At 34.1% G+C, this 57,671-nt stretch carries 44 protein-coding genes (2 of these 44 running past the window's edge); 35 read left to right on the top strand and 9 right to left on the bottom strand.

Annotated elements, in window-relative coordinates; translation table 11 throughout:
• From GWR14_RS14425 to GWR14_RS14385, 9 genes are all read left to right on the top strand, one after another.
• A protein-coding gene (locus GWR14_RS14425; RefSeq protein ID WP_163409781.1) for a glycoside hydrolase family 19 protein crosses the window boundary here: on the top strand, nucleotides 1–622 show its 3' portion. 92 nt of this gene lie to the left of the window's left edge; only the last 622 of its 714 coding nucleotides appear in the window; the start codon falls outside the window, past its left edge; the stop codon is at nucleotides 620–622.
• Between the two features lie 10 nt (nucleotides 623–632).
• Nucleotides 633–932 carry a hypothetical protein gene (locus tag GWR14_RS14420; protein ID WP_163409780.1) on the top strand — a complete coding sequence of 100 codons (300 nt, stop codon included), beginning with the start codon at nucleotides 633–635 and terminating at the stop codon, nucleotides 930–932.
• Nucleotides 933–1,043: 111 nt separating this feature from the next.
• Entirely contained in the window at nucleotides 1,044–1,586 is a 543-nt protein-coding gene (locus GWR14_RS14415; protein WP_163409779.1) for a hypothetical protein, read from the top strand.
• Entirely contained in the window at nucleotides 1,577–2,047 is a 471-nt protein-coding gene (locus GWR14_RS14410) for a hypothetical protein (RefSeq protein ID WP_163409778.1), read from the top strand. The genes GWR14_RS14415 and GWR14_RS14410 overlap by 10 nt, the downstream gene beginning before the upstream one ends.
• A gap of 2 nt (nucleotides 2,048–2,049) precedes the next feature.
• Nucleotides 2,050–4,188 (top strand): ArdC family protein, encoded by a 2,139-nt coding sequence (locus tag GWR14_RS14405; protein WP_163409777.1) that lies wholly within the window; start codon nucleotides 2,050–2,052, stop codon nucleotides 4,186–4,188.
• Nucleotides 4,189–4,203: 15 nt separating this feature from the next.
• A complete protein-coding gene (locus tag GWR14_RS14400; protein ID WP_163409605.1) occupies nucleotides 4,204–4,368 on the top strand; it encodes a hypothetical protein in 165 nt (54 codons plus the stop codon).
• Between the two features lie 275 nt (nucleotides 4,369–4,643).
• Nucleotides 4,644–9,794 (top strand): DEAD/DEAH box helicase, encoded by a 5,151-nt coding sequence (locus GWR14_RS14395; RefSeq protein WP_163409776.1) that lies wholly within the window; start codon nucleotides 4,644–4,646, stop codon nucleotides 9,792–9,794.
• Between the two features lie 8 nt (nucleotides 9,795–9,802).
• The gene (locus GWR14_RS14390) at nucleotides 9,803–12,643 is read left to right on the top strand and encodes a helicase-related protein (RefSeq protein ID WP_163409775.1); all 2,841 of its coding nucleotides are present in this window, start codon (nucleotides 9,803–9,805) and stop codon (nucleotides 12,641–12,643) included.
• A gap of 3 nt (nucleotides 12,644–12,646) precedes the next feature.
• Complete coding sequence (locus GWR14_RS14385) at nucleotides 12,647–16,351, top strand: Eco57I restriction-modification methylase domain-containing protein (RefSeq protein WP_187356536.1); 3,705 nt, start codon at nucleotides 12,647–12,649, stop codon at nucleotides 16,349–16,351.
• On the opposite strand, the gene GWR14_RS14380 is transcribed toward GWR14_RS14385, so the two are convergent.
• Nucleotides 16,348–17,499 (bottom strand): type IIL restriction-modification enzyme MmeI, encoded by a 1,152-nt coding sequence (locus tag GWR14_RS14380; RefSeq protein WP_187356535.1) that lies wholly within the window; start codon nucleotides 17,497–17,499, stop codon nucleotides 16,348–16,350. The genes GWR14_RS14385 and GWR14_RS14380 overlap by 4 nt on opposite strands.
• A 91-nt stretch (nucleotides 17,500–17,590) precedes the next feature.
• Between GWR14_RS14380 and GWR14_RS14375 the strand changes: the two genes are divergently transcribed.
• The 3 genes from GWR14_RS14375 to GWR14_RS14365 all read left to right on the top strand — a co-directional run bounded on the left by GWR14_RS14375 (nucleotide 17,591) and on the right by GWR14_RS14365 (nucleotide 20,391).
• Nucleotides 17,591–18,757 carry a site-specific integrase gene (locus GWR14_RS14375; RefSeq protein ID WP_163409774.1) on the top strand — a complete coding sequence of 389 codons (1,167 nt, stop codon included), beginning with the start codon at nucleotides 17,591–17,593 and terminating at the stop codon, nucleotides 18,755–18,757.
• A gap of 106 nt (nucleotides 18,758–18,863) precedes the next feature.
• Complete coding sequence (locus GWR14_RS14370; protein ID WP_163409773.1) at nucleotides 18,864–19,439, top strand: DUF6088 family protein; 576 nt, start codon at nucleotides 18,864–18,866, stop codon at nucleotides 19,437–19,439.
• A 1-nt stretch (nucleotide 19,440) separates the two neighbouring features.
• Nucleotides 19,441–20,391 carry a nucleotidyl transferase AbiEii/AbiGii toxin family protein gene (locus GWR14_RS14365; protein WP_163409772.1) on the top strand — a complete coding sequence of 317 codons (951 nt, stop codon included), beginning with the start codon at nucleotides 19,441–19,443 and terminating at the stop codon, nucleotides 20,389–20,391.
• Between the two features lie 384 nt (nucleotides 20,392–20,775).
• Here GWR14_RS14365 and GWR14_RS14360 read toward each other — a convergent pair whose 3' ends face one another.
• The gene (locus GWR14_RS14360) at nucleotides 20,776–22,155 is read right to left on the bottom strand and encodes an exonuclease domain-containing protein (protein ID WP_163409771.1); all 1,380 of its coding nucleotides are present in this window, start codon (nucleotides 22,153–22,155) and stop codon (nucleotides 20,776–20,778) included.
• Nucleotides 22,156–22,475: 320 nt separating this feature from the next.
• On the opposite strand from GWR14_RS14360, the gene GWR14_RS14355 reads away from it, so the two are divergent.
• The 6 genes from GWR14_RS14355 (at nucleotide 22,476) to GWR14_RS14330 (ending at nucleotide 28,378) form a co-directional block, all read left to right on the top strand.
• A complete protein-coding gene (locus GWR14_RS14355) occupies nucleotides 22,476–23,171 on the top strand; it encodes a MauE/DoxX family redox-associated membrane protein (protein ID WP_163409770.1) in 696 nt (231 codons plus the stop codon).
• A 998-nt stretch (nucleotides 23,172–24,169) separates the two neighbouring features.
• The gene (locus GWR14_RS14350; RefSeq protein WP_163409769.1) at nucleotides 24,170–25,750 is read left to right on the top strand and encodes a hypothetical protein; all 1,581 of its coding nucleotides are present in this window, start codon (nucleotides 24,170–24,172) and stop codon (nucleotides 25,748–25,750) included.
• An 11-nt stretch (nucleotides 25,751–25,761) separates the two neighbouring features.
• A complete protein-coding gene (locus tag GWR14_RS14345) occupies nucleotides 25,762–26,166 on the top strand; it encodes a hypothetical protein (protein WP_163409768.1) in 405 nt (134 codons plus the stop codon).
• A 111-nt stretch (nucleotides 26,167–26,277) separates the two neighbouring features.
• Complete coding sequence (locus GWR14_RS14340) at nucleotides 26,278–27,000, top strand: hypothetical protein (RefSeq protein ID WP_163409767.1); 723 nt, start codon at nucleotides 26,278–26,280, stop codon at nucleotides 26,998–27,000.
• 288 nt (nucleotides 27,001–27,288) lie between these two features.
• On the top strand, nucleotides 27,289–27,762 hold the full coding sequence (locus GWR14_RS14335; RefSeq protein ID WP_163409766.1) for a hypothetical protein: 474 nt from the start codon (nucleotides 27,289–27,291) through the stop codon (nucleotides 27,760–27,762).
• Between the two features lie 13 nt (nucleotides 27,763–27,775).
• The gene (locus GWR14_RS14330; protein ID WP_163409765.1) at nucleotides 27,776–28,378 is read left to right on the top strand and encodes a hypothetical protein; all 603 of its coding nucleotides are present in this window, start codon (nucleotides 27,776–27,778) and stop codon (nucleotides 28,376–28,378) included.
• A gap of 508 nt (nucleotides 28,379–28,886) precedes the next feature.
• Here the strand turns inward: GWR14_RS14330 and GWR14_RS14325 are convergent.
• Together GWR14_RS14325 and GWR14_RS14320 are read right to left on the bottom strand one after the other, a co-directional pair.
• A complete protein-coding gene (locus tag GWR14_RS14325) occupies nucleotides 28,887–30,734 on the bottom strand; it encodes a hypothetical protein (protein ID WP_163409764.1) in 1,848 nt (615 codons plus the stop codon).
• Nucleotides 30,735–30,749: 15 nt separating this feature from the next.
• On the bottom strand, nucleotides 30,750–31,892 hold the full coding sequence (locus GWR14_RS14320; RefSeq protein WP_163409763.1) for a hypothetical protein: 1,143 nt from the start codon (nucleotides 31,890–31,892) through the stop codon (nucleotides 30,750–30,752).
• 603 nt (nucleotides 31,893–32,495) lie between these two features.
• Between GWR14_RS14320 and GWR14_RS14315 the strand changes: the two genes are divergently transcribed.
• The 8 genes from GWR14_RS14315 to GWR14_RS14280 all read left to right on the top strand — a co-directional run bounded on the left by GWR14_RS14315 (nucleotide 32,496) and on the right by GWR14_RS14280 (nucleotide 38,278).
• Nucleotides 32,496–32,858: a hypothetical protein gene (locus GWR14_RS14315; RefSeq protein ID WP_187356534.1), complete on the top strand. Its 363-nt coding sequence runs from the start codon at nucleotides 32,496–32,498 to the stop codon at nucleotides 32,856–32,858.
• A 395-nt stretch (nucleotides 32,859–33,253) separates the two neighbouring features.
• Nucleotides 33,254–33,874, top strand: coding sequence for a hypothetical protein (locus tag GWR14_RS14310; RefSeq protein ID WP_163409762.1), 621 nt, complete (start codon nucleotides 33,254–33,256; stop codon nucleotides 33,872–33,874).
• A gap of 282 nt (nucleotides 33,875–34,156) precedes the next feature.
• A complete protein-coding gene (locus GWR14_RS14305) occupies nucleotides 34,157–34,708 on the top strand; it encodes a GNAT family N-acetyltransferase (RefSeq protein ID WP_163409761.1) in 552 nt (183 codons plus the stop codon).
• A gap of 371 nt (nucleotides 34,709–35,079) precedes the next feature.
• The gene (locus GWR14_RS14300; RefSeq protein WP_163409760.1) at nucleotides 35,080–35,541 is read left to right on the top strand and encodes an outer membrane protein assembly factor BamE; all 462 of its coding nucleotides are present in this window, start codon (nucleotides 35,080–35,082) and stop codon (nucleotides 35,539–35,541) included.
• Between the two features lie 204 nt (nucleotides 35,542–35,745).
• Entirely contained in the window at nucleotides 35,746–35,895 is a 150-nt protein-coding gene (locus tag GWR14_RS14295) for a hypothetical protein (RefSeq protein WP_163409759.1), read from the top strand.
• Entirely contained in the window at nucleotides 35,892–36,323 is a 432-nt protein-coding gene (locus GWR14_RS14290; protein WP_163409758.1) for an SHOCT domain-containing protein, read from the top strand. The genes GWR14_RS14295 and GWR14_RS14290 overlap by 4 nt, the downstream gene beginning before the upstream one ends.
• Nucleotides 36,324–36,638: 315 nt before the next feature.
• Nucleotides 36,639–37,208: a hypothetical protein gene (locus GWR14_RS14285; protein ID WP_163409757.1), complete on the top strand. Its 570-nt coding sequence runs from the start codon at nucleotides 36,639–36,641 to the stop codon at nucleotides 37,206–37,208.
• 404 nt (nucleotides 37,209–37,612) lie between these two features.
• Complete coding sequence (locus tag GWR14_RS14280) at nucleotides 37,613–38,278, top strand: SMI1/KNR4 family protein (protein WP_163409756.1); 666 nt, start codon at nucleotides 37,613–37,615, stop codon at nucleotides 38,276–38,278.
• 302 nt (nucleotides 38,279–38,580) lie between these two features.
• Here GWR14_RS14280 and GWR14_RS14275 read toward each other — a convergent pair whose 3' ends face one another.
• Both GWR14_RS14275 and GWR14_RS14270 read right to left on the bottom strand, forming a co-directional pair.
• On the bottom strand, nucleotides 38,581–40,935 hold the full coding sequence (locus GWR14_RS14275; protein ID WP_163409755.1) for a leucine-rich repeat domain-containing protein: 2,355 nt from the start codon (nucleotides 40,933–40,935) through the stop codon (nucleotides 38,581–38,583).
• Nucleotides 40,936–41,329: 394 nt separating this feature from the next.
• Nucleotides 41,330–44,443, bottom strand: coding sequence for a virginiamycin B lyase family protein (locus GWR14_RS14270; RefSeq protein WP_163409754.1), 3,114 nt, complete (start codon nucleotides 44,441–44,443; stop codon nucleotides 41,330–41,332).
• A 780-nt stretch (nucleotides 44,444–45,223) separates the two neighbouring features.
• On the opposite strand from GWR14_RS14270, the gene GWR14_RS14265 reads away from it, so the two are divergent.
• Nucleotides 45,224–45,673: a DUF1810 domain-containing protein gene (locus GWR14_RS14265; protein ID WP_163409753.1), complete on the top strand. Its 450-nt coding sequence runs from the start codon at nucleotides 45,224–45,226 to the stop codon at nucleotides 45,671–45,673.
• Between the two features lie 91 nt (nucleotides 45,674–45,764).
• Here the strand turns inward: GWR14_RS14265 and GWR14_RS14260 are convergent, their stop codons facing one another.
• The gene (locus GWR14_RS14260; protein ID WP_163409604.1) at nucleotides 45,765–45,956 is read right to left on the bottom strand and encodes a hypothetical protein; all 192 of its coding nucleotides are present in this window, start codon (nucleotides 45,954–45,956) and stop codon (nucleotides 45,765–45,767) included.
• A 301-nt stretch (nucleotides 45,957–46,257) separates the two neighbouring features.
• Here GWR14_RS14260 and GWR14_RS14255 point away from each other — a divergent pair, with 301 nt between their 5' ends.
• The 6 genes from GWR14_RS14255 to GWR14_RS14230 all read left to right on the top strand — a co-directional run bounded on the left by GWR14_RS14255 (nucleotide 46,258) and on the right by GWR14_RS14230 (nucleotide 54,493).
• A complete protein-coding gene (locus GWR14_RS14255; protein WP_163409752.1) occupies nucleotides 46,258–48,600 on the top strand; it encodes a tyrosinase family protein in 2,343 nt (780 codons plus the stop codon).
• Between the two features lie 28 nt (nucleotides 48,601–48,628).
• Nucleotides 48,629–50,269, top strand: coding sequence for an SCO family protein (locus GWR14_RS14250; protein ID WP_163409751.1), 1,641 nt, complete (start codon nucleotides 48,629–48,631; stop codon nucleotides 50,267–50,269).
• 354 nt (nucleotides 50,270–50,623) lie between these two features.
• Complete coding sequence (locus GWR14_RS14245; RefSeq protein ID WP_163409750.1) at nucleotides 50,624–51,241, top strand: hypothetical protein; 618 nt, start codon at nucleotides 50,624–50,626, stop codon at nucleotides 51,239–51,241.
• 154 nt (nucleotides 51,242–51,395) lie between these two features.
• Nucleotides 51,396–51,914: a GNAT family N-acetyltransferase gene (locus GWR14_RS14240; protein ID WP_163409749.1), complete on the top strand. Its 519-nt coding sequence runs from the start codon at nucleotides 51,396–51,398 to the stop codon at nucleotides 51,912–51,914.
• Nucleotides 51,915–52,389: 475 nt separating this feature from the next.
• Complete coding sequence (gene lpdA / locus GWR14_RS14235) at nucleotides 52,390–53,793, top strand: dihydrolipoyl dehydrogenase (protein ID WP_163409748.1); 1,404 nt, start codon at nucleotides 52,390–52,392, stop codon at nucleotides 53,791–53,793.
• 157 nt (nucleotides 53,794–53,950) lie between these two features.
• Nucleotides 53,951–54,493, top strand: a complete 543-nt coding sequence (locus GWR14_RS14230) for a lipocalin family protein (RefSeq protein ID WP_163409747.1) — start codon at nucleotides 53,951–53,953, stop codon at nucleotides 54,491–54,493.
• A gap of 60 nt (nucleotides 54,494–54,553) precedes the next feature.
• Here GWR14_RS14230 and GWR14_RS14225 read toward each other — a convergent pair whose 3' ends face one another.
• Entirely contained in the window at nucleotides 54,554–54,928 is a 375-nt protein-coding gene (locus GWR14_RS14225) for a DoxX family membrane protein (RefSeq protein WP_163395983.1), read from the bottom strand.
• 208 nt (nucleotides 54,929–55,136) lie between these two features.
• A complete protein-coding gene (locus GWR14_RS14220) occupies nucleotides 55,137–56,045 on the bottom strand; it encodes a DUF4349 domain-containing protein (protein ID WP_163409746.1) in 909 nt (302 codons plus the stop codon).
• A gap of 188 nt (nucleotides 56,046–56,233) precedes the next feature.
• Here GWR14_RS14220 and GWR14_RS14215 point away from each other — a divergent pair, with 188 nt between their 5' ends.
• Nucleotides 56,234–57,529 (top strand): anthranilate synthase component I family protein, encoded by a 1,296-nt coding sequence (locus GWR14_RS14215; protein WP_163409745.1) that lies wholly within the window; start codon nucleotides 56,234–56,236, stop codon nucleotides 57,527–57,529.
• Between the two features lie 26 nt (nucleotides 57,530–57,555).
• Nucleotides 57,556–57,671: the 5' end (the start) of a dipeptide epimerase gene (locus GWR14_RS14210; protein ID WP_163409744.1), read on the top strand. It continues 895 nt past the right edge of the window; only the first 116 of its 1,011 coding nucleotides appear in the window; it begins with the start codon at nucleotides 57,556–57,558; its stop codon lies off the right edge, out of view.

Genomic DNA, 57,671 nt, shown 5'->3' with positions numbered 1-57,671 from the left:
GCAACTTCACGAGGAGACAGGGGGATTTATCAAATTTTCAGAAAATTTGAATTATACTCCTGCTGGGCTGATTGAAACTTTTGGAATAAATCAGATTTCAGTTGCCCAAGCCAATCTTTACGGAAGAACAGCTAAACGCAAAGCCAATCAGGAAGCCATTGCCAATATTGTGTATGGTGGAAAATGGGGAAAGGCAAATTTAGGGAATACGCAAGTTGGTGATGGTTGGCGTTTTAGAGGACGTGGATTAATTCAATTAACTGGTAGAGCAAATTATCAAGCCTATAAAGATTATTCTGGAGTAGATGTCATTGCAAACCCTGATTTGGCTTCACGGCCAGATATTGCAATTGATATAGCAGGTTGGTTTTGGAGTGTAAGATTCAAACTTAATCCGATTGCCGATACTAACAATATTACATCTATTACCAAGAAAATTAACGGAGGTCTTACCAATTTTTCCGAGAGGGTCAAACAGCTTAATTATTACACTAGCATTGACACACTTGGGATATTAAAAAAAAAAGCGAGTCCGAGACCGGTCAAATCGAAGAGTAAACCTGTTTATAGCTTCTACAATCCTTTTACTAGGGTGCTCGATTTTGGTTCTAAAACTAAATAAAGGATAAAATATGTTACCGATAGAAACCATACTAAACTATTTCTTGGGTTCAACGACCCTGATTTCAATTTATATCGCTTGGAAGTCAAGAAATTCAGAACTAAAGAAAACGGAAGCTTCAGCGCTGGAAGCTATCGATTCGATTTACACTAAAATGTCAATTGTAACAGATAAGAAGTTTGAGGAAATGCAACGAATTATTGATGAAAATACAATTGAAATTAAAAACCTTAAAGAACAATTGCAGGAATATCAAAAACGATGTTCAGGCTGTTTGAATAACAAGGGAAATGAAAAGAAAAACCTTTGACAAAATTATTTCAATTCTCAGTGTTTATTATGAAATCGATTTGATTCAGGTAGTAGAAGTTTCGGAACTACTATTTTTTGTTATAAAAATCTACTTTAAAAAATCAAAATCATGAAAAAGTTAATCCACTATATCGTCTTGTTTTTCATTTCCAGTATGGTTTTGACAAGTTGTTCTTCAGCTAAAAAAATGAAACAGGAAAATATTCTGCTTAAAACCGAAATTCAGAAAAGAGACAATATTAAAAACACCTTCATTAATAAAGCAGTCGATGATAAATTGATTACTCCGATTACTCAAAGTCAAACAGGAAATGTAGTTTTTGATAGTTTGGTCAATGCCAAGGTAGATGAAATTTTATCCAAGCTGAATACTGCTAAAAATTCTGGAGATAATAGTTATAAACTCATTTACGACAAGCTTAAAAAGCAATTAGAGTTTTATGCACAAATTGCTCAAACCCAAAACGAAAATACAGTAGTAAAACATGAAAAAATAAAGACAATAATCCAGGTTAAAAAGATTCCTGTTTTGGTAAAAGAGCCACTGTCAAAATTAGAAAAGATTTTAATAGGATTGGGGATTTTAGCAATACTCTACATCGGGTTTAAGATTGTCATTTTTATTAGAAAAAAATCAAGTGTATGGGCATAAGAGCTAAACATATTGTAATCACTGGTGCAATTTTAAGTATTGGAGCATTATGGTACATGAGCAAACTCAATAAGTGGAAAGAAACAATGAAAAAATTAAAAGCATTACCAACTGGAATTAGAAACTTCGATATTAATTTCAAAAGAGTGCGCTTTAATTTGGATGTTACCATATACAACCCTACAGGCGACAATTTCAGTCCTGATGGAGTTATAGCGACTGTTAAACGAATTATTCTCAAAGATAAAACAGCCAAACGAATTGCTACCATCACAGTCAATAAATCCTTTTTATCCATTCCTGCCAAAGGGAAACATGTTCTGAAGGATCTAATTGTAGAAATTCCAATACTGGAGAATATTTCCAATTGGCAAAGTCTTTCACAGATAAGAAGCGTAAACGATATTCAGACCGAAACAATTTTGGGAGTTTTAGGTAAAGAGTATTCAATAATAAAGTAAGCATGGATTTAATATCATCATTCAATAATCTTAACGGTAAAACTGTAAAACGTTCCGTTTTGAAATCCCTTTTAACAAGAGCTAGAAAACAGAAACATTCAGTTATTGTCAATCGGATTAGCAATGTTTTAAAGCAAAACAACGATACGCTTTTTACTATTGAGATAGCGGACTTTATCGAACCTGATGGACTTAGCGGGGCTGAACAAAGAATCATTCTTCCAACACTAGAATATATTTCTGAAGAAGATACTGAAAGTGGATTAAATGGTGTTTCTCCAGATGATATTTACAGTTACATCACAGATTTAATCATTAACACCATTGAGAAAGTCGGGCATTTACCTTGGCAAAAAGATTGGGTCGGTTCTGGTTCAGATGGTGCAGCTAAAAATTATGTTAGCAAGAAAGAATATACAGGTGCAAACTTCCTACTTAATTTCGATATTAAATTTGACAAAGAGGGGAAAGGCTATTTAGTACCGATTAAGTTCATTCAGCCTTACTACCTAACATTCAATCAGATTAAGGAAGCTGGTGCAAGTTTAAAGAAAGACAGCAAAGCAAGACGTGTGATTTATTACACGATGATTTTCAGCTTTGATAATGGTGTTTTACAATTCAAAACTACGGACAGGGAAAAGTTTACCGAGTTTGTAAAAGCTAATGGATTAACCAAAGAAGATTTAAGGGAGTATCTAACCAAAATTCCAGTAATTAAATATTACAATGTCTTCAGAGCAGATGATTGTACAGGATTGAAATTTCCTGAAGCAACAGGCAATAAAAATGTGAATCCAATTGAGCAGGCTCAAAGTCTTATTGATGGTTATAAAGACCCGCCTACTTACACATTTGTTGGTGATAGAGCTTATTATCAGCCTTCAACGGATAAACTAAACATGCCCAATATCAAAGCTTTCAAAAAGGAAGCTTCCTATTACTGCACATTTTTTCATGAGTTGACACATTCAACTGGGGCAAAAAAAAGATTGAACAGGGATATGACAGGAACTTTTGGTAGTAAGCCCTACGCTTTTGAGGAATTGATTGCAGAACTCGGAGCGGTTTTTTTGTGTTCCGAATCTGGAATATTATTTCAGACCAAAGAAAACTCGGCTAAGTATCTTAAAAATTGGAATACTGTTTTGGTGAGCGAATTAGAAAATGATAACCGCTTTTTCTTGAAAGCTTCAGCTCAATCTCAAAAAGCAGTCAATTACATATTAGGTAGAAATACTGAAAGTGAAGAAGTAGTAATAGTGAAAGAGGAGGTTAAAAAAGTAGCATCGAAAAGACCAGGAAAGAAAAAGGTAAAACCTAAAGTTTCTAAAGCTAAAAAAGCAGGTCTTTCAGCCTCAATTGAAGTAAGTAAAAATACTGAATCAAAGAAAAAAAGAACTGTGCCGGTAGTTGTAAAAAGAAGAGAAAAGCCAGTTGTTTTCAATCAGGATAAAAGCCTTAATGAATTGGAGAAGCTTGGTTTTATTTCAGCTAATTCAGCACCGAAGGAAGCTAAAGATATATTTATTCTAGGTGGAGAAATTGGTAAATTTTTACAAAAACAACAGCCTCATAAGGCTTTAATCTTGATAAAAGGCAACAAGCACAGTTCAAAATCTCAGTTGGCTATGCAAATTGCAAATGCTTTTGGAGAACAGCAAACGCCAGTAGCTTATATCGATTATGAGCAAGGCGGAATTGAAAGCAAGGACACGGTAGATAGCATCAACAGAAATACTACTGAAGTAGGTAGAAAGTACATAGCCATAAAAGGCTATTTGGAAAATCCTTTTGAAGAATTACAAGGATTCTGCAAAGTAGTTAAAGTCATTATAGCGGATTCAGTTACAGATTTGAAAATCACAGCAGACCAATTAAATTATTTGCGGACCAAATATCCGAAAATCATTTGGTGCTTCATATCTCAAGTAAAAGAAAATGGAGCGATGTACGGCGGTAATAAAATGGCACACAATCCGACTTCAGTCATTCATTGTTCCTCTCATCAAGATCCAAAACAGCGATTTGCCACATTGGAGAAAAACAGAGGTAATGACCTCACTTTAAAATATTCAATGTTCTATAAGAAAGTAGTCAACGAAACCAAAAAAAAGAAATTATCATTTAAAGTTAAATAACTAAAATCAGAAATCATGGTAGCAAAAAAAGTAAAATCAAAAGGTAAAAAAAGAATCTCAGCTAAAAAGCTTTGTAGTGGTGTAATTCAGCGTGAAGGTGTTAAAAAAGACGGGACTTTGAAAAAGGGTTACCGTTATGTCAAAGGAGGAAAAGTTGTGAAAGCTAAAGCAAAGAAATAGTTTTTGATTTGGTTGATTGGGAAAGCCGTGTTGCAGAGATGTGATCCGGTTTTTTGTATTATTTAATACATGACTAAAGTTCTAATATTGCATATTGCGATATGCGATATTAATTCTTAAAATGTTGTTTTTGTTAAAATTAAGATGTTATAAATGCATATATTAACCATTTTAATAATGGTGTAAACTCTTAACAAATTTATAGGTTTTTCTTAAAAAAAGATTTAGTTTTACAGATTAACATTTTTTCTAAATAAATACCAAGAACTAACTCAATGGATGCATTCATTACACATGCCAATGTAATAAATGATTACAAGCAATATCTACAATCTTTTATAAATATTAATGATTCAAGAATACTAGATTATATTCAAAATGAAACATTGATTAAAAATATTATACCAGATCCTTTGATTCAGTTTAATCCTTCATTTGAAAGAGGAAAGACTTTCGAAGAGCTAATCAATGAAAAAGTATTACATCCAAATCTAACTAAAGCATTAGGATCTTATAGATTATATAAACATCAAGTTGAGGCTATTGAATTGGGTGTTAAAGGCAAAGGATTTGTGGTTACTTCTGGAACTGGATCAGGAAAGTCATTAACTTTTTTGGCTACAATTTTTAATGATTTATTCAAAATTGGCTCTGAAAAAAAGAAAGGTGTAAAAGCAATTTTGGTTTATCCAATGAATGCTTTAATTAACTCTCAATTTGAAGAAATTAAAAAATATGCAAATGCTTATGGGGAAGATTTTCCAATCTCGTTTGCTCAATATACAGGCCAAGAGGCAGGCGATATAAGAGAAAAAATTAAAAATGATCAGCCAGATATCATTTTGACTAATTACATGATGTTAGAATTAATCATGACGCGTCAGTCAGAAAAATGGTTAAGAGATTCGATGAAAGAGAATCTTAAATATCTGATATATGATGAATTGCATACATACAGAGGAAGACAAGGTGCAGATGTTAGTTTATTAAATCGAAGAGTTCAAGCTTTAGCTAAAAATGAACTGATATTTATCGGTACATCTGCAACAATGGCCTCTCAAGGATCACCTGAAGAGAAAAAGGAAAAAGTGGCTGCAGTGGCAACTCAGATTTTTGGACAAGAATTTAATTCAAAAGATATAATCAATGAGTATTTAGAACCTTGTACACAAGCAAAAGAGATAAATCCGTTTATGCTTGCGAACGCTGTAAGACAAGGTGTTGATTTAAATGGCAATGAAGATGATTTTGTGATTAATGATCTAGCAAATTGGCTTGAGATAAATGTTGCCCTAAAATCTAATCATGGTATATTAGAAAGAGGAAAGCCACTTAATATTGATCAAATTGCGGAAAAAATAAACCTTGAAACTTCGCTTGCAAAAGAAGAAATTAAATTAAGTTTAATTAATCTTTTAAGATGGGCTGAGCGAATCAACGAAGAAAATAGGATAAAAGGTACTCGAAAATCATTTTTACCATTTCGTTTCCATCAGTTTATTTCACAAACAGGTTCGATTTCAGTAACACTTGAACCAAGAAACACCAGAACAATTGCTTCATCAGATGAACCATTTTTAAAAATAGAAGGAAAAGAGAAAAAGTTATATCCTCTTTTATTTTCTCGTTACTCAGGTTATGATTTTATTTGTGTGGAATTAAATATAGATGAAGGTGAATTAATACCTGTAATACCAAACAAAGAATTTGTTAATAAGAAGAAAGAAGATATAAATCAAAAAAATCCAGACATCAGAGACTTTAAGTATGGATATATTTTGTTAGATGAAGGAGAAGAATTTTGGAATCTTGATTATAGGGATTTGGTGCCTTCAGAATGGTTAAATAAACAGGGAACAGACTTACAGCCATATTATAAAATGCTGATGCCTCATGAAATATATTTTAATAGTGATGGACATTTTTCATTTGAACCAAATTATCCAATTAAAGGTTATTTTATTCCGGCAAAATTAAGAATTGATCCTACAGCTCAAATTGTATATGAAGACAGTAAAACCAGTGACTTCACAAAATTATCAAGATTAGGATCTGAAGGCAGAAGTACCGCCACATCTGTAATATCTTATGCTGTAGTGAAAAGCTTAGCAAATCAAGCGGAATCAGTTCAAGATCAAAAGTTATTAAGTTTCACAGATAACAGACAAGATGCTTCTTTGCAAGCAGGTCATTTTAATGATTTTTATGCAACTATCCGTTTAAGAGCAGCTTTATTTAATGCTTTGCAAAATTCTGGCAAACCATTAGAAATATTCGAAATTGCAGAGTCTTTATTTCAAAGTCTTAATCTAAAAGAAATTCAGTATGCGTTGTATCCTTCTAAAGATGAAAGTTTTCCAGACGAAAGAAACATTGAAGCGTTAAAAGAATATTTAAAGTATAGAATATTTCAAGATTTAAAAAGAGGTTGGCGTTATACCTTGCCAAACTTAGAGCAAGTAGCTCTTTTAGAAATTGATTATAAGAATCTTGATAAATTAGTAAGTTTAGATGATCGATTTGAAAGTATTGAATATTTAACTCGTATATCTAAAGAAAAAAGAAAACAGTTTCTAAGAAATATTTTAGATTATTTTAGAACCAATTTTGCATTGGATCATAAGTTTTTCAAAGATGTTGCGAATAATGAATCATTGATGAGAGATAGGCTTCATCCTGATTCTTTATGGTCACTTGATTATAACGAGAAATTAGATAAACCAACTGAAATGGTTGTTTCAATTCCTTCTCCGAGACCCAAAGGGAAGTATATAATTTCCATGGGACATCGTTCTAATCTTGGAAAGTATATAAATCGTTGTCTAGTTGAAGAAGGACTGGACAAATTTAACAGAGAAAATTATGAAGTATTTATTCAAAGTTTATTGAATCTTTTACACAATACAAATTTCATAACAGTAGAACAAGATAAAAGAAATCCAGAAATAAGTTATTATAAACTTAGAGCCGATCAATTATTATGGGTGAAAGGTGATCAAGTGACTATCAGATTAGATCATACACGATTCAACTTTCAAACCGAATTGACAGATTTAAAACCTAATGTCTATTTTCAAAATCTATATAAAACTGACTTTACAAAAATCAATAAAGAACTAATAGCAAAAGAACATACAGGTCAAATTAGTTCTGGTCAAAGAATTGAAAGAGAAGAAGCTTTTAGGAAAGGAGAAATTTCAACTATGTTTTGTTCCCCTACTATGGAGTTAGGTATTGATATTGCTAATCTGAATATTGTACACATGAGAAATGTGCCTCCTAATGCAGCAAATTATGCACAAAGAAGCGGTCGTGCTGGTCGTGGAGGACAAACCGCATTAGTATTTACATATTGTTCAACAATGTCTCCTCATGATGTAAATTATTTTAAAAATTCAACCGAAATGGTTGCGGGAACTGTCCAGCCTCCGCGAATAGATCTTATTAATGAAGAATTAATAGCCTCGCATTTAAATGCTTTTCTACTGATGAATTTAGAGATCACTGAATTAAAAACATCTGCAGCCGATATTTTAGATCTTAATAATGAACAAAAAATATTCATTAAAAAAGATATCCAAGAAAGAATAGAACATTTATGCTCAATAAACAAAACCAACTTATTAGATGAGTTTGAAAAAATTACATTATCATTATTACCTGAATTAAAAAACACCAATTGGTTTACCAAACTATGGATAGAATCCAAGATTGAAAAATTCCCTTCACAGTTTTCCAATGCATTTACGAGATGGATCAGAATGTTTCAAAATGCTTGTTTTTTAAGAAATAAAGCGCAAGCAATTTTGGATAATCATACTTATAAAGCAGATAGTGAAGAAAGAAAAGAGGCTTCTAAACAAGAACGATTTGCAAGGAAACAAATTGCATTGTTGAAAAATGAGGCACAGCAAAATTCAAGTAATTCCGAATTCTATGTGTTTCGATATTTAGCAGCAGAAGGTTTTTTACCTGGTTATAATTTTACACGTTTACCGGTAAGAGCTGTATTAGGAAAAAGTTACAGAGACGACGTTGAGGTACTTTCACGTCCAAGAAATTTAGCATTATCTGAATTTGGCCCTGCCAACACTGTTTATCATTCTGGTAGTAAATTTAGAATTAATAGGATGATGGTTTCTGATTTGGATAATGCCACTGAGAAAATCTTGGTTTCAAATAAAACAGGTTATGCCTATTTTAACGAAGAAATTAAAGCAGCCAATATTGATCCCATTAGCAAAAGTCAGTTAAAAGGAGATGCAATAAGTGTATATTCAAATATCATTGAATTCTCAGAGTGTGAAGGAATTCCACTGCAAAAAATTTCTTGTATCGAGGAAGAAAGAAGTAGATCTGGTTATGAAATTTTGTCATATTTTAACTTCCCTCAGGGTATCGAAAATACAGAATCTGTCTTACTAAAAAAAGGAGGTGAAAAACTATTACAGCTCTATTTCAGTAAAACGGCTAATCTTGTTAAAGTAAATAAAAAAGCAAGAAGATCTCAAAACGAAGGGTTTAAAATAGACCAAAGAAATGGAGTTTGGGTTCAAGAAAGAAATTTTCAAAATAATCCGGAATTAGAACAAAATACTAGAGAGATAATGTTATACACTAAGGACACTTCAGATGTGTTATACATACAACCTTTAGGAAATATTGGTACTACGCCTCAGCAAGTGGTTTCATTAAGTTATGCTTTAAAAAGAGGAATAGAAAAATTATTCCTTGTTGAAGAGAGCGAAATAGCTGTTAATATCATGGGTGATCCGGAGAAACCTAATATTCTAATTAATGAGTCTTCTGAAGGCTCTCTCGGGATCTTATCTCAATTGATTTCTGATCCAATCAAAATGAAAGAATGGTTCAGAGCTAGTTATGAAATACTTCATTTTAATGCAGATACAAGAGAGGAAACAGAAGAAGGAAAAAAATTACCTCACGCGACTTATCAGGATTTATTAAGCTATTACAATCAAATATATCATCAACAATTAAATCGTTATGATATTAAAGAAACTATAGAAAATTTAATGGATTGTGAAGTCGAAATCATTCAGGGAAATGAAAATGACAGAGAAGAGCAATACAAATATCTATTGACTGCTTACGACAAAAATAGCAGTACGGAGTTTAAACTCATAAAATATCTTTATGAAAATGGATATACACTTCCTGACAAAGCACAAGTTAATTTAGATCATTATTACATCAGTGCTGATTTTGTCTATAAAAACGGCTTTGGAAATACACTTGTGTTTTGCGATGGCTCTGTTCATGATAATGATGAGGTGAAAAAACGGGATCAAAAGATCAATCAAATTCTTAATGAAGGAGCTTGTGATGTCATTCGTTGGCATTATACTGAGCCAATTGAGGAATTGATTACAAGACGAAAAGATATTTTTAGAAAAGTGAAATAGCGAATCGAATGAATAACAAATATACACCCGGGAATTTAGTACGTTATAGAAATCGCGATTGGATGGTTCTGCCTTCAAATGAAGAATTGCTTGTCATGGTAAAACCACTCGGTGGATCTGATGAAGAAACAACAGGTATTTTTTTACCATTAGCTAAAGATTTTGAAAAAATTGATAAAGCTACTTTCAAAGAACCAACTCCTAATCAGATTGGAAATTTTGAAACGGCTAAACTATTATATAATGCTTCACGTCTTTCTTTAAGGAATGCTGCCGGACCATTTAGGAGCATGGGTAAATTATCGTTTAGACCTAGATCCTATCAAGTGGTTCCTTTAGTAATGGCATTAAAACAGGACATTACTAGACTTTTAATTGCTGATGATGTTGGAATCGGTAAAACCATTGAAGCCTTATTAATTATCAAAGAACTTATGGAGCGTGGTGAAATCAAAAGATTCGCTGTGATTTGTCCTCCTCATCTTTGTGAACAATGGCAGCAAGAATTAAAAGATAAATTAGATATTGATGCAGAGATTGTTCGTTCCAGTACAGCTTCTAGGTTAGATAGAATGGTACCAGATGACCGTTCGGTTTTCCATCATTTGCCTTATCAAGTTATTTCGGTAGATTTTATTAAAACAGATAAACGCAGAGGCATTTTTTTAAACGATTGTCCTGAATTGGTGATTGTAGATGAAGCACACACATGTACTTTACCTAAAGGCTCAACTTCAAAGAATCAACAACAGCGTTATAACCTAATTCATGATATAGCAGAACAAGAAAAACGTCATTTAGTATTGTTAACAGCTACTCCTCATAGTGGAAAAGACGAAGAGTTTTTGTCTCTATTAGGTTTGTTGAAATCAAGTTTTAAAGGTCTTAATTTTGAAAAATTAGAGCAATCTGATCGAAAAAAAATAGCTAAATATTTCATTCAACGTAAAAGAGAAAATATTCGCAGATGGTTAAATGAGGAAACACTATTTCCTGTAAGAGATTCTAAAGAGGTGGGATTTACACTATCCGAGACAACCAAATCATTTTATAATGATTTGGTAGCTTTTGCACGAGGTATTTCTGAAGTAGAAACCGATAATGAGAATACTAAACTCTTACGTTCATGGGCAGCTATTGCATTAATTAAAGGCGCTATGTCAAGTCCAGTAATGGCAAAAGAAATGCTTGAAAAGAGGTATGCTAAAGTAACTTCTGAAGATGAAGAATCTGTTGAGATAGGAACAGAAGCTGTTGAAAATACCTTATTTGAAGAAAATGACTTTGGAGTAGATTTTTCTAGAAATGATTTGTTAAATGCTGTAGACTATAAAGCAAATGAATTACAAGGTTTAACCAACTTATTAAGAAAGGCTGAAGAACTAATTGAAAATCCTGAAACCGATTTAAAAATAAAACATACAATTGATATCATTCAAAAATGGTTAAAAGCAGGATTTCAACCCATTATTTTCTGCCATTACATAGCAACGGCAAAATATGTAGAAGAAAAATTAAGAGAGGTACTTCCTAAAAGTGTTTTGATACAGGCGATTACTTCAGAATTAGCTGATGAGCAACGTAAAGAAGAAATTCAACGAATGGGCGAACATGAAAAACGTGTTTTAATCGCAACAGACTGTTTGAGTGAAGGGATTAATTTACAAGACTTATTCAATGCCGTTTTGCATTATGATTTACCTTGGAATCCCAACCGTATAGAACAACGTGAAGGTCGTGTAGATCGTTTTGGTCAAACTTCTCCAGAGATAAAAACCTACATGCTTTATGGTGAAAACAACCCAATGGATAAATTCATTTTAGAAGTGTTAATTCGAAAAGTACGAGAAATTCAAAGAAGTATTGGAGTTACCATTCCTATTGGTGAAAACAACAAATCACTAATGACTGAACTAACGCAGAAAATCTTAAAAACTACTTCAGAAGCTGATCAATTAACGCTGTTTGAAGAGGATAAAATTAAGATTGATAATGAGCTAGAACTGGCTAGAAAAAAAGGAGAAAACTTACGTTCTATATTTGCACAAGAGTCAGTTGATGCTGAAGCTATCAAAAAAGATTTAGAAGAAGTAGATGAAGCCATTGGAGATCCCAAAGTAGTGGAAAGCTTTGCTACTTATGCATTGCAATTACTAGGAGCTTCACTAGCACAAGATTTTGAAGGCTATAGAGTACAAGTAACCAATTTGCCTAAGCATTTACAAGTAGCATTGTTAACCACAACAGAACAAGCTAAAGGAAAAACAGAAACAAAAATAGCCTTCAATTCTCCAACACCCAAAGGCTATCAGTATATTGGGAGAAATCATCGTTTTATAGAACAATTGTGTCATTATGTTATTAGTAATGCATTTGAAGAAGAAGGAAATAATTATAATTTAGCCCGTACCAGTGTTATTCAAACAGAAAGCGTAGAAAGCAAAACTACTTTAGTTATGTTTCGTGTTCGAAACGTGGTAAAAGAAGTACGTTCTAAAAACGAATCGGTAGCAGAAGAAATGTGCCTATGGGGTTATTCAGAGCAAAATGGAGCGTTACAGTCTGTTGATTTTGTAATGGCTCAGGATTTAGTCGCAAAAGCAATTCCGCTGAGCAATTTACCACTAGAAAGACAACAACAACTTTTAGAGCATGAATTACATTCCTTTGAAAATAAAAAAGACGCTTTTATAGAAATTGCAACACAAAGAGCTGATAAGTTAGTAGAAGCACACGGAAGATTCAAAGCATTAATTGGTGGTAGAAGTTATGAAAAATCGACTCCCGTTTTGCCTCCCGATGTCATGGGTGTTTATATTTTATTGCCAAAACCTAAAGACCTTTTTTAAGCCATGAAGTTTACTACTATCAACATACAAGGAAATATTTTTACGAGCGAAATTCTGGATCGAATTCGCCAAGATAATATTAGCTATCAAAAGCCACAAGATTTTGGATTAAAGCCAAATGAATTGGTGCGTGATGAAATCAGTAATGCTTGGAGTTTAATCAATACACATTGGCAAATTTTCAAGCAAAAACGCAATGCTTTTCAAGCTAACGATAATGGTGTTACTGAAACTCGCAGATATTGGATTTTACCTTTACTCAACCAGTTAGGATATGAAGTAGCATTATCAAATGCTGAAATTATCAACGGAAAGTCGTATGCCATTTCGCATAGAGCCAGTAACAAAGATGGCTTCCCTATTCACATTGTAGGTTCAGAACAATCTTTAGACAGAAAAGCAGAGAGCGGACCGAGATTGTCCCCTCATGCCTTGATTCAGGAATACATCAATTCTACAGAGCATATTTATGGTTTCGTAACCAATGGAATTCATTTCAGAGTGTTGCGTGATGCCACTCGTTTATCGCGTTTGAGTTATTTGGAGTTCAACTTAGAGCAAATGGTAGAAGAAGGTCATTATGCCGAGTTTGCTATTTTCTATCGTTTGTTGCATGCTTCGCGTTTAAAAGAAACCAAAGAAGAAGCAAAAGATGCAATCATAGAATTCTACCATAACGAAGCCTTAGCATCCGGTTCGCGTATTCGGGAACGCTTAAGTCAAGCGGTAGAAAGATCGATACTAACCTTGGCTAATGGCTTATTAAAACAATCCGAAAACCAAGAGTTACAGCATGCATTAGAAAATAATACTTTAAACGCTAAGCAGTATTATTTACACATTCTTCGTTCGGTATATAGGGTGTTGTTTTTATTGGTGATCGAAGAACGTAACCTTATCTACAAAGAGAATTTAACCGATGAAGAAAAGAAACTCAAAGACATTTACTATAAATTCTACAGCATTCAGCGTTTAACCTATTTGGTAAACAAAGCGGTGTACATCGACCCAAAGAAAACAGATCTTTGGCAATCGTTACTAATGACCTTCCGTTTATTTGAAGATGCCAACACTGGAAAGGCTTTAGGGATTGATGCCTTGGGGTCTGGAATTTTTAGCAACAATGCAATTCAAAGTCTAGACAATACTGTTTTAAACAACAAATCTGTTTTAGAAGTATTCAAATACTTGGTAACCTTTGAAAATGAAAACAAACAAACCATCCGTGTCAACTATGCCGATTTGGATGTAGAAGAATTTGGTTCGGTGTATGAAGGTTTACTGGAGTTTGAACCAGTAGTAGAAAATGGGGAATTTCGTTTTAAACAAGGAGATGATCGTTCCTCATCAGGATCGCACTATACACCAGAAGAATTAGTAAAACCATTAATTGTTCACTCTTTAGATTACATCATTGCAGACAAACTAAAAGAAGCAGATCCCGAACAAGCCTTATTAAGTATTACGGTTTGCGACGTAGCTTGTGGTAGCGGACATATTTTGCTCTCAGCGGCTCGACGTATTGGTTTTGAATTAGCGCGTGTTCGTAGAAAAGAAGACCAACCTACACCTTCGGCTTTGAGAATAGCCGTTCGTGATGTGATTAAAAACTGTATTTATGGTGTCGATTTAAACCCATTAGCCGTAGAATTGTGTAAAGTAGCCCTTTGGTTAGAAGCTCACGAACCGGGACAACCACTCAACTTCTTAGACCACCACATTAAAAACGGAAATGCCATTGTAGGGTTGGCGCATTTTGAAGAATTAGAAAGCGGTATTGCCAGCGAAGCCTTTAAAACTTTGCCAGGTGATGATAAAGAAATTGCCACAGCGTTTAAAAAGCGAAATGATTTAGAACGCAAAACAAAAGACCAGCTTAGTACATACAATGTCACCAATGTGGATGATGATTTAAAAGGAATCCAGAAAGATTTTATTACGTTTTCTCAACTACCAGAAAACACACCCGAACAAATTGCAAAAAAAGAAAAGGCATACCACGATTTAACCCAAGGTAAAAAGTGGTTTCGCCTAAAACAAATTGCCGATTTGCAAGTGGCACAATTCTTTATACCAAAAACAGAAGATAATAAAGAAAAACTCACCACTCACAGCCAATACATGAGTTACCTGAAAACCGAAGCTCAAATTATAGATCGTGGTGCTGCAATGGGAATTAGTTCTGATAAACACTTTTTTCATTGGTTTTTAGAATTCCCACAAGTATTTCAAAATGGTGGTTTTGATTGTATTTTGGGAAATCCACCATTTTTAGGAGGCCAAAAATTGAGTGGTAATTACGGAACTGATTTTCTTGAATTTCTAAAATACTACTACCAGCCAATTGGAGCTGTAGATTTGGTAACTTATTTTTTTAGAAGAATTTTTGATGTAATTAAAATAAATGGATTTCAGTCGTTGATTTCCACGAATACTATTGCTCAAGGATCTGCTCGTGAAGGGGGGCTAGATTTTATTTGCTCAAATAATGGTATAATTAATCATGCTATTCGTTCTATGAAGTGGCCAGGTCAAGCTGCTGTTGAAGTTTCTTTAATTACCATCCATAAAGGTGAATGGAAAAATAATTTTACTCTAGATAATAAATTTGTAGAGAGAATAACGTCTTATTTAGATGATTCCGAAGTTATTGGAAAACCTATGCCTCTATTATCCAATAAAGGAAAGAGTTTTCAAGGTAGTATTGTTCTTGGAAAGGGATTTATACTAACTACTGAAGAAGCTGAAAATCTAATAAAAAAAGACCCTCGAAATAAAGACGTGATATTTCCTTATCTTAACGGTGATGATCTAAATAATGATTCAGAGCAAAAGCCATCAAGATGGGTCATTAATTTTTTTGACTGGGATGAAGAAAAGGCAAAAACTTATCCAGATTGCTTTGATATAGTGGAACGATTAGTTAAGCCTGAGAGGCTAATTCAAAAAGACAAAGGAGGTAAAGAAAAATGGTGGCAGTTTTTAAGACCTAGAAATGAGCTTTACGCTACCATATCTGAGTTAGACCAGGTAATGGTTTTGAATCGTCACGCAAAACATTTATTAATTTCTATTTGCAAAATTGATATCGTATTTTCTGAAGCAACTGTTGTATTTGCTCTTAATTCATTTTCAGAATTTTCTATCTTAACTTCCTCAATTCATGATGTTTGGGCTTGGAAAAATAGCTCAACCATGGGTACTTCCACATTAAGGTATTCTGGCACTAATGCTTTTGAAACTTTTCCTTTTAAATCAATATCATCGGACCTCTTAAATAGTTTAGGAAGTAAACTTCATCAAACGCGCCTGAAAATAATGGAGAAATATAACTTAGGTCTAACAGAATTACAAAATAAATTCCATGATATCAATATTAACAAAGAAGCTGAAATATTTGATGATATAAAAAAGTTAAGAGAGCTATATATAGCTGTTGATAATGAGGTAATTAAACTTTATAAATGGACTGATCTAATTTTAAAACATGACTTTTATGAATTAGGTCATCTTCCAGAGAATGATCGTCTAAGATTTACAATTCACCCAAAGACAAGAAAAGAAATTTTAAAAAGGCTATTAATAATCAATTTGCAGCAATACGCCGAAGAATCAAAAGCTATTATGAACTATACAAAAACTAATAAAAAACTACAGAAAGTTTCTTCAGTCAAAACTTCAAGTAGTATTTTGTTCCCCGAAGATTAAAATAATTTCGGGGAATTTACCTCTATATTTTTATTACTGATTTTTTTGACTTTATTTTTAATATAAGAACTTTTAGATATTTCTTCATTATAATGTTGATGATTAAGTAGAAGCAAACGTTTTAAGATTTCCTTACGTACGTCTGGATGAATAGTGAAACGTGTTCGATCATTTCCTGTCAAATGTTCTAGAGCATAAAAGTCATGTTTTAAATTTAAATCACTCCATCCATATGATGATAACACTATATTATCCAAACGAACTTGTAAGTCTCTCAATTTATTAATATTATCCTTTATTTCGGAATAATTTATCTCATCATATTTTTGGAGGTGCTTTTTTAGCCAAATATTGTTACCATCATTCAGATTATTATCATGAAAAAGATTGTATGTCTTTGTTAAACCAATTTCAATACGTTGCATTAGCTCTTTTCGTTTTAAAAAATATGATTTAGATAATGCTTCCAAATTGCTTTTTATATCATCTGGGATTTTTGGTAGTGGAAAAGTTTCGAATACATCTGACGGTGTATAACGAGTGTCAGATTTTAAAGCTGATGCATATTTCTGTACCCAAGATTGATGTATTGAGTTCTGTAATAAACCAAAATGTAAATCATCATCAAATGTAAGTACAATGCACATCATAGAGATCACTTGATTTTTAGGAACAAATGTAAATGCTAAAGTTTTGCTTACTTGAGCAATTACCATTACCTGGTCTAACTCAGATATGGCATTATATAAAGCTGGTCTTTTCTCTCCATATATCCACCATTTTTGAGGTAATGGTTTTCTTAAGGCGAATGTTCCAACAATTTCGTTTCCTCGATTATCAATCTTCCATCGTTGTCTTTCTGGTTTAACTAATTTCTCAATAATCTGATAACAATCTGGATAAGTTTTTGCCTTTTCTTCATCCCAGTCAAAAAAATTAATGACCCATCTTGATGGCTTTTGCTCTGAATCATTATTTAGATCATCACCGTTAAGATAAGGAAATATCACGTCTTTATTTCGAGGGTCTTTTTTTATTAGATTTTCAGCTTCTTCAGTAGTTAGTATAAATCCCTTTCCAAGAACAATACTACCTTGAAAACTCTTTCCTTTATTGGATAATAGAGGCATAGGTTTTCCAATCTCCACAAATTAAGTTAATAGTTCCTGATTTCTATTACTTTAAAAATGGCAACTTGCAAATTATTAATGATTTCACTTCACAAATACTTCACTTACTATGAGCATAAAAATAAGCTATCGTTTTGTAATTAAAAAAGATAAAAATAAATATGGATTATATCCTGTCTATTTAAGAGCCTTTTTAAAAGGAAAGAAAATAGAAACTGTTACATCTGTCGCAATTCCTTTAAGAGATTGGTCTTTAAGAAATCAAAGAGTTAAAATTCAAAATAAAAATCATGAGCGTCATAATACACTATTGGATGCAATCGATAAGAAAGCAATCAAGTTATTGGTAAATAATTTTACTAATGATGAGTTTCCATTGAGTCTAATGCAATTTAAAGAAAGATTACTTGGTTTAAATCATAATTTATCAGAAGGAGATGGAAACTTTACCAATTATATCTTATGTTACTTAGAAGAAAATAAGATAAAGTTTAAGGAGGAAACTTGGTTTGGATATAAGTCTCAGATCTCTAAAATTTTAAAATTTAAAAGAGAAATTTTCTTTTCAGACATTAATGAGAAGTTCATAAACGATTATAGACACTATATGCTTAATACTCTAGAAAATAATGAAAATACAGCTAGTAAAAGTCTTAGAGTGTTACGAACATTTGTCAATATTTCAATTCGATTTGGATACATAAAAAGTAATCCTTTTCAGTATACTTCAATTAAAAAAGTTGATGGGAAACGAGATTTTCTTTCAATTGAAGAATTAAATAGCCTCACAAATTATTATTTAATGAATAATTTTTCAAAACCAATAGAGAAAGAGATTCTTAGTTATTTTTTATTTGCGTGTCACACAGGACTTAGATATTCTGATTTAAAAACTCTTTCTAAAAAAACTATTATTAATAGTTCTATACATCTTCGAATGCATAAAACAGGTTATTTAGTAAATATTCCTCTAAGTAACAAGGCAAAAAAATTTCTTCCTGAAGCTAATTTCAATGACGATATTATTTTTAGAGTATATTGTAATAAAGTAACAAATAAAGTATTGAAAAATATTGGTGCTAATTTAAAATTAAACAAAAAACTAACCTGTCATGTTGCAAGACATACGTTTGCCACTGTTTCAATTTCTTTAGGAATTCCAATTGAAGTTGTAAGTAAACTGTTAGGCCATACAAATATTCGAACAACTCAAGTTTATGCAAAAATTGTTGATTCGGTAAAAGAAAAAGAAATGAAAAAATGGGATAAATTATAATTTACTTTTTAAATGAATAAATAAACAGATTAAATCATTTAGATATTTTGCATGAATTTTCAATAAAAATATATGCAATTAAATATTATTTACTAACTTTGTACTTATGAATAAGTTACAAGAATTAAAAAAGCATTTAAAGCGAGGAAAAGTATATCGTAGGGCTGATTTATCTAAGTGGTCAAAATCTGTTGACCGTCATTTAGATGAACTGGTACAGGAAGGTACTTTGCAAAAACTGTCGCAAGGATTATACTATTATCCTGAAGTAACTGTCTTTGGGAAGACACCTCCTGAAGAAGAAGTTTTGGTGCGCTCTTTTCTTAAAGACAACCGTTTTTTGGTAACTTCCTTAAACGCTTATAACTCTTTAGGAGTAGGAACTACTCAGTTATATAATGGTAAAACTGTTTATAATCATAAACGTCATGGAGATTTTAATCTTGGTGGTATGATGTTTTCATTTAAGGTAAAACCTCATTTTCCAAATAAAGTAACACCTGAGTTTTTATTAGTAGACTTGTTAAACAATCTCGATCAATTAGCTGAAGACTCTAATGAAGTAGTGTCAAAAGTGCGTTCCAAAGCAAGAACAATGGATGTTCGTAAACTAAAAAAATCACTTCAAGAATATGGTAGTGTTAAAGCGAAAAAAATGTTAGAGCCTGTTCTCACACTATAATATGCCGGACTACTTACATAACCACAAAAACTTCCGTGATCTGCTTCGTATTGTAGGAGCAGAATTAAATATTGAGCTTGGTCTTGTTGAAAAAGACTATTGGATTATGCATGTTTTATACGGTCTAAAAAAACAAGGGTTTGAATTTGAACTTAAAGGTGGTACTTCATTATCAAAAGGGCATGGAATTATACACCGTTTCTCTGAAGATATAGACATCCATATTAAGCCACCTGTTGAAATGGAAATAAATGAAAATCCAAACAACAATAAGCCTCGGAATATTCAAAAAAGAAAAGACTTTTACGATGGTTTGGCAAACGATATAAAAATAGAAGGCATAATATCAGTAGTAAGGGACGAAGCTTTTGATGACGAAAGACAATATCGTAGCGGTGGGATAAGATTACATTATGAAAGTAAAACGGATGCCATTGACGGAGTTAAAGAAGGTATATTGTTAGAAGTTGGATTTGACACTGTGACACCTAATAATCCGCTAACAATTTCTTCTTGGGCGTATGAAAAAGCTGTTCAACAAGAGGTAGATATAATTGACAACCGAGCTGTAGATATTTCATGTTATCACATTGGTTACACTTTTGTTGAAAAATTACAGACCATTGCAACTAAATTTAGACAGGAACAAGAAGACAAAGAGGAACGACAAAATTTAATGCGCCAGTATTATGATGTCTATAGCCTGTTACAAGATGATACGGTAAAAGCATTCATTGGAACAGAAGAATATCAAATACACAAGGCGAATCGTTTTCCACCCAAAGACTATGAAATACCCATTGCTGAAAATGAATCTTTTTTACTGAAGAACCCAGAACTTAGGGAACGATTTATAGAACGCTATAGAAAAACGGCAAAATTATATTATAAAGGTCAACCTGATTTTAATGAGTTACTTACTGAAATAGGTAAATGGGTTGAAAAATTATAAGTAAAATTAAAGATATAAAAAGATGTTCAATGATTGAACATCTTTTTTTGAATTATACTTGTATGTAAGTTTTATTTGATTATATTTGCACTCGTAAGATTTCGAAAATTTGCTAGTCAAAATAGAGGAGCAAAAGCGAGACCCTAAAATAGGAAAAAAATATATAATCCTTATATATCAACGCATACGAGAAGAGGTACAATTCCCTCTTTCTCCGCAGGATTTTAAACCCTTTAACTTTTGTTAAAGGGTTTCTTTTTTATAATAAGTAATGCAGTTCTAAAAGCAGGATCAAGGATCATGTGCAAAAGTTTGGGGTTAGACAAAAAAATAAGCATAATACTTAGTTAGTAGTCTGAAAGGATAGGTCGACTTTTCCTTTCATTAGTTATTTGCAGTTTTCCCAAAGAAAACCTTACCCGGATATTTCTCGGCATACCTTAAAATCAACTGCATGATATAATGATTGCTTGCATAAGACGTAACAAAATCCCTGATTTCCGAAGTATCGGTAAATCCAATATCAGAGGCAATATAACCCATACCATAAAAATGCCCATTCTCAACCCAGATACAGCTGCGTTCGTCGGGAGATCTGCCTTTGTCGATAATCGCAAAACTGACCTTTTTGTTTCTTAAAAAAGTCATGGCGTTTTCTACCTGTTCATTGTGCAGCATTACTTCAGGCAATTCGGAAAATGATTTTTTTGCAAAAATTTCTCCTTCTTCAGGTATGGGAAATTTGCAGAACCTGCTATCAATTGCAAACTCCTGCATAAGGCTCCGCAATATATTAATCGCCTCGTATTGGTTGTTGAACACTTCAATGCAGACCTGGGACTTACTCACTTTTCCAACAGCCAGATAGCGGTATCCGCTTCGGGCTTCATACTCAAAAAGGCCATATTTAGGGTCAAAACGTTTGAGCGCTTTGTTGTATAGAGGCCATAGTTTTTTGATTTCAGCACATTCGAGCAATAGTGCCATAAGCTCTGTTGCACAGACCTCATAGGAGATAGAGTAGATATCTCTGAGAAAGTTTTGTCTTTGCGGTGTAATCTTATGGCCTGTAAAATGAGATGCTACACGCTTTTTCAGGTTTACAGCTTTTCCAACGTAAATGACTTTTTTAAGTTGGTCATAAAAATAATAGACACCGGGCTTTTCAGGCAATTGCTCAAAATCTTCAGGAGGCAGGTTGGGAGGCAGGCGCTGGTCCTGTGCAGTGGTTTTAACCATTTTGGCAAGCACTTCAGAGCTGTCCCATTCGACTAACTTAGAAAAGAGTATAGCAGTAGCATCGGCATCCCCGCCTGCGCGGTGCTGGTTTTCCAAAGGAATATCCAGCGAACGGCAAAGTTTTCCAAGGCTGTAGGAACCCAGTCCCGGTCTTATTTTCCGTGCTGCCCGTACGGTACAAAGTTTTCGTGCTGTCCATTTAAAGCCTGATTTTTCAAGTTCATGTCGTACAAAAGAATAATCGAAGTTCACATTGTGGGCAACAAAAATACGATCGCTAAGCATTTCAAGGACTTTTTCTGATATGTCATCAAAAATAGGGGCATTTTTTACCATTTCATTATCGATACCTGTCAGTGCAAATATAGCAGCAGGAATATCTTTTTGAGGATTTACAAGTGTTTCCCAACGCTCGAGTATGTTTTCCCCGTCATGCAGGATAATGGCAATCTCGGTAATCCGGCTCCCACTGGCGTTTCCTCCTGTGGTTTCAATATCTACTATGGCATACTCTTGTTTTTTCATCTTCATTATCTTTTCCATGTTGCGGGCATCACATATTTAGCAAAACTAATACAGATTGAGACATGTTTTTAAAATTAACATGTTCTAAATTGTAACAAGTTTTTTAGTCCATTACTTTTTAAGCTTTTATGAACTGTAAAAAGAATAAGTATAATGGTGAATTCTGAATAAAAAAGAGGTGAAACTTTTCAAAAACTAAAAAGGCACGTTTTTCACAACTTTTGTCCTGTTTTTCACAACACTTTTAAAAAACGACCTGTATAAATTTGTTTTGAGTTTAGAAACAAATAATAAGATTTTAAAAAGTAGACAAATAAGTTATGGAGTCAAAAGGAAGTCTTAAAAGTATCATTATAGAAATAATCTGTTATCTGTATGTCCTGTTGTTCGTTTATGCGGCAGTTAGCAAACTATTGGATTTTGAAAACTTTCAGGTACAGCTCGGGCAGTCACCTTTATTAAATCCTTTTGCCGGAGAAATTTCATGGTCAGTACCCTTATTTGAAATCCTTACAGCTGTTTTATTGATGATTCCTAAATACAGAAAAGTAGGACTCATGATCGCTTTTGCACTCATGGTGCTGTTTACGGCATATATTTATTTTATTTTAAACTTCAGCTCTTTTGTTCCCTGTTCATGCGGTGGAATATTGGAAAAAATGGGATGGAAAGAACATTTTATTTTCAATTGTTTATTTATAGCCTTAGCAGTAACAGGCTTGTTGCTGATTTGTAAAAAAGAAAATAAATACGAACTAAGAAATTGTTATCTGAGTTTAGCTTTACTGGCATTGATCGGAATAGGTACAATAAAAATCCTTTTAGAAATCAGTGAGAACAAACAGTTTGAGCGGAACAATTTTGTAAGGATCTTTCCGCCCGTATCAGTAAAAAGGCAAAATACTATAGACTTAAAATACAACTCGTATTATTTTGCAGGAGCAGATCAGCATAGTATTTATTTAGGCAATACCCACAGCATCGGCTTTGGTTCTGGAATTAGACAGTGTACTTAAAAATAGTAAGAAACATTATATCACTGGTACACTAGATAGATTAAATTTTGAATCCACCTAACTCCGGGTGCTTGATTCTTCCTTTTTCCTGATTGATGGAGCAGCTTCTCACGTTTTTAGGGGAAATACAAAAGACTGGAAAGCGGAATTGAAAATGAAGAACACCTCTAAATTTTCCATTGCAGAAGTCATCGATTCGACCCAAATAGTATTCAGGGCTCTGAATAATAAAAACAATGAGAACATTTTTACTTCGTTAATGGTTTCAAATTTTGTTTTAAAAAAGTCAAATAATTTTTGTTTTTCCAGTTCTAGTTTTCGCAGTCTTTTCTTTTCTCACTTTTTTTTCTTATGCTTATTTTCTTGCGCACTACGATAAGTAATTAGCCCAACAATAAAAAATATTACGAAAGAAATAAAAACTTCAGTATGTTCATTTAGTTACAGTTTTGATACATTTTATTTTGCGATTAAAGTATTGAATTTTAATGATTTTGTTAATTGCAATTTACATACAAATGCTATAAGTTCATTTTTATAAATGTTTTTAGTTTTTTTGTTGAACATAAAAATAGGTATATCTACTTGTTAAAGGTACAGCTTTAATTTATACTTTTGATATTGATTTGTTTGTAAATAATTGATTTTTAGTTAATTGTAAGCTGTGTTTTTGTGCGGCTTACTTTTTGAAAAAGAAGAGGAGTAATCAAATATATTTTAAGTATTTATATTTTTTTTACTTATTTGACAAACGGAGATCTTATTTATGCCCAAAATATAAAATAATAGCCTGCATACCGTATATGGATTTTTGCATGTATTGATAACATATATAAGGAAATAAGAATGCTTTGTGTGATTTTGCACAATATATGAATAAGTTAGCAGGAATTAAAAGGGACAGTGCAAACTTCAGACTAATAATCATTTGACAAATAATTGCAAAACATAAAATGATATAAAAAATGAAAAGCAATCTCAACAAAACATTTAGAATGTTGACAATTCTTTTTTTCAGTATCGTAGTGACAGTTTCGGCACAAGACAACTCTTATCCTAATTTGTGTCCACATAGTGCTACCAATTCTAAATCAGGTGGACTGAAAGCTTTTTGGGAATCAAATAAAACAAAAGTTAAAATCAATGGCAAAAAGGTTTGTAGCCAAAACAGCGACTGCAACGCATTATTGACACTAACAACCCCTGATAAACCAATCGTGTTAGGGTTTGATTACATTTTTGTAAAATCTGAGAAAGTTCCTGCAATGGACAACAATGGAATGCTTCATTACAATAAGCCATTTGATGCTACGTATCTTCTTAGATATAAATCAGACAAAGAACCACTTCAAAAAACATGGTGGTTTCATAAAAATAACAATCCTAAAAAAGAAATTATTTCATACAATGAAAGTTTATCAGACATTTATAAAAAAGAACTAGACTTCAGACTAACATTGAGGGAAGACTTAGAAAGTGAACTATCCTCCCAGAAGTTCGTATTTACTGAATATGTAGGAATGCTCAAAAACAAAAATGACTTATGCTTTACAAATACACTCTTCGTTAAAAGTGGACTAATTACGGATGTAGCAGATTATGAGGTACTCGTTAAATTCTTTAATGGCTTTTTAAAGAAATTTCAAAATAGCAAAATAATAGAAATAGAGCATAGGGTTTTTCTTGTAACAGTAAAAGGAAAGACTAATAAATATGTAATTGCCTTTAAAGTTGTAAATAGCAAATTACAAGGTGAATTGGAACTATTCAATAGCACAACAAAGCAAACGGTTTTAACTTCAATTGAAAATAGCTTTTCAACGTTACTATCTGAAGGTGCAGCATATTTTTATGGGGACGATTTATTTGGTCTAGGAAAAAGCATAACTGAAATTGCAGCAAAGAAAAACATCTTACTTATAACGAGAAGCACAAGTATTGATAAAACTTTTGAGCAAACTGAAACAGCATTGCTAAAATTAAAGGATAAAAAAATTGACAAAAATTCTGTTTCTTTTCTTAATGGCACACCTAACACAAATGAAGAAGCTACATTTCAATCATTTGAAGGTGTCGATTTGGAACTACTGCAAAAACTTCGTTCTGAAATAAATGCGAAGGCTGCTGAAAAGTCTTCAACAACCATTACAACAAAAGAACAACTCATTACCGAATTAAGGAATGGAGCAAATGATGTTATATTTATCGTAGCCCATTGTGATGAGAAAAATATTTACTTTGGTTCTTCCAAGATTTCAATTGAAGAATTATCCAATCTTTCTAAAAGAACAAATAGAGAAAAAGAGCGAGTTGCCTTTTTATTTAGTTGCTTAACAGGAAACTTATTTGATAAAAGAAAACCATTTCTGCCTTTCTTCAACAAAAAAATACAATCTTTTTCAGAGGTGCTTATTGAAAAGAATTTTTTTGACCTAATTGTTTCCCCGCCTAATACAATTAATGGTGACGATGTGTTGAAAATGATTGATGAATTAGATAAGCATAGTATTTTAGAACTTCGGCAGCGCTTCAACGAACTACTTCAAAATAGAGAATTCTATAACATTGCACAACGCTAAATTCAAATAACATGTTTAAAAATTATTTTACAAACTTCGGATTTAATCCAAAAAGCGAAGCATCAAATGATTTTAAAGATATAGAGTATGGTCCAAAAAAATCACAAGAAACGACTCTAATATGGACAGCATTGATTTATGTTTTTCTCTCTTTGGGAATTTTATTAAGACGCGCAGTGAATTTCCCAGAACCCATGCATGGGATAAATACAGCAGTATTTGAGGTTGGAGTCATAGTAGCCTCATTTATTATTGGACTTGCAATGCTTGCTCCGTTGCTAAGAGTAATAAGTAGGTTTCATAAAGGTAAATTATCATGGCAGCATTGTTTAACTGCATTTAGTATTGGTTTCTTTGGGGACATGACTTTCAACTTTCTCATTGATATTTTTGTAGGGATCCTCAAGCCATTATAAAAATCCGATCGCGTGGATTTGCAATTATGATTATAAAATCAAATTTTTAAAGTAAAAACCTGATTCTAATTAAAATAACGATATACTAATTAAGAACTAAATTCTAAATGCATGAAAACAAATATCTTTTTTATTTTATGTTTACTAATAGCAATGAATATAATTTCAGCACAAACTAGCGCAATTGACACAACACATATATTCCAAACAAAAAATCTCGCCCTTAACCTGGATGGGGCACGACATGCTTATCATCCGAATAATGAGGGATTTCTTTATAATTTAAATGGAGGTATATCTAAAGAAGAGGCCGTTCAGAATAAATTTAAGAAAAGCAGAGGCTACGGAATAGCTAAAAAACGTATTGGTCAAACCAATCTATACGAAGGTTATATCCAATCTGACGGATATTTTGTATCTCAAACGACCCCATACAATAGAAATTACCCTGATAGCAGTCCCGATAAATATGCAGATGCTGAAACAATCCCATATATTACACTAAGCCCGGCTTGGAAAGCCAGAGGAATAAAAAATTGCGATATAGCATTTGTAATTAATCTTGATAATGGCAAAAAGAGCGCAGCTATCTTTGCTGATTACAGGGGTAATGATAAGAGTTTAGAAATTTCTCTTGCGCTTGCTCAGGCACTTGAAATTCCTGTAACTACTAGGCAAAGTAGTTCATATGATAATCAAAAAACAATCACCCGATATGTCGGGATAAAAAATAAAACACTTAAAATTTATTATTTTATCAACAGTGGAAACGGGAATGGTAAAACAGTTGAAGAAATTAAAGAAGTAGCAAGAAAATTAATGGGACAAGAATAACTGATTCTCCGAAACGTTTTTATAAAAAAGTGCGAAAGTCTTTTCATACTAATTAAAAAACAGGTACTTATACTGGTAAAGTTTTTAGTTTTAAGACTTACTTTAGATTATTAATTTATTTAAACAGAAAGAAGTTTATATGCATTACCTCTATCAGAGGAAGCACAGGAATGGAGCTGTAATTCTCTTAATTTTTAGTTCAATCTATTTTAAAGTTTTCAAATATATACTTAGAATGATAGCATTCCACTATCATCGAATAGTTCTCATTTAATTACTAATAATACCATGAAAAAAATTAGTTGGAAAGTATTTGCACCATGGTTTTTAACTCTTGCTTGTACTGTAACGTTAGTTATTATAGGTTTCTTTTTGGTAAATAATATCAATTGGTTTAAAATGACAGTTTTTGATAAATCTATCATTGGGATAAATACCCCGGAATATAGATTTTATGCCTATCATTTGCATTTAAGTATGATCAAACGATCAATTGGACTATTTTCAGGTTTTTCAATTATGTTTCTTGGGCTTGGTATAGCTTTTTATACACTAAAAGAAAATATGACAATTGACGGGCAGGCGACAGGATTAAGTCTAAAATTAATTACTGCTTCACCTGGAATTATTGCATTAATTGTGGGGGCTTATCTTGTTGCATCGACAATTGATAGTAAAGATCATTTTCCTTCATATAATATTGAATCTATACAAAATGATACACCACTTGATACAGTAAATAAACCAAAGATTCCGGCTTAAAAAAAAAATAATCATGAAGAAACTATTAATAATCATTGTAATAATTTGTGGATGCATATTTGTTTCATTTCAGGAAAAAGAAAAAAACGAATTTTCTGAGCAGGAATTACAAACAATATGTCGGGTTTTAACAAAGCTATCAGACGCATCAATTAAAAAAAATAAAAAAGACAAGGTGCTTATATATTATAGTGCGTATAAATCGATTAGAGAAGACTATACATTTACTAATGATTGCGATGTTTATTTCAATCAGGTAAAATCTAAATATGGTTCTTCACTAGGAGCTTGGTCAATTAAAACGGATTCTCCACCTTTAAAAATAGTTGTGCCGGGTAATGGGGGCTTCACACATCATGAAATTGAGTTGCTAGATAGAATCAAGACCAATAAATTAGAAGAGATTGACATAGAAAATGCTTTGCTATTAAAAGATATAAAAAATGGCGAAATAAAAACCGAAAATATAAAAAAAACAGATATTGATGATATGAAAAAAATATTAAACAAAATGAATAGCTTAGATTTAGATAAAATTAATTCAAATAAACTAAATCAATTAGAAAAACCTGTTTATAATTTGAACGATTTTAATAAAGTAATTAAAGATAAATAACCATGAATCTTCTAGGTTTACCTAATGAAAAACGGGCAAACGTCTCTAACTGACTCAAAAAATTAGACCCAATTTACGGGCATTTTTATCAAAATAGAATCAAATATAACCAAGAGTTAGTTTGAATTTCATAACCACTTTTAGACAATCTTTTTTAGCTATTTTGTAAAATAAGAAGGAGCATTTTGGCTTGCCTTAAAAGCATGCAAAAATGTGGAGTAGTATTAAACACGGTTGCAAATTTGCACGGTGCCCGTAACAAAGTCATGTTACGGTTAATGAGCGTTTTGCACCTTATTTTCTATTTAATTGAAGAGCGTATTCATTTATAAAAAATAAAAATTATAATTAAGTTTTGGCAATAATTATAAATTGCTGCCAAAACTTAATTTTTTTAAATTGGTACATCTTCTTTAATGAAGTACCTTTTTTAAGATTTTTTCAGGGTAAAATCTTTAATGCTATTTTATCTTTGCTTTGTTAGACAAATGAAAGATTTTTTTACATGTTATTTGATTGCTGTCTTATATGTTTTTTGATTTGTATAAAAGTCGAAGAGAGAAATATCAATAACAACACTAACTCTCCAAAACCATTCTTTTTCTACAAAGGTTGGTGTTCCATCTTCGGCTATCGATTTTAATTCAGGTCCCATTTGTCCACCTAAGTTTAAAGAAATAGGGCATTTTCCAAAACCATAGGTAAGGTATGCACCCGGTGCAAATACATTGTTCCAGGAAACATCGGCCATTTCGGTTTTACTATCTTTCAACCTGAAGGCTGTAACTGCGCCAACATCTATAAGTGAAGCGAAAAGTCCGAAAGATTTACCATTGACTTTTTCGAGTACTGTATCTGTACTGTTTTTACAGTTTTTACCCAAATTACCCCATCCCAAATAGATTCCGACAGGTGCCGTAAAACCAAATACCTGGCTTTTTTCAAAGTTGGTTCCGGCAAAGCCCCCTGCATATGCATTAAAGGATATATTGAATGTGGAGTTTCGTTTAATGCGATAACTTCCTACGGGATTAGCAGATGTTTCAAGGGCAGTAATAAGTTCATCTTTCGTTTTTGCATCCAGACAGTTTGCAATAAAGGATGTGTACTTTTTAATCATTGTTTTTTGGTCTGGGGATAATTCTGTATCAATTTCAAAAATAAAATCAGTGAGGTTAATCAAGGCCAGTCCATATTTTTTATCGTTTACGAAGCCTACTATGGTGCTAATATCCTTGCCTTTTCTGATTGCCTCTTTTAGTTCAACTGGTGGGTCTATTTTTAGTTCTTTTTCAAAAGTCTGTATTGTATTATCGAGACTTTTTAACATAGCTTCCATTCCTTTCTGAATATCTGACAAAGAGAGTTTATTGGTTTGGTTATTTGAATTTATTCTATTTATTTCAATTGCTAATGTTGAATAATTGTACTGTATGCTTTGAGTTATGATTGTCAATTTTTTAAGTCTATCTCCATTTATTCCTAAATCACTTAAACTCTTTTCGTTTTGTCTGATTAATAAGGCGAGGTAAATGTTATTAAAATTCAGGTTACTCAATTTTACTAAATCGTTATTATTCATAAAAGAGCCTAATCCGACTCCATTTTTTTTAAGCATATTTATACCTATTGCCAAAATTTTCAACTCTTTTTTTAATGACACTGAATTCGTTGTGTCGCTATCAATTATATTAGTAATTGTCACTGGCAGATTCGTAATACTTTTGACATCCAGTAAAGAAGTAATCAGGATTAGTTTTGCTTCAAGATCAGGATCTTTAAGATCAAGTTCTTTAATAGTATCGGGTAGGTTTTTTGAGAAATTGTTTAAATCATTATCAAAAGCTTCTCTTAGTGTATTGATGAAAACTGGATAATTGTATGGATCGCTTTTTTGCAACACCTGATAACTTGTTGGAAAAATCGCCTTCAAAGATGGAATGGTTTCCAAATCCTGTTTAAATTTATTCAAGAAAGCAATGTTGATTTCCTGTTTGAAACGATTGGCTATAAAAGTTCCCAAGGCATCAACTCCCGCGGATTGTGAAAATGCAGCTGAACTCAATCCTGATTGTGTGACTACATTGTCAGTGGTCGTTTTTTTAGTATTATCAAAATCAGGGGTTGGTAACGAAAGGCTATATGTCTTCTTAAAGTCAACAATTTCGGCTGTATTTTTGAAGTAATGCGAAAGTATTTCAATTTGTTTAGCTGTATCTTTATCTGCACTTATTAAATTTTCTGTGTCATTAAATACAGAAAAGTTCATTCCATGATTCTCTATATTGTTGGTTTGAGCATTCATGTGGAATGCAAACAGTAAAAAAAGTAAAGCGGTTTTTAAAGTTAATTTCATGATATATAATTTGATTTAGGTTAGTATGGTTTTTGTTCTCTTTAGAATTCTTTCAAGAGGGATAGCATAGGTATACTGGCTATTGCCACCTACCACCATTCCCAGGGCTTTTTTCTCTTGTGTTAAATATACCAGAGCCCCGGAATCTCCTCCTTCAGTCAATGATTGTAAATTGCCGACTGTATTTTTTGAAAGCACAATGAGTTCTTTTAACTGATGGGTATTACCGTTATAATGGAAATCAATTTTTTGCTTTTGATATCCTATCATATACCCCTCAGATTTATTAATGTCTCCATTTACAAACACTTTTTTATGTAATTGTTCCTCGGGATAACTTTCTAAGGTATGTACCGGATTGATTATTGATCCTATTTCAAGATCGACTTCAATTAAGGCGGCATCAAACAGGTTGTTGATTTCCCCGTATTTCCAACTGCCAATTGTACTATCGTTATTATCATTGCTATAAATATCTTTTTCAGCAGGACTTAGTAACCATCCTTCATTATCTGTATTGGCTACCTGGATGACTCCACCCGTAAGAACATGCGCACAGGTTAGCAGATATTCGGTATTGTTTTTTGAGACAGCACAACAAATGGTTCCATTGACGTAAGCATTATTCTGTTCGTAAACATTGTCTCCGCTATTTAAGTGAAGTTTTGGGGTTTCATAGCTATAGCGTATTTCAGTTGGCACAGCATATGGTTGTCCATAATTTAATCTGGCCTTTAGTGATTGCGGATAGGATCCACCAGATGGAAGTGTACTGTTTAATATTATGACCGGCTTTGAGTTTGAAGAAAAACCGACAAAACTATTTACGATACCAGATAAACTGTCGATGACTATTTTATTTTGTTCCAAGGCTATTTTAGCCAGCTCATAACTGTTTGTTTCAAGATATTGTTCAAGATTCTTTAATGAGGCCGTTTCATAAGTTGCTTTATCAACCAACTTTTCTTTTAAATTTTTTGCATAGAAAAGCATATCGAGCATATCGTGCCAAAATTTAGAGCCCAGGCTGATAAAACAGGCAGTCAGGGCACAGCCAATAAGAATCGAACCAAACGTATAGGGGGTTAATGTTGCAAAATCCCATCCGAGTAAAAATGCGACATCATTGTTTTTATTATCAGTATCGTATGTGAACATTTTGAATAAGCTCGCATTGCTGATAAAAGCGATAAGAAAAGATATGGTTAAATTAATTGCTAAAATTGCCCTCTGTCTTTTATTTTCAAGTGCTTCATCTTCATATTTTTTGGATGTATCAAGTGCTTTTGGTACTATAAAGAATAGAAAGCTATTCCCTTCTGTACACCATAACTTGAAGAATGTTACCACTCTTTCGCTAATCATACTCAGGATAAAGAGCATAGTGGTTACCATGGTTAGTTTTTCGTACATAATATAAATTTTAGTTATAATAATCAATAGCTCAGGAACCTAAATAGCTTTAGTATTAGTCATAGAGTTACTGTTGAAAAGAATCCTGTTCTGGTTCTTTTTAACTAATATCTTCTTATAATATGACTACATTAGTATGTTAGTTGCTTTAAAGAGGATAGATGAATAAGCGATTTGATGAGGTTTCTGGAATGAACACATTTGTGTAGATGCCTTTTATAATCAATAGGCTCCAATGCAAGAAGTTTAAATAATGTTGTTTTCATAATAATGGTTTTGATTTAGTTATTTTGCTGATGTAAAGCTAGTTGTAATTTAAATTTTACATATAGGTGTTTTTACCTGATTATGTATATATTTTTAGGCATTAATTATTTGCAATTCTATTCAAATAACAAAAACATTAACGTTTCAGATGTTGTAATAAGATCTAAAGGAATTTATATTCCGCAAATTAAAATAAACGCTTGGAAATCTGTTGCTAGCAATAAAATTGATCTAATTGATTATAAAAAAATAACTGCACTTTCGAATATTGAAGAAATGAAAGATTTGTTGAATAAAAAAACAGAATTTTTAATGAGTTTTCTTTATTCAAATATTAATCAAACTGATAAAAATACAAAGCAGACTTTCAAAATGTTAATTTTAGATATTGTTCAGACTGAAAAAACAATACAGCAATATATTGAGCAATATGAAAAAAAATAATGCCTGCAGCTAACGGTGGTAGCTATTGTACAACCCCGCTCCCCGAAGTATATCGCATGAAATGCTATGCAAACGTTCCATCGCTCTCCGAAGTGTTCCTAATGAAACGCTGTGTAAACGTCTCCGGCTTTGCACAATTTTTTTAATGTTTTTGTAAAATCAAAATCTCTTAAAGTTTTCTGACTTTATCTGGCTGTTTTGTATAATTGGGGTATATTGAATAGTATAGAGGCAACCAATTATTATTGTGATAGTTTATAATCTTTTTTGGTTATTTTTGAGAAGATATAAAACGAAATAAATAGCGCAATTTATCTTAATTGGGGTGGATATGTGAATATTTAGATCGCATAAATATAAGTTGTGCATCATTTTACCGGAAACACCAATACAGTATGAAATTTCTAAAAATAATATTATTCCTTTTTGCTTTAATGTTAAGTTCTTGTTCAGAGAAATTTGAAAAATTATCTAAAAAGAATTCAGATAGAGAGGGATTGTTAAAACAAATTCAACCCGAAATAAAAGTCAAATATTGGCAACTTGAACATTTTCCAAACTTTAAAGACGAAAATAAAAAATTTGAAATATTATATTCAAAAGGGCAATGTACAGAAAAAGTAAAAGCAAATATACCCACAAATGACAAAGATTGGAACGGATTTTTTTCTGGATGTCAGCCGGCTTTTTGTGCATACCGAATAACATATTTTGAAAATGATCAATGGAAAACTATAAAAGAAGAAGAAGAATTAAAAAAAATTATTGGAGAAATTGATAATGTAAGTGAAGCGTTTTTAATAGGACTAATAAACGATTATTCCATTGACTTTAATTCTGAAAAAGGGAATGGATTCATACAAGAAACAAATGGATTTAAAATAAAAATGGTGAAATATGAAAGTTGTCCTATATCAAAAGAAAGTTTTACATTTTTTGTCAATAAAAATGGGAGTATTACTAATTTGAAAAGTAATGGATATTATTTAAAAAGTAAAGATTGTATAGTATATTAAAAAACGAACGCCTCCGCTCCCGCATGAATCCTTTCGTGCGGGCTTTTAAATATAAATGAAACGCTGTGCAAAAGTCTCCGGCTTTGCACATTTTTTAATATTCTTGTAAAATCAAAATCACTTAAAGCCTCCAGACTTTAAATTGCTATTTTGTAATCTTTTTTGGTTATTTTTGAGAGAATATAAAACAAAATGAAAATCTGCCAAATTACTTTGAAATGGTAGATATACAAATGTTTGTTTAGGGGATGTACAAGTTAGCTGTGATTTTAATCAACGACAATGCAAAAATTCAACACCAAGATAATAGAACTGAAAAATCAAAAAAAGGTAACCATTAGACAAGCAGAAATTAACGATGCAGAAAAGTTACTCAACAGCATAAAAATTTATGTTCCGGAAAGTGAATACGTTCCAAAACTTAAACAAGAAATAAAATTAACAATTGAAGAAGAAAAGGATTGGATAAATTCTTTCTTAATAAACGAAAACTCTTTGCTTTTGGTGGCTGAATATGACAATGAAATAATTGGAAATATTGATTTGAATGGAAACAGAAGAAAGATTATGGAACACACAGCTGTTATTGGGATGGGAATGCTGAAAGAATGGAGGAATTCGGGACTTGGAACAGCCTTATTACAACTGGCAATTGAATGGGCAAAAGAAAATACGATTCTTGAATTGCTTTGGCTTCAGGTATATACAGAAAACAAATTAGGATTAGGTTTGTATCGAAAAATGGGATTTGAAGAAAACGGAATAATTAAAAACTTTTTTAAAAAAGACGAAAAATATTTTGACAATTTAACAATGACAAGAATCGTAAAATAAAAAAACAATGCTACCGCACAAATACTTTCGTGTGGCTTTTGAAAACCAGCCTCCCAGCTCACCGAAGTGTTTCTAATGAAAAGCTACATTGCTGTGAGAATGTCTATGACTTCGCACATTTTTTTGATGTTCTTGTAAAATCAAAACCCCTTAAAGTCTCCCGACTTTAAATAACTGTTTTCTATAATTTGGTTTTATTGAATAGGGTAGAGGCAACCAATTATTCTTGTGATAGTTTGTAATCTTTTTTAGTTATTTTTGAGAAGATATAAAACGAAATTGTGCCAATCTATCTAATCGGGTTAGATAGGCGAATGTTTATTTCGTATATATGTATAAGTTATTGGCTATATAAATCAAAATCCTTCTAAATGAGCATTGAAGTCCCTTTTATTATTCTTTTTCTGGCAGTTCCTTTATTCTTCTTTTGGAGATGGTTATTAAGGAAAATTATTAAAAATGAGAAAAATAGAAAAGCTGTAACTTGGATAATGACCATTTTTTCTGCGCCAATTCTATACGCTTTGATTATTGTAATTTGGATTTTTAGCATTACCTATTATCCATCACATGATTTTGAAAAAAGGAAATGGATGACCGATAAAGAAACCCGTTATGAACTTTCTGAAGATTTGATTGAAAGCGAAATACTAATAGGAAAAACGAAACAACAGGTTAGAGAAATTTTAGGTGAGCAAAACAATAAATATGAAAGCAATAATTGGAAATATTATTTAGGATTTAAACCAACATTATTTGGGATTGATCCTGACATTTTAGAAATTGAGTTTAAAAATGGTAAAGCAATAAATATTTGCCAAATTTCAGGTTAATACTGCCTCGCTCCCACAAGAATCTTTTCGTATGGCTTTTGAAAAAGCCTTGCTCTCAGGCTGGAGCGAGAGTAACATTAGTGCACACAAATCGAAATAAAAGAGTGAATGTTTGTTTCGTATATAAGTTGTGTGTCATATTTATTAAAACATCGCGAAAAACGTTCTTCTTAAAAATAAAATTAACTTTAAAAACAAATCAAAATGGGATTTTTAGACTCACTCAAAGATTCACTTAAGCATCCGAGATTTTCGGAAAAATACGAAATGGGATTTCCTGATATTAGTAGCGGTGAGAAACCTGTTATAATTCAATTCAGAGAAAATGAAGTTGAATTTAAATTACATCAGTGAAAAAGATTATTAAACCAGATGACATCATAGAAGTTGGACTAAATCAAGAATCTTATAGATCTGCAGGAAAAGCGGTTACTGGGGCAATTATTGGTGGAATTTTGACAGGAGGAATTGGATTATTAGCTGGTGCTGCTATTGGTGGAAAAAGAAGAAAAGAAAATCAATTGACATTGATAGTAAATAATAACGGAAATGAATGTGATATTTTTATAAAACAGAGTAAAAATATTCCAAATTTATATTCAGAATTAAAAAGATTGTTAAGCAAACAAACTACAAAACCAATTTCAGTAGAATTAGAAAGCTCAAACAATGAAACGAAATCAGATTTAGCAAATGACTTGGAAAAATTACATAGCTTACTTGAAAAAGGAATTTTAACTCAGGAAGAGTTTAATGAACAGAAAAGAAGAATGCTCGAATAAAAAAAAGACGAACTTCTGTTCTCCGAAGTGTTTTACAGTTTTGAGTATTTCCGGAAGCTTTCTGGACTGAACTGCCCTAGATAGTGTTTAGCCATTTAGGGCATTTTTTTTTAAAGAAAACCTGATCCCCCCTGATGACGCACGAATCCTTTCGTGTGGACTTTTGAAACCGCACTCCCCCTGCCCTCGCGCTATGGCTAGTTTTTCTTTCTTGAAAAATAAACGGAACATTACAATTTCTTATTATATTTAACATTGAATTTCCGCTACAGCACAAAGCCGCAGAACGTTCCGGTAATTATAAAAAAACAGATCATGGGTTTAGATATTTCAGTAAATTTTGATAATCAGGAAAATATTTACTTGCTTGGTGAGTTTGAAAAAATTCAAGAAGTAGCAAATTTAAGTAGGACATTTTGTAATTTCATGTGCAGAAAAGACGTAGTTGAAGATTGTAGACCTGAACTTGACCAAATAGGTGAATTAACTGGTGTAGACATTACTTTTCTTTACAATATGCAGGAATATGCTGAAGAATGGGAAATTGAAGATATGCTTGAATTTGAAGACGATGAAGATGAAAAAGAGAACCTAAGACAATCAATGCTGAAGAAAAATGCTGAAGTTGGAAATAACATTTCAGAAGTAAAAAATCACCTAATAGGATTAATCGAAAAACTCGGAGAGATTGAAAATTTAGAACAAAAACTTGATAAAACAAGTTATGATACTATAGGAATCGAAAAATATTTTTCAAACTTTCATACTAATCCTGGTGATGGATATATTGGTAACAATTTGGGTCAGGATCTTAGAAATCTCCTTAGCCTTCTTAATTTTGGATTGAGCAATGGTTCAAAAACTATTTATTTTAATTACGGTTAAAAATAACTACTGGTAACACCGTGACTGTTGTACAATCTCTACGAAGTGTTCCCCGAAGCTGGCGCGAGTGTCACACTCGTGCACACAATCAAAATAAAAGAACTTTTACTCACACATTAAATAAAAGCTTTGAAAGCGCCTCTGGCTTCGCACATTTTTTTGATGTTCTTATAAAATCAAAACCTCTTAAAGTCTCCCGACTTTAAATAACTTATAAAGATAGAGGTAACTAGATATTCTTTGGTACTTTGTAATCTTTTTTGGTGATTTTTGAAAATATATAAACATAACAAACATTTGTATATAGACCCAATTTCGGATAGATTTCTCGCTTTTTTTAGCGTATATAAATAAGTTAACGATAATTTTAACGATACAGCAACAGGTAATAAAACAATAGGACAATGGACAAAAAAACTTGGGACATTTGGAAAGGAAATTGGGGCTGGATTCTCGACATTGCTAAAAAACGACAATGGGACATCGTTGACGATTTAGTTATTAAACCAGTTGTTAGCAAGCACGAAGTTGACAAGATAATTGATGACTTGAAAATTAAATTGCCACCTGACTTTATTGACGTAATAACTAACTATTCGGGTGGAGTAAATTTTTCTTTTCAAATTGAAGGAGTGGAAACTGAAGGAGAATATCGACAAATATTTTCAGCAGGTTATGAAGGACTTTGGAGTTTTGAGGACTTAGGAAATTTGAAAGAACAATATGATTGTTGGGTAGAAAGCTGTTTTGACGACCCAACCGACAACTACAATAAAGTTTGGCATAACAAGACGCCAATAATCAGAGTTGCAACTGGGGACTTAATTGCTTTTGACACTTCTGTGACGACAGATGAATTCCCAGTTGTATTTCTCAGTCATGATGGTAGCGACTTTCACGGCAAACGACTTGGAAATAATTTTATTGACTTCATTACAAGGTGGAGTAATGTTGGTTGTTTTGGACCAGAGGACTGGCAATTTGAACCGTTCCATAACGATAATGAGAACATTTTAGAATTGGACGGGGATAAAGTAAACAATTGGAAAAAATGGTTAACGAATTATTGAGAAGAAAAACTTCCCGATCGCGTGGACTAATAATGTTCAAATTATCTAAATAATTTAAAGTATGAAACCCATAAAATTAATTTTCACAGGCAAAGGCGTTTTGGTCATGCCAGAGGCGCCCCACGGGTATCAAAAAACCGCTATGGGGCGCAAATTGCCCGTTTGCAACAGAGACATTTGGGTGAAAAAGGCTTTTTTTCTGCTTTTTCAGTCCGTTCAGGTTGGGCAGCGTTTAGGTACGTACCGGCGTAACTTTTAGCATTCAGCCTTTGATAAAAATCCTTGCACCCCTGCGGTGGAAGCTAAAAGCCTTTTACCAGCTTGGCTGTCCCGTCATTGGTTTTCAAGAAATAAACCCCATTATTGCAGCTTGACAAATCCACTTGTGAAGCCTCGGAAGTTGCTTTTTGTGATTTTATCTTTCTGCCCGAAACATCAAACACTTCTAAGAAGGTGTTTTCTTTGGTTTCGATATTAAATATTCCTGATGAGGGATTGGGATACACAGAAATTTTTTCTTGTTTCCCGAAAGAGGAATTTCCTAGTGTAGTAAACTTAAAATCCTTCCAGACATCGGCAGTTTGATAATCGATCTCGCTGCCATTAGGCACTGTGAGCGGAATATCGGCAATAGTTACATTTGCAAAAACACTGGCAATGATGACTACTGGTGTTGGATTCAACGCAGTTACGGCTGTTAGCCCGGTGCAATTCGCAAAAGCTTCTCTGGCAATGGAGGTAACCGAACTGGGAATCGTTATAGAAGTGAGACCTTTGCAGCCATTAAAAGCAAATGAACCAATAGTTTTAACCGAATTTGGAATTGTAACAGAGCTTAACGCCGTACAATTTCTAAAAGCATTTGTTCCAATACTTGTAACCAGGCCTGGAATTACAATCGAAGTCAAACTAGTGCAGTTATGAAACAGACTCGTCGGAATGCTTGTAATTGTCTCTGAAATCGTGGCGGAGGTTAAAGAAGTGCAGCCAAAAAACGCATTTGTGCCAATACTGGTAACCGTGTTTGGAATTGAAATCGAAATCAGGCCAGTGCAATTAGAAAAAGCATAAGTTCCGATGCGGGTAACCGAACCAGGAATTGTAAACGCATTAATCTTTTTGCAATTATAGAAAGCATAATTTTCGATGCTCGTTACGGAATTAGGAATTGAAACCGAAGCGAGCTCACTACAATCGTAAAAAGCACTATCCGGAATAGCTGTCAATGTATTAGGAAGTACAACTGAAGTCAGAGCTTTGCAACTATGAAAAGCCGACGCTCCAATACTGGTTACCGAATCCGGAATCGTAATAGAACCTAAACTGGAACAATATTGAAAAGCCGACTCAGCAATACTCGTTACCGAATTACCGATTGAAACTGAAGTAAGTCCGGAACAATTATAAAAAGTAGAAGCTTCAATACTGGTTACCGAATCCGGAATCGAAATTGAGGTAAGCCTGGTGCAATTATAAAAAGCCGAAAATCCAATATTCGTTACCGAACTGCCAATCGTTGCAGCAGTAAGTCCTGAAAAGGCAAAAGCAAAAATTCCAATACTCGTTACCGAATTCGGAATGGTGACAGAAGTGAGTGCAGTACAACTATAAAAAGCAAATTCACTAATGCTCTTTACCGAATTGCCAATAGAAACCGACACAAGCCCGGTGCAGTTATTAAACGTATATTTTTCAATACTGGTAACCGAATTACCAATAGAAACTGAGGTCAGACCAGAGCTGCTCTGAAAAGCATAATCGCCAATAGTCACTACCGAATCAGGAATTACAACCGAAGCCAGCTTCTTGCAACTAGAAAAAGCATAAGAGCCAATACTGGTTACAGAATTGCCAAGCATCACCGAAGTCAGCCCCGAAAATTGGAAAGCAAAATCGCCAATGGTTGTTACCGAATTCGGAATTACAACCGAAGACAAATTAGGGCAATATTCAAAAACAAAATCGCCAATACTGGTTACCGAACTTCCAATCGAAATCGAACTAAGCTCAGTGCAAGTTGAAAAAGCATATTTTCCAATATTCAGCACAGAATTTCCAATCGAAACCGAAGTCAGTGCAGTGCAATTTGAAAAAGCATAAACTCCGATACTCGTTACCGAATTAGGAATTGCAATCGAAGTTAGGCCCGCACAGCTAGAAAAAGTATAATCTGCAATACTCGTTATCGAATTACCTATCGAAACGGAAGTTAGCCCAGTACATTTCGCAAAAGCATAAACTCCGACACTCGTTACCGAATCAGGAATTGCAATCGAAGTAAGCCCTGTGCAATAAAAAAAAGCCACATCTCCAATACTCGTTACCGAATTGGGAATCGAAACGGAAGTAAGGCCGGAACAATTAGCAAAAGCCGAATCTCCAATACTCGTTACCGAATTCGGAATTACAACCGAAGTGAGGCCGGAACAATATAAAAAAGCATTACTTTCAAGACTAGTTACAGTATAATTGGTGCCGCTATCTGTAACAAATTCAGGAATAGCAACCGATGTTACAAACCCATTTGCTGCTTTCACAGACACGTTTGTCGTGCCCGGAACTACGGTATAAGTCAAATTTCCTTGTGTAAAAGTCTGCGCCCAAAAACTCATCGGAACAAGTAATAAGGCAATAAATAAGTGTAATTTTTTAAACATTTTATTTTATTTTTAAGGTATTAGTAATTTTTTGGCTTTTAGCATTCTGACACAGTCGGATGTTTCTTTCATCATCCCAAGGGATGAAATGTTTATAGGAAATAATGTTTTTTATGTGGTTCGATCCCGATGGGGTCGCATATTCTCGTTGCAAAATTGGCTATAAACGTTTGACCTCTTCGAGGTCGGATTTCTACAGATGTGAAGTGTTATAGAGCACTTCTCGTGAGTACGTATTCCAACGCAGCCCGACTTGAGTGGAGCTCTTTTTTTGTGGAGCTTTAGCGGAACAAAAAAAAGCGGGAACGGAAGGCGGATTAGCTGCCCAAAAAAAGCTTTTAGCTCTTCCAAAAAATCTGGCGCCCTTATGCCTTCGCGGTGAGTAGCTAAAAGCCTACTTCTCAATCAACAGCTTATAGGATTTATTTTTCCCTTTAATGATATACACACCATTGGTTAGGTTTTGCAAATCAATTAAATTGTCTGTATCTGCTTTTATTGTGAATGATTTCAAAACCTGTCCATTAAGGTTAATGATTTGGAAATCCTCCGAAGTTCTCGACTGAATTGTAATCATGCCTTTGCTTGGATTTGGTGAAATTGTTAAGCCTGTAATGGTTTCAAAATCGGTTGTTCCTAAAGATGAAACCGTTGTGCAGGCAGAAGTTACCGAACAAGATCCCATTGTGATGATTACTTTATAGCTATCAGAGACTATTGGAGAATACGTCCTGCTGTTTGTACCAACATTTGAATTGTCTGAACATTTTATCCATTGGTAATTTGCATTTTCCTGATTAGCGGCCAATTCGCCCCCGGTAAGAGTTACAATGTTGTTTATACTTGAAGTGACAACTACATCAATTTTTTCTTTAGGACTTTCGCATCCGTTTACTGTTTGTGTTACCCAATAAGAGGTAGTTCCTGCAGTTGTTGTTGAAGGTGTAGGTGCAGTGCTGCTACCAGACAGGTCAGTTGCCGTGTACCATAATAATTTTGTTCCTGAAGCTGTTAAGGCAGCTGGAGAAGCATTTAAGCAATGGGCTACTGGTGTTGCTACGGTTGGTGCTGGTGTTGTATTTACAATTGCATTTACGACAGCACGGTTGGAGTTATAGGGCTCTGTGATGCTTTTTAGAGCGTTGTTGCCATAATCTGCCACAAGAATTTTACCATTTGTTTGTAGGGCAACGCCAAAAGGTGTCTTAAATCCTTTGCCTAATGTTTCAATGCCTGTTCCGTCGGCGTTCATGCGTTTTATGGCATTGTTGTTTTGATCTGCAATTACTATTTTGTTATCGTTTTGTATGGCAACACCCCTGGGGCTATTAAACCCCGATCCTAAGGTTACAACTCCAGTTCCATCAGCATTCATACGTTTAATGGTATTATTACCCAAATCAGCAACAATAATTTTTCCATCGGCTTGTATGGCAATCCCACTTGGGTTTTTAAATCCTGTACCTAATATTGCAACGCCTGTTCCATCAGCATTCATTCGTTTAACTGCGTTATTATTATAATCTGCTACAATAATTTTACCATCAGCTTGTATGGCAACTCCAGTAGGAAAACTAAATGCTGTACTTAGAGTTACAATGTTACTGCCATCAGCGTTCATTCGTTTGATGGCATTATTGCCTGCATCTGCCACAATAATTTTACCGTCGGCTTGTACGGCAATCCCACATGGGCTTGTAAATCCTGTACCTAGCGTTATAATGGCAGTACCATCCGCATTCATTCGTTTTACAAGCGCATTGCCAGTGTCTGCCATTAGAATTTTGCCATCAGTTTGTGTGGCAATACTATAAGGGGTTTTAAATCCGCTTCCCAGCGTGCTAACAAAAGCTGGGCATCTTTGCTCTACATAATAAGGTTTAGTTGTTAATGCCTCTGTGCTGGTTAGTGCTGTACCACCTGTGTTGGCACTAAACCATGAAACGGTAGCGTTTGTACTCGGTGAACTAATAAAACTTGCTATTTTTGGGGTACTCATACTACAAAAAGTTTGAGTTCCATCCGTTATGTTATGAACGGTAATTGGCGTACGAGTACTTTCGCAACCAGAAACAGTTTGTGATACATAATAGGTTGCATCGTTGGTAAGGCTCGTTGTTGTTGCCAAATTACTCCCACCTGTTGCTGCTGCATACCACTTTAAACCTGTACCCGTTGCTGCTAAACTAGCAATTGTTGACGTGTCTGTATAAATTTGAGTTTCGGTAGCGGTAGGTGCTGGCGTATTGTTTACAGTTACGTTTACTGGTACACGATTTGTGCTATAAGCCTCTGTAATACGTTTTACAGCTTTGCTGGCATAATCAGCATCAACCACCAGAATTTTTCCATCAGCTTGAATTGCTACTCCGTAAGGATTTGGAAACCCAGAATCCAGGGTAACAATATTCGTTCCATCGGCATTCATTCGTTTCACTGCATTGTTATCATAATCTGCCACCACAATTTTTCCATCAGCTTGAATTGCAACATTCGTAGGACTACTAAACCCAGAACCGAGTGTTACAATACCCGTTCCGTCGGCATTCATTCGTTTTATGGCATTGTTTCCATAGTCTGCCACCACAATTCGGCCATTGGCTTGAATCGCAACACCATTGGGTTTAAAGCCCGATCCCAAGGTAACAATCCCCGTTCCATTAGCATTCATTCGTTTCACTGCACTGTTTCCATAATCTGCCACCACAATTTTACCATCCGTTTGAATGGCAACTCCCGCAGGCAAAAAAAATCCAGATCCTATTGTTACAATGCCTGTTCCATCGGCATTCATTCGTTTAATGGCGTTGTTTCCATAATCTGCCACAAGAATTTTACCATCAGCTTGAATAGCAGCAGAAACAGGAAAATTAAATCCACCTCCGAGGATTACAATATCCGTTCCGTCAGCGTTCATACGCTTAATTACGTTGTTAAAAGTATCTACCACTAAAATTCTGCCATCAGGCTGAACTGTAACAACATAAGGTTTTAAAAAGCCACTCCCTAATGTTAGAATAGACAATGGACATTTTTGTTCAACATAATATGTACTGCTCATTATTGCTTGTGTATTTGACAATGCTGTACCGCCCGTATTGTTACTAAACCAAGCAGCGGTAGTGCCTGGGTTTGGCGTTGTAATTACACTGTCAAATGTAGGGCTCGTTGTACCACATAATGTTTGTGCAGTTTCACTTATACTACGAACAAGAACAGGCGTTCGGGCACTTTCGCAACCAGAAACCGTTTGCGAAACATAATACGTTAGATTGTTTGTTAAGCTCGTTGTAGTTGCCAAAGCTGTACCGCCTGTTGCTGCTGCATACCATTTTAAATTTGTACCTGTTGCCGTTAAATTAGCAATGGTTGCTGAACTTGTATAAATCTGTTGTTCATTTGCCGTAGGACCAATTGTTCCGCATTGACACCAAAAATTTGTCTGAAATGAAATAAAAATCAGTATCGTGAAAAGTGTTTTTTGTTTCAAATAGTAGTTTTTTTCCATAATAGTAGTTTTTAAATTATTTTTTTTGAGTGAATTTTATTATTTGAATTCAAGATAATTGTACCTGCGTAACTATTAGCTGTGGGCAATGAGCTTTCAGCAGAAACTTGTGTTCATTGTCTCAAGCCGATAGCTAAAAAAACCTTGCGCCTTTTCGCCCTTGTGGTAAATAGACAAAGCCAACGGCTAAAAGCTAAAAATGCATTACAAATCTACATCTTAGCCCAAAAACCAAATGCGTCAAACAGCAATCCATTTGATTCAAAAACCATCTATTTACTTCACTTTTTGAATAGAAGTTCAGAAAACTTGTGTGGGACAATAAAAAGGCTAGAATTGGTAGAATTAAGTTGCAAAATCATGAACATAGCCCATTCTCCAAAGTGTTCCTAATGAAACGCTCTATGTAAATATCTTGCTGGCGAACGTTTCCGACTTCGCATATTTTTTTAATGTTTTTGTAAAATCAAAACCTCTTAAAATCTCCTGACTTTAAATACTGTCTGTGGTGTTATGTCATTGAAAATGTATTGCACCAATTTAACACAGGAGGAGGTGAGGTTCAGTCATTTTATAGGAAGCATAAATAAGTTTAGCGTCATTTTTTATATAGCTATATTGTTAAATTGCTTAAAGTCAGATTTATGAAAAAATGTTTGTAATCCATTTCAAACAATCAGAAAATTTGAGGTCAATTTAACCGTTTATTCTTCTATATTTTTTAGGTGGCATTATATTTTTTATTACTTTTCAAACCAATTATTAAAACCACCTACCCCAATGGCAGCAATAAAAAATGACCTGACACGCTTTTTAGAAGCACAAAACAAACTATATCTAACAGCTCTTTCTGAGCTTAAAAAAGGCAAAAAAGAAACACATTGGATGTGGTTTATATTCCCTCAGATAAAAGGACTCGGAAGAAGTGAAATGTCGGAGCTATATGCTATCGAAAATTTACAGCAAAGCGAAGAATTCCTGGCACATCCAATACTAAGAAAGCATATTATTGAAAGCGCAGAAGTATTGCTGAGTTTTAAAATGAAATCAGTAGAATCTATTTTTGGAGATCTCGATGCACGTAAATTGCAATCCTCAATGACACTTTTTAGTTTAACAGATAATACTAATCCTGTCTTTCAGGAGGTATTAGATGCTTTTTTTTCAGGGCAATTTGATCCTCTTACGTTATCAATTCTAAATGAAATGATGCATCCGGCACTGCGCTAAATTAAGAAGAGATATCTCTTAATAACCTGCTTTAATTGAAATTATAGTAATAATATAAAATTAAAAAGCCCTTAGGAAAGCCCGAAAGGGTTTAAAGTAAGATGAATTGCTTTTTAGATTCTTCAATAGAAACTTTTCTAAATTCTTTTAAAAGGTTTTCAATTTCTAAAGAAGATTTACTGGCTCTTGCTCCGGCTGCTTTCCCCGTTCCCGCACGAATCCTTTCGTGTGGCTTTTGAACCCCCGTTCCTCTGGCGCAAGTGCAGGTGTCGCACTTGTGCACACAATGTAAATCAAAAAGAATTTTTCCATTGCTGGAAGTGTTCCTGATGAAAATCGGGGATATATCAGGTATTAACTTTTATATTTTAATTGTTTTAGATAAAAAGAAGTAATGTGTTTAAAAACAGGTGTATACACTTGGTTTGGTGTTTTTTTTTATGATTATTTTTGGAAAGATGTAAAACGAAAGTAAATTCTGTCAATCCGTCTTAATAGAGGTGGATATACGAATGTTTGTTTCGTGTATATATAAGTTATGAGGTAGCTTATACTATCTATTGATCCATTAAAACTTGACAACAATGAATATAGAAATTAAAATTAATTGCCCTGATCCTGAAAATGATCTTCATCTTCCCTATTTGGCATGGGGACCTTCCATTTGTCATATCCGAGTAGGGGGTAACAGTGGCAACAAAATTCTGTACCTCAGAACAAGAAATCTGGGCATGGGCCGGGCCGTTTTTACCGATGCACTCCGTAAGACAGTATATCCAACCGCAACATTAATTTGTGAGGATGAAACCTGGACTACTTTTTATCTCACCGGAGATTTTGGAAATGCCAGCACTCGTGACAAAGACATTGAAATCTGTGTTTTTCAGGATGACCCCAATTTAAACCCCACTGCCGAACCTGTTGTGGCTGAAGCCCTGATGGTGCGGGTGAGAAAGGATGCCGAGACCCTTACTGAAGAAGAGAAAATGCGGTTCATCAGAGCATTCGCCCAATTAAACCAAAAGGACGGATACGCATTTTACAAGCAGTTCACAGACATGCATATAGCGAACACGGATAATGAAATTCACTTTTACGAAAATTTTCTTCCCTGGCACCGCTTGTATCTTTTGAACCTGGAAAGAGACCTGCAGGAAATTGATTCCAGTGTATCTCTTCATTATTGGCGCTGGGATTTTCCTGCACCCAATCTCTTTAGTGAAAATTTTGCCGGAAAAATAATGGTTACCAATGAAGACGAAAACCCGGGATCTGTCCCGACTTTCTCTCTTTCGAACCCTTGGCGGAATTGGAAACCACCTGGTTCTGCTATGCTGCTTAGGTCTGCCTTCAACTGGGATCTGACTCTCAATGGAGGCTGGGACGTACTGATAGACAGGAAAGCTCCGGAGGCCTATGCAATAAACATGGGGAAAGGGATTTACCTTAACTTATTTTGGGATCAGAACAGACCACGGGGCTCCCGTCCAGGATATGTCTTCAGTGCGCCACATGGAGGTGGTCACATGAGTTTCAGGGGGCAGATTTCAGATATTCCAACCGCTCCTCAGGACCCGGTTTTTTTTATGTTGCACTCCAATGTGGACCGTTTGTGGGCACTATGGCAGAATCAGTGGGATCGATTTACACCGGAAGATGCTGACAGTTATTCGCCACAGGGATTGAGCCCAAACCGGGACTTAGGATTCGGGGCATATTCTCAACAAACACAATGGCCATGGAACGGAGATACACAAGCTCCCCGACCGCCACAAGCGCCTTATGGGGAATATCCTACCGTTAAAAAAGGATACAAAGTATTACCTAACCCTGCTTCACAACCCACCATTGAGGAGGTGATTGATTATAAAGGCAGGCTTGACCCAAATAATTCCATTGGATTTGACTACGACAATGTCCCTTTCCATTTCACCGTTCCTCCTTCCTTACCTTTACTGAAAACTATGGCTATGACAGGAAATCAGCATATTCAACAAATTCTGAACAAGAATCTTGACAGTCAGCTGCGGCTTGTGGCGTTGGACTCCATTGAAGAACCTATTGGCGAACTGGACGGTTTGACCAAAATTGTTACTGACAAACAGGAACCTGCAGCAGTCAGAAGCGGGGTAGTGCAGCTTCTTACCAGATACCTTGGGCATACGGAAGAATTTGTAAGGATTCTTATCAGCATACTGACAGACCTTTCCGAGCCTGCGGAATTAAGAAAAACGGTGATGCTTCAAATCCGGGTTTTAGGTTTTGAAGGCTCCGCATTTAAACAGTTTCGCCCTATAGTGATAGAAGGCCTGCGCAAATTGATCAGGGACAAGGACAGACGCATTGCTCTTGAAGCTATTGATTTGCTGGCATACCAAAAAGACGAATGGTTACAAAGGGAGCTGAAAGAGGGACTGGAAAATCCGGAAAAGGCTATTGTTTCAGACGAATCAGCAGTTTATTATCTGTCACTTGATCCCCATAATTTCCTCGACCTGTTTAGAAAGGTTGCAGAAGAATCCACGGATGAAAAGGCAAAAATCATGGCCATCCACGCTTTGTCTTCCGATACAGCCAGCAAAGATTTTCTGCTTTCTCTTTTCGGGAATAAAACAGAATCATCGGAAGTGCGGGAAGCATCCGCCCATGCGCTGGAAGCTCAAGATCCTAACCTTATGCTTGCAAAAGCAGTTGAAACATTTAAGGATGAGGAAGAACAGGATTATCACTTGTTAACAGTACTGTTATCTAAACTTACCCTTCAGGAAGAAGATGGCCTCAACAAAATCCGTCAAGACGGAGAACTTCTGGACAAAATCAGGGAGCATGCTGAACGGCCAAAACTATTAAAGGCAAATAGAGAAAGCAGCGAAGCCAGAGAAGATGACTTTGGAATTCTGCTAAAAAGACTGAAATCACTTTTATAATTCACTTTAAACAAAAGCGCATTGTCCCATGTTTTGGAAAAGAAAAGACAACAAGACCCTCGTAACATTTGGCAAGCACACTTCTGAGGAAAACATCGCTGCATTTGTGGATGAAGTTCGGGCAAATCCTGAACTCAGGAATGAATTGCTCCCACTGCTGCGTGAGAGTCATGTGCTCTACAACGGGAGGGGCACGCAGGAATGTATACGCCTGAGAGGGTACATTTTGGCTGCTTTTGAAGTGACAGGCTTGCCGCCCGCAGCTTTGATATTCGCCATGGAAGACCTGTACAATACCCGCAGCGCCTATCTCATAGCCGGTGCTGCCAGAGCAATCCGTGGCATGGCTCAGCCCCATCCGGAAGTGGTACCTTATCTCCTCGAAGCGGTGGTAAACATTCGTTATATGGACGATGCGGTTACATTTGATACGTACAAACCAGTTTGGCCTGTCACAAATTTTACTACCGGTCTGAGCGAAGTTTTTAAAACCTTTGCCTGGCTTGGTGCCTATGCGCAGGAGGCGATTCCGCAATTAAAAAAATATGCGGAGGCTTCAGACTTTCAGTATGAAGTGCTTGAGGAAATAAAGCGGGCGATTGAGACGATTGAGGGGGACCCGCATGAAGTGGATTTCTCCTGTTGTGGACCTTCACCAAAATTAGCGGGGAGAAAAGAAACCGTACCGGGAAGAGGCAGGATAAATCCGTTGTTAAAAAACATTGTTATGGAAGATCAGAACGGAGCTAAGGTTCCGTTTTCTTCTTTTTTTCAGGGGAAGCCAACAGTGGTTAGTTTTTTCTATACCCGTTGTATTGCGATTAATAAATGTTCTCTGACTGTGGGCAATACAGGGAGACTTGCAAAAGCACTCCTTGAAGTAAATCTCCAGAATAAAGTAAATGTAGCGCTCATTACTTATGATCCGGTCTATGACCTTCCTGAACGAATCAGGGTGTATGCGGAAACCCGTCGTTGTGAATTTTCAGATTCATTCAAAGCCTTTCGTGTATCGCCTGGGGATTACGAATTGCTGAAAGAGCATTTTAGTCTGGAGGTCGGTTATTCCACCTCTATTGTAAATCAGCATCAGGTGGAGACTTATCTTCTGGATTATAAGGGAAGAATCAGGAATACCCTGATCAGAATTCAATGGAGCGAGGATGAAATCAGGGATAAAATAGGAAGACTGATAAAAGAGATACCTGCAGGCAAGGTGAGTCAGACTGCAAAAGCTGTTTCCGAAAATCTCAGGACCATAGTTTTTCCTTTGCTCATTGCAGTATTTCCAAAGTGCCCCGTCTGCTGGGCTGCTTACATGAGTGCCTTTGGAATTGCAGGCATGAAAGCCATTCCGTATTCTCCTTGGCTGGTTCCACTGTTCGTACTTGGGATCGGAGTCAACCTCTGGTTACTGTACCGGGCACGAAACAAACGGAATGGATTAACACCGTTTTGGGTTAGCGTCCTCGGCGCAGCTACGTTTCTGATCTGCGGTCTATGGCTGAATCTGAGAACAGGCACGTATGTGGGGATAGTATTCATTTTACTGGGCTCGATTTTAAACAGCCTGTCCTTTTCATGGTTTCAGCGATTACAGGGGTGGGTAGAAAGCCTTTTCAGACCGGTGATCGTGAAAAAGAAACAGAAGCTGAAAACAACTACTTAGGTTCCGGGTATCCTATGAAACTGGTCAAAGAAATGGAAAACTGATAGTATAAAAGCCACTTTGCCAAAAAAAAGCTCCCGTACGAATCCTTTCGTGTGGCTTTTTGAAACCTTGTTCCCTTGCTGACATGAGTTTCATACTCATACAAACAATTATGTAAATCAAAAGAGCTTTCTTAAATGACACAAGTTTACAATTAGGGAATAATTAAATTAAGCTTGAAAAGAATAGTGCTACTTTCTTTTGGTATTTTGTAATCTTTTTTGGTTATTTTTGAAAATGTATAAAGCGAAATCAAATTGCGTCAATATGTATTAATAGGATTGATAGGCAATATATTAAACCAAAATGTGAATGAAAAAAATATCAATATTAATTCTTCTAAGTTTAATATCTTGCGGAAAGAATTCTGTCCGAATTGAAAAAGGTTTTACTAAAATTGATAATGAATATCAAGATAGAAATAAATTAATCGAACAGATAAAACCAAATAAAGAATATGTGTATTGGGAATATGTTAAATTCATACCAGATTTACATAATAACCAAAAAGAGGTTATTAGAAAACATGGTGATACATTAATTAGAAATAATTATACTTTTTATCCTCCTGAATCAGGTTTTTTTAATGAATGTTTGCCTAATAGTTGTTTTTCATATGTTACATATATTGAAAACGATGATGTCCATTACGTCACAGATGAAGTAGAAATGAAAAAATTCATTGGTGAAATTGATAATCTTGCTGAAGCAATTCTGATTTTACACATGAATGATTTGTGGCTTGACCCGAAAGAAAAAAAAGCGGGCTCATTTAAAAAAACAAATAATGGATTTGAATTATATATGATGAAATATAAAAGCTGTCCCGAAACAAAGGAATCAATAAAAGTAGAAATAGACTCCATTGGAAATTTTAAGTTGAAGAATAACGGAACTTATTACAAATCTAACAATTGCACAATGTCATAAATGCTATTGCTTAACTACTACAAAAGATTTAGGCAATAAGCTCAAAGGAAAAGGTTCTGTTTTAGATGATTTAGTAAATCCGAAGAATGAGCTTAATTTAGTGACAAAGTCCCTATAATACCTAATATTGTGCATCACAAGAAAAAAAACTAAAATGAACGAATTTTCAATTGGAAAAGCGAAGCTGTCAGACTCTTTAAGGATATCTGTTTTGCTTAAAACTGTTTATATTCAGACATATGCTGTTGATGGAGTTACTTTTGAATTTGCGAACTTTATTACAAAAAGATTCTCAACTGAAAATATTGAGAATATAATAAAGAATAATCCGGACAGATTGCTAGTTGCTTATCAAAATGGAAATCCAATTGGAGTTGCTGAAATAATCTATGACAGTATTTGCCCTATAAGAAAAATACCTGTTGCTGAATTAAGTAAACTATATGTTTTAGAAAGGTTTTATGGAAAAGGAATTGGATATGGACTTATAAATGAAGCCGAAAAGGAGATACGAAAGAATGGATTTACAGAATTTAATCTGGAAGTTTATATCAACAATACCAGAGCGATCACTTTTTACGAAAGACAAGGTTATACCTCAATAGGTAATGTGGACTTTCCAATGGAATCAAATACCTACAAAAATTTAGTGATGAATAAAAAAATGAATTAAAAAAGTACGCAAGCGGAATATTTACACTCTTGCAGGAATCCTTTCGTGTGGAATTTTATCAAAGTCTTATTCTTCAATAATTATGTGTTGTTTGTCTCATTTTTTATGGAAAGAAAAGTCAGTGGTATAATCATGTATTTAAATTTCGTCACCAGATATTTAGACAATTCCTTTTTAACTGTTCTAAAATAAAAAAGAAGCATTTTGTTCGCTTTCATTAATTAAATAGAATGCTTAATTATTTCACTAAACAATTTTGAGATAATTTTTGTTTCCGGCTCCTTTTAAGAAATTCGGATAGAACCCTTAATTTTCTGAACCTTTTTGTTTATATTTCTGAATCTTTCCGAAGAAAAATTTCCTGTCAAAAAAATCACGTATCCACAATAAAATCACATAAAAAACATTCAAATTTAAACTTTAAACAAAACTTTATTCCTTAAATTTGTGACGCTAAAAATAAAATAAACAAACTATGAGTTCATTTGACGTAGTCATTATAGGTTCAGGTCCTGGCGGATATGTATCGGCAATTCGTTGCGCACAATTAGGTTTCAAAACTGCTATTGTAGAAAAATATAATTCATTAGGCGGAACTTGCCTTAATGTGGGTTGTATTCCTTCAAAAGCATTATTATCATCTTCTCACCATTATGCAGAAATTGCTCATTTTGCAGATCACGGAATCGAAGTTTCCGGTGATGTAAAAATCAATTTAGAGAAAATGATTGCGCGCAAACAGGCCGTTGTAGATCAAACCGTAGGTGGAATCAACTACTTAATGGATAAAAATAAAATTACTGTTTTCAATGGTTTGGGGTCTTTCGTAGACGCAACGCACATTGCTGTTGCAAAAGCTGACGGAACTTCAGAAACTATTGAAGCAAAATATACTGTAATCGCTACAGGTTCAAAACCATCTTCTTTACCATTCATCAAAATTGATAAAGAAAGAATCATCACTTCTACTGAAGCTTTGGCTTTAAAAGAAGTTCCAAAACACTTAGTTATTATTGGAGGAGGAGTTATCGGAATCGAGCTTGGACAAGTTTACCTTCGTTTAGGAGCTCAGGTTTCTGTAGTAGAATTCATGGACAGAATCATTCCGGGAATGGACGGAGCGCTTTCTAAAGAATTGACCAAAGTGTTGAAAAAACAAGGAATGAAATTCTATGTTTCTCACAAAGTAAAATCAGTTGAAAGAAATGGCGATGCTGTTGTTGTTCAGGCTGAAAACGCAAAAGGAGAAACAATCACTCTTGAAGGAGATTACTCATTAGTTTCTGTTGGTCGCCGTCCTTACACAGACGGATTAAACGCTGACAAAGCCGGAGTTAAAATTTCAGACAGAGGACAAGTTGAAGTAAACGATCATTTACAGACCAGTGTTCCAAATATCTATGCAATTGGTGACGTTGTTCGAGGAGCGATGTTAGCGCACAAGGCAGAGGAAGAAGGAGTAATGGTTGCTGAAATCTTAGCAGGGCAAAAGCCACATATCGATTACAACTTAATTCCTGGTGTAGTGTATACGTGGCCGGAAGTTGCGGCAGTTGGACAAACGGAAGAGCAATTGAAAGCAGCCGGAGTAAAATATAAATCCGGAAGTTTCCCATTCAAAGCTTTAGGACGTGCAAGAGCAAGTGCTGACTTAGACGGATTCGTAAAAATCCTTGCTGATGAGAAAACAGATGAGGTTTTAGGAGTTCACATGATTGGAGCACGTACAGCAGATTTAATTGCTGAGGCAGTTACTGCAATGGAATTCAAAGCGTCTGCTGAAGATATTTCAAGAATGAGCCACGCACACCCAACTTTTGCGGAAGCAGTAAAAGAAGCAGCGTTGGCAGCTACTGAAAACAGAGCTATACACGTATAAATTTACGTTAAATGATATTTTAAAACCGTCAGAATTCATCTGGCGGTTTTTTTATGTGCTCATTTTTGAGCTCCGCATAATATAATAATCAGGAACAATTTTGTAAATGAAATGTGTTTTATTCATGTTATCTTTAGAAAAATAAAAAGATAATAGTATGAAAAATAGATATATAGTTCCGATTTTGATTGGAGCAGGAATAGGACTCGCATTATATTCATGTGGAGGAGGAATTCCGAGGAAAGCAACTGCTGTAACAAACTTTGAAAGTGCAAAATATCTCGGGAAATGGTATGAAATTGCCAGACTGGATTATAAATGGGAAAGGGATTTGGACAATGTGACTGCCGAATATTCTTTGAATGAGGATAAAACAATTAAAGTTGATAACAAAGGATATAATTTTAAAAAAGGCAAGTGGGAGCAGAGTATAGGGAAAGCTAAATTTGTCGGAAAAGAAAATATAGGTATGCTGAAAGTTTCTTTTTTCGGTCCTTTTTATTCAGGTTACAATGTGGTTTCAATTGATCAGGATTACAAATATGCTCTTGTTGCCGGAGAAAGTTTAAAATATATGTGGATACTTTCAAGAGAAAAGACAATTCCGGAAACTGTCAAAACCGAATTTTTGAAAAAAGCTAAGGAAATTGGTTATGCAACATCTGATTTGGTTTGGGTAAAACACGATAAAACAAATTAAAAAATAAACCCGACCGATTTTAATGTCTGTCGGGTTTTGTATTTTGAATTAAAATCAGGATCATGGAGTAAAAACGCTTTTGTAATTATCCCAGTATCTGTAAATCAAAAATAAGTTGCCTAAGAATAATAATCCGGCAATTGGAAGACCTTCCGGAGCCAGAAAATAATTGATGAACAGAATATTTACCGTTATGGGTAAAATTAAAATATTGGCTAATGTTACAAAACGTCCCGTGACAAAAGCGATTCCGCAAAGTAATTCAATAGATTTTGCCAAAGGGAGTAAATAAGTTGAGGCAACCAGGCCTACATTAAAAGCTTTAAAGTTTCCGGTTACTTCTGGTTCAGGAGCCAGCTTAAAGAAAAAACTGATTGAAGCAAAAAGAAGTAAGAGACCAATTAAAACGCGGACAATAATCGTGGCAATTTTCATAATACTTAGGATTTTTTAAGGTTAAAAAATATAAATAAGCTATTGGAAAAGATGCAAACCCAAAGTCTCAAATTAAAATCACAAATTGTTTTTTGTGGTCTTTTTTTAAGAATTTTACAATTAAACCAATCTAATTTTGAGATTGGTTTAATTGTATATCAAATATAACGAATTTTTTCTTATGAAAATGCTAATTTATTGCTCATTATTACTTCTTTAGATACTTCTTATAAAGGAAAAATACGCCAATGCTTATTAAGATAAATGGCCACAGATTAATGAAGAAGACTAAGATTGACTGTAAAATATACCAGCCGTTTTTCAGGGAGTCTATTATCTGGATTCCAAGATTTGGTTTGTAAGCAGCAGGATCTTTTTCGCCGGCAATTATTTCTTGTTTTATTGTTTCGTTTTGATAAAGCTGCAAAGTAACCGTACTGAAATTAATTTGATCCTGAAGTGATAAATTTTCTACTGTTCGGTTATCATTTGCTTCTTTCTGGTTTGCTAAGGTGTTCTCCGCTTCCATAATATCATTAATTTTTTTCCCTTTTTCATCAATCGCTTTTTCGACTCTTTTTTCGGTATTGGCACTTCTTCTTTGAGAAAGTTGATTTGATAATAATTTTAATGAAACATCGTCTGCTTTGATTACCCTGAAATCCAGAAAATCAATTTGTTTGGCAATAGTTTTTATGACCGTATCGAGCTGAGTATTAGGAACACGGATTATGATGTTGTTTTCTACTGTATATTTAGTAGTTTCAAGAGTGCTGTCCTGACTAATCTTAGTTTTAATCTGTTCCTGAATAGTACTTTGTAAGTTGGTGTACGTAACAAATCCGCCGAATTTTTGGGTGGCATTTTCAATTGCATAAGTTGACCTGACGACATTTTTAACCTTGAATTTGATGTCAGCTGTTCGGATGAATTTCTGTTTACTGTCTTTTTTTTCGACCGCTGCCGATGATGAAATAGCTGTGCTGGTTGAAACAGCTGTACTGTCGGTTGTTGCATAATCTGCTGTGGCTTCTGCGGTTGCATCTGCTTTTTTGCAGGAAAATAATACTGCGGTAACTACTAAGGTGGTCAGACCTAACTTTGCAATTGTTTTCATAAAGTTTTTAAATGTTGATTAATAAATAATTTTGATAAAGGGTAAGTAATGTTCTAATCAAATCGCAGGAAAATTTTTAATAATGAGTATTAATTCGATATACTAAAAAGTGTGCCAATATTTTTTTAAGATTGCCTTATTGAAGGAATAATTTTGTCGTAATTTTGAAATCTAAAATTGATTCATTTTTGAGAGTTTCCATTCACAAACACATTCCGGATCCGGAGCATTTTAAACAACAGCTTTTAAGTTGGTCACAACAATTTCGTGAGGTTGTTTTTTTAGATAGTAATACGTATCCGCAAGAATATTCCAGCTTTGATTGTATGATGGCTGTTGATGCTTTTACCTCTTTAAAAACAGATTTTTATAATGCGTTTGAGGATTTAAAACAGTATCAACTAACTACAAAAGACTGGCTTTTTGGCTATTTGTCTTATGATCTTAAAAATGATACAGAATCTTTAAAATCATTCAATTTTGATGGATTGAATTTTCCGGATTTATTTTTCTTTCAGCCAAAAAAAATCTTTTTATTAAAAGGGAATCGGCTTGAAATCAGTTACTTATTGTTGTGTGATGATGAGGTTGAAGATGATTTTGAAGAAATTATTCAAACTAAAAATGATTCTTTTCAAACTTTGGATAAAGTCGAAGTACAGCAACGAATTTCAAAAGAGTTATATCTTCAAAAAGTAATAAAAATGCTGGAACATATTCACGTAGGTGATATGTACGAAGCTAATTTCTGCATGGAGTTTTTTGCTGAAAATGCAGTTATAAATCCGCTGGAAAAATTTCAAAAACTGAATGAGATTTCAAAAGCTCCTTTCTCGGTTTTCTTTAAAAATAACAAACAATTTTTGCTCTCTGCTTCTCCGGAACGCTACCTGAAAAAAATGGGAGACAAAATCATTTCTCAGCCAATAAAAGGAACTTCAAAACGATTTTCAGATGTAAATCAGGATAAAGAGTCGAAACAAAATCTTGAAAACGATGCAAAAGAACGTGCTGAAAACATTATGATTACTGATTTGGTTCGAAATGACTTATCGCACACAGCGCAAAAAGGTTCAGTAGAAGTTACAGAACTCTGTAAAATTTATTCTTTTTTGCAGGTACATCAAATGATTTCTACAGTAACTTCAAAATTAGATCCGCAATATACTCCTGTGGATGTTTTAAAAACGACTTTCCCAATGGGAAGCATGACTGGGGCTCCAAAAATTTCGGTAATGAAAATTATTGAAAATCTGGAAGAAACCAAGCGTGGTTTATACAGCGGAGCAGTAGGCTACTTTACTCCTGAAGGAGATTTTGATTTTAATGTCGTGATTAGGAGTATTTTGTACAATCAGGAAAATAAATACGTTTCGTTTTCCGTTGGAAGTGCTATTACTGCTCAGTCTGTGCCGGAAAAAGAATATGAAGAATGTTTGTTAAAGGCCAAAGCAATGGCTGAGGTATTATCAGGTTCATTTTGAAAATAATAATTTAAAAGTGTTTATGTATGAAGTTAATCTTAAGGACTTATAATTTAAAATTAAAACACACTTTTAGAATTTCAAGAAAAACAATCGATTTTCAGCCTTCGCTAATAGTTGAATTGCAGGATGATGGATTTTC

The sequence above is a fragment of the Flavobacterium ajazii genome, from assembly GCF_010614725.1.
Taxonomy (GTDB): Bacteria; Bacteroidota; Bacteroidia; order Flavobacteriales; family Flavobacteriaceae; genus Flavobacterium; species Flavobacterium ajazii.
Note: the sequence above shows the minus strand (reverse complement) of the source record. Positions and strands in the feature narration are given on the sequence as shown.

Bases quoted from the DNA above. Each gene is read 5' to 3' on its own strand.
- GWR14_RS14420 (WP_163409780.1), top strand. From the start codon at position 633: ATGTTACCGATAGAAACCATACTAAACTATTTCTTGGGTTCAACGACC.
- GWR14_RS14415 (WP_163409779.1), top strand. From the start codon at position 1,044: ATGAAAAAGTTAATCCACTATATCGTCTTGTTTTTCATTTCCAGTATG.
- GWR14_RS14410 (WP_163409778.1), top strand. From the start codon at position 1,577: ATGGGCATAAGAGCTAAACATATTGTAATCACTGGTGCAATTTTAAGT.
- GWR14_RS14405 (WP_163409777.1), top strand. From the start codon at position 2,050: ATGGATTTAATATCATCATTCAATAATCTTAACGGTAAAACTGTAAAA.
- GWR14_RS14400 (WP_163409605.1), top strand. From the start codon at position 4,204: ATGGTAGCAAAAAAAGTAAAATCAAAAGGTAAAAAAAGAATCTCAGCT.
- GWR14_RS14395 (WP_163409776.1), top strand. From the start codon at position 4,644: ATGGATGCATTCATTACACATGCCAATGTAATAAATGATTACAAGCAA.
- GWR14_RS14390 (WP_163409775.1), top strand. From the start codon at position 9,803: ATGAATAACAAATATACACCCGGGAATTTAGTACGTTATAGAAATCGC.
- GWR14_RS14385 (WP_187356536.1), top strand. From the start codon at position 12,647: ATGAAGTTTACTACTATCAACATACAAGGAAATATTTTTACGAGCGAA.
- GWR14_RS14375 (WP_163409774.1), top strand. From the start codon at position 17,591: ATGAGCATAAAAATAAGCTATCGTTTTGTAATTAAAAAAGATAAAAAT.
- GWR14_RS14370 (WP_163409773.1), top strand. From the start codon at position 18,864: ATGAATAAGTTACAAGAATTAAAAAAGCATTTAAAGCGAGGAAAAGTA.
- GWR14_RS14365 (WP_163409772.1), top strand. From the start codon at position 19,441: ATGCCGGACTACTTACATAACCACAAAAACTTCCGTGATCTGCTTCGT.
- GWR14_RS14360 (WP_163409771.1), bottom strand. From the start codon at position 22,155: ATGAAAAAACAAGAGTATGCCATAGTAGATATTGAAACCACAGGAGGA.
- GWR14_RS14355 (WP_163409770.1), top strand. From the start codon at position 22,476: ATGGAGTCAAAAGGAAGTCTTAAAAGTATCATTATAGAAATAATCTGT.
- GWR14_RS14345 (WP_163409768.1), top strand. From the start codon at position 25,762: ATGTTTAAAAATTATTTTACAAACTTCGGATTTAATCCAAAAAGCGAA.
- GWR14_RS14340 (WP_163409767.1), top strand. From the start codon at position 26,278: ATGAAAACAAATATCTTTTTTATTTTATGTTTACTAATAGCAATGAAT.
- GWR14_RS14335 (WP_163409766.1), top strand. From the start codon at position 27,289: ATGAAAAAAATTAGTTGGAAAGTATTTGCACCATGGTTTTTAACTCTT.
- GWR14_RS14330 (WP_163409765.1), top strand. From the start codon at position 27,776: ATGAAGAAACTATTAATAATCATTGTAATAATTTGTGGATGCATATTT.
- GWR14_RS14325 (WP_163409764.1), bottom strand. From the start codon at position 30,734: ATGAAATTAACTTTAAAAACCGCTTTACTTTTTTTACTGTTTGCATTC.
- GWR14_RS14320 (WP_163409763.1), bottom strand. From the start codon at position 31,892: ATGTTCACATACGATACTGATAATAAAAACAATGATGTCGCATTTTTA.
- GWR14_RS14315 (WP_187356534.1), top strand. From the start codon at position 32,496: ATGTATATATTTTTAGGCATTAATTATTTGCAATTCTATTCAAATAAC.
- GWR14_RS14310 (WP_163409762.1), top strand. From the start codon at position 33,254: ATGAAATTTCTAAAAATAATATTATTCCTTTTTGCTTTAATGTTAAGT.
- GWR14_RS14305 (WP_163409761.1), top strand. From the start codon at position 34,157: ATGCAAAAATTCAACACCAAGATAATAGAACTGAAAAATCAAAAAAAG.
- GWR14_RS14300 (WP_163409760.1), top strand. From the start codon at position 35,080: ATGAGCATTGAAGTCCCTTTTATTATTCTTTTTCTGGCAGTTCCTTTA.
- GWR14_RS14295 (WP_163409759.1), top strand. From the start codon at position 35,746: ATGGGATTTTTAGACTCACTCAAAGATTCACTTAAGCATCCGAGATTT.
- GWR14_RS14285 (WP_163409757.1), top strand. From the start codon at position 36,639: ATGGGTTTAGATATTTCAGTAAATTTTGATAATCAGGAAAATATTTAC.
- GWR14_RS14280 (WP_163409756.1), top strand. From the start codon at position 37,613: ATGGACAAAAAAACTTGGGACATTTGGAAAGGAAATTGGGGCTGGATT.
- GWR14_RS14275 (WP_163409755.1), bottom strand. From the start codon at position 40,935: ATGTTTAAAAAATTACACTTATTTATTGCCTTATTACTTGTTCCGATG.
- GWR14_RS14270 (WP_163409754.1), bottom strand. From the start codon at position 44,443: ATGGAAAAAAACTACTATTTGAAACAAAAAACACTTTTCACGATACTG.
- GWR14_RS14265 (WP_163409753.1), top strand. From the start codon at position 45,224: ATGGCAGCAATAAAAAATGACCTGACACGCTTTTTAGAAGCACAAAAC.
- GWR14_RS14255 (WP_163409752.1), top strand. From the start codon at position 46,258: ATGAATATAGAAATTAAAATTAATTGCCCTGATCCTGAAAATGATCTT.
- GWR14_RS14250 (WP_163409751.1), top strand. From the start codon at position 48,629: ATGTTTTGGAAAAGAAAAGACAACAAGACCCTCGTAACATTTGGCAAG.
- GWR14_RS14245 (WP_163409750.1), top strand. From the start codon at position 50,624: ATGAAAAAAATATCAATATTAATTCTTCTAAGTTTAATATCTTGCGGA.
- GWR14_RS14240 (WP_163409749.1), top strand. From the start codon at position 51,396: ATGAACGAATTTTCAATTGGAAAAGCGAAGCTGTCAGACTCTTTAAGG.
- lpdA (WP_163409748.1), top strand. From the start codon at position 52,390: ATGAGTTCATTTGACGTAGTCATTATAGGTTCAGGTCCTGGCGGATAT.
- GWR14_RS14230 (WP_163409747.1), top strand. From the start codon at position 53,951: ATGAAAAATAGATATATAGTTCCGATTTTGATTGGAGCAGGAATAGGA.
- GWR14_RS14225 (WP_163395983.1), bottom strand. From the start codon at position 54,928: ATGAAAATTGCCACGATTATTGTCCGCGTTTTAATTGGTCTCTTACTT.
- GWR14_RS14220 (WP_163409746.1), bottom strand. From the start codon at position 56,045: ATGAAAACAATTGCAAAGTTAGGTCTGACCACCTTAGTAGTTACCGCA.